This window comes from Palaeococcus sp. (in: euryarchaeotes) (assembly GCF_053987695.1).
Genome location: NZ_JBMXHE010000007.1, coordinates 1 through 51,494 on the forward strand (window position 1 = coordinate 1; position 51,494 = coordinate 51,494).

Below are 51,494 nucleotides of genomic sequence, written 5' to 3' on the forward strand. Positions count from 1 at the left end.
AGAAAATCTACTGGCTACAGTCAATTCATCAAATGTTATTGGAATTGAACATTCGTTAAAGGGCATGTGGCTTCATGTGATGTTCGTGGATGGGAACCCTCAAAGGTTTCTGCTCTCTAAAGAATGCAGTCTTGGTTCATATGGATACAACTGCCATAAACAGCTCACCAAGGAGGAGTTGGAGGTTATAGAAAAGACGAAGAGACTATTGGAAAAAATACCTCAGGATAAGAGGTATCTCGTTAAAGATGCACTTTCGAGGTACAATGCCACTATCAGCTCCTGTGATGAAGGGTTCAATCCGGAAAGCATTCCTCCGGGGGAATATATGGTTAGCCTTTATGTATTTCCTAAAAGTTTCTCATTGCCGGACCTGCAGCTTGTTCTCCAGATGATGATATCGGCGGTGGTTATTTTGTCTCTGGTTCTTCTCTTCGAAGGGGGAAAGCAGTGATGCCATTCTTTCCACCCTTCTCAGGTCTTCCCTCATCATCACCTTTGAAGCCTGCTCGCGCTGATCTCCCGCCTGCCAGGATTACATCTTTTCCTCCATCAGGGCTTCCAAATCTTTAAGCTCCCACACGAGCCAGCCGTTTTCTGTTAACCCCTCTTTATTTTTGACTCCCTTCGCAACCAGTCCGTAGATTTTTTCCCAGCCTTCCAGACCAACGAGTTCGGCCTTTTTTTCTAAATCTTTGAGGATTCTCTTTGCTTGCTTCTCGTTTAGTTCTTTCCATTTGACTTCGATGAAGAGGGCTTTTTTCTCCCTTTCATTCAAAGCCACCAGATCAATCTCCCCCCCTCTGTGCCACCACCTTCCAATCTTGGTGAACTTAAACGGCAGTTTCTCGGAGCGGTTCAGCCTCACGAGAAACTCCTTGGCAACGTCTTCAAAGACGAAACCGAGGTAAGTGTTCAAATCATCCATTACAACCTCAACGAGTTCATCTCCCATTCCGGTCTCCACCATATCGGCATTCGGATAAACGTAGCGAAACCAGAAGGTGAAGTAGCTGTCCTTTATGCGGTAACGCCCCTTTCTGCTCTTCCTGCTCGCGGTAACGGGAACTTCCCTCTTCACGAGGTCCAGATCTATGAGAACGCTCAGATATTTCCCCACGGTGGCTCTCTCAAGTCCCGTGTCGTTCATTATCTCTCCGAGGGTGGTTTTGCCTCTCGCTATGGCTTCCATTATCGCAAAATAGTTTCTCGGCTCCTCAAGCTCCTCCCGCAGCACGAAGAGAGCATCACCGTACAGGAAAGAATCCGGGCGGAAGTAGCCCCTTAGGTTCTCGACTATGCCCTTTGAGTCGTCGAACTCAAGGAGGTAAGCCGGTGTCCCGCCGAGGATGCCGTAAGCCATGACAAACTCCTCCGTTGAATAGCCGGGGAGAAATGCCCTTGCATCGAAGAATCCAAGCGGCTTGAGCTTCATCTGTGCCGTCCGTCGTCCGTAAAGGGGGCTCCTGTATCCGAGTAGCTTTTCCATCATCGAGATGCTTGAGCCGCATATCACGAGGTAAATCTGACTCTCCTTTAACCTGAGATCCCAGTACTCCTGAAGAATGGAGGGCAGTTCCGGGGAGCCCTTAACTAGGTAGGGGAACTCATCAATTACGAGTACAAGCCTCCGGTTTTCCGACCTCTCCGAGATATATTCAAAAAAGGCATCCCAGCTCCGGAAGGGGTTCTTTCTCAGAAAGGAATCGCCAAAATATGAGGCAATCCTTCCGGAAAACCTCTTCAGGTTTTCGTGAGTACTCGTTTCCCTCGCCAAAAGGTATATTCCCCCGTTTCTCCGCAAGAACTCAAGGAGGAGAGCCGTTTTTCCTATCCTCCTCCTGCCGTAGAGCACGATAAACTCGGCATTCCCCTTCCTCAGCCTCTCCTCGAGGATGTTAAGCTCCTCAACCCTGTTTATGAACACAATATACTCACCAGTAAATTACTTGCAGGTAAATTATTTAAAGCTTTTGGAGGTTCAGGACTGGGCCTTGGAGGCGATATCATCCAAATCCCACACGAGAAATCCTTCCGCTTCGAGTTCTTCCCGGTCTTCGGTGCTCCGGGCAATGATGCCATAGTTTTTCTCCCAGCCTTCCAAACCAACGAGCTCGGCTTTTTTTAAATGTTGAGCTTTACTCCACTCTCGGTGGCATGCCTCGATATCTCCTTTACTCGAAGAGATACTACACAGAAAATGTGGCTGAAACCCTCAACAACTTCTTTGTTGATGAGTTTGCTCCCCTCCGTGAAGAAGGTTTGAATACACTCAAGCTTGAATTTGGCAGATTTTACCGCTCATTTGGGAGAATCTCCTGCTCTATACGGTATGGTTTGGAAAGTTAATTGACTTTTTTGATAAGCATTACAAAAGGAGAAGCCCTGCATCTTTACCATGAGGGGAAGGCGTAAGGTGATACTTCCAGGGCTCACCTGTGAGGAGTACGATGACATTTTAATTCCGCAAGGTTTATCTTATCCTTTCTCCATTCTCTCATGGTGATCTCATGATAATTGTGGAAGACAAGAATATGAAGCTTCCATTCTCACGGGGAATACTCACACGCTCTATAACATCGGCGGGGGTTGATGTGGGCGTTGCCTATTCTATAGCCGCTGAGGTTATGAAGGAGCTCAGAAAGCGGAAGAAAAAGGTGGTTTCTAAAAATGAAATAAGAGAGATCACGTATAAAAAGCTCCTTGAGCATGGATATAAGAAAGAGGCCAGGAGGTACATCTTCTGGAGTGAGATTAGACGGAGAGGTCCCCCCATGATTCTCCTATTGGGAGGAACAACGGGGGTTGGAAAATCAACCATAGCAACGGAGCTCGCCTTTAGACTGGGGATCAGGAGTGTTATAGGAACAGACACAATTAGAGAGGTCATGAGAAAAATGGTGAGCAAGGAACTTTTGCCAACAATCCACGAGTCCTCGTTCCTTGCATGGAGGGATATACATGCACCTCTGAGAGAAGTCTCACCTTTGATATACGGATTTGAAAGGCAGGTGAGCCATGTTGCCGTTGGAATTAATGCCATCATCGAGAGGGCCAGGAAGGAGGGCTTTAACACGATAATTGAGGGCATTCATCTGGTTCCGGGATATATAGCGCTTGATGATATGAGCTTTATGTACGTAATACGGGTTGAGGGTAAAGAAGCATTGAAATCGCGCTTTTATGCCCGGGGAATGCAGAGCCTGAGGCCTACAGAGTACTATTTGAGACATCTTGATGAGATAATAAGGATCCAGGAGTTCATAGTGGAGAAGGCTAAGGAGCACAAAATTCCGATTATAGACAATATTGAGGTCGACGTAACAGTAAACTTAATAATGGAAGACCTGATGAAGAGGCTAACGGAGAAGCTTAAGAGAAAGGGAATTGAAGTGGAGGGAATAACATGAAGTTAATATGGGCACCATGGCGCATAGAATATATCCGCTCACCGAAGCACGATGGGTGCATATTCTGTGATTTTCCAAAGGAGAACCGTGATAGAGAGAGGCTCATCCTGTACAGGGGCGAGCACGCTTTTGTGATAATGAACAACTACCCATACAATCCGGGCCATGTTATGATAGCTCCCTACAGGCATGTTGGGAAATGGGAAGAGCTCACTGATGAAGAGCTCCTTGACATGATGAAGCTTTCCCAGCTTATGATCAAGGCATTAAAGAGATCTATGAACCCTGATGGCTTCAACCTTGGAGTAAACCTTGGCAGGGTAGCGGGAGCGGGAATAGAAGATCACGTTCACATCCACATAGTCCCGAGATGGAACGGGGACACGAATTTCATGCCGGTTGTAGCAGATACGAAGATTATTCCAGAATCACTTGAGGAAACCTACAAAGAATTAAAAAATACTTTGAAGGAAATTCTTGGGGATTAGATTTCAATTTCTTTGAGGAGTGCAATCTATTTTTCATCCCACGCGGCTTCCTGACCTCCTCCCCTTTGCAAGGGTTCCAACGGGTTAACCCCTCGTCGTTCACGGCGGGGAGGAGGTCAGAATGAATTAAGTTCTAAACCTCTTTCCTTCTATTTCCGGGTTTATGGACTTGACAACAGTTAGGAGGCACCCTCTTTCATCCCTCTTTGCGGCTATCAGAGTTGTGGCTAGGGACTCCAATAGAGGAAGCGGATTGAACTTTGTGCTGCCTAGGACATCTTCATTGAGGAAGTAAAGGGCTATTCTCGTTTTATCACCCACATACAGGGCTATGTCTTCAATTTCTGAGAGCATATCTATTTTTGAATCACTTATGACGAAGAACTTCTCCAGCCCGATGACAGGATTTAAAAGGGTTTTGCCCTCTATTTTTGCTTTTTGATATGCCTTTCTATAGTTCTCTTTAAGCGCAGGTCCCGTTGAGAGTGGTATCTTCTCAACTATCCTTCCCACTTCCTTTATTCCTCCCACCTTTATGACCTTGGCACTTTCTATTGATGTGGTATCATATCCCGAGAGCTCTAGGTGTGTTTTGTACAGATAGAGGGTATCCAGGTAATCATCGACTAAAACTGGCATATTCTTCTCCTTTGCCTGCTCCATCAGGTAATGAAGCACATATGCCGGCATGTTTTTGGAATCATACTTAATCAAGACGGTTTCACCAGGTTTTAGATATTTGACCAATTCTCCTACTTCCACCGCTTTCACCTGGTACTACTCACGTTTATGTTCTAAATAACTTTTTTGCTAATTCTTTTTGTTTTTCTAGATTTTTCTTGGTGTTTTAAAAAATATTCGAGATTCCCTGGTGCCGTTGGGATGATTGTGGGCTGATATCCTCCCGGCCATGAGCGGCGGGGCTTTCAAAAGAAAAATGAGACCACCCCTTATCCCAACAGCACAGAAGTATAAAAAGAAAAGTTAATCGGTTCCAGCAAGCTTTTTCCATTTCTCTTTTGTCTTCTTCCAGCAGTTCTGAGGCATCAATTCCCCCTCGGGGCAGTAACCGAGGTTAATGCATCTTGGACCCAGCTTGGCCCATTTTATTATCGGCGTCAGCTCCTCTTTCTTTGCTATCTCTTCAAGCATTTTCCACGCGACTTCCCTTATTTCCCACTGTGCCCTTCCACAGGCTCTGACTCCCAAAAAGTGTTTGAGCTCCCTCAGATTCATTGTAACAACTATTTTTGTGCGAACCGCTTGAGGGAGAATGAAGCGCGCATCCTCCTGATGCACTCCCTTACGGTAGCTTTCCTCGTAAAGTTCGATGCTTTTTTTCATAAGCCCTTTCCATTTTTCATAAAGTTCGGGATTTTTTTTAATTGATTCAGGAATTACAAAAGTTTCCTCGACGTCGTCGATATTTAGCTTTATGTAGCGTTGGCTCTGCTGCGTATAGCTTGCCAGTCTATGGCGTACAAGCTGGTGTGATGCTACCCTGCTTATTCCCTCAATTGCGAATGTAAAATTGGCATGTTCAAGGATGCTCTCATGTCCGTAGCTTAAAACTTTAGGAAGGTGCTTTTTCACATCCTCCATTGTGGTCCTTTTGAAAGCTTCACTTTCCCATTCGTCCCAATAGCTTATTAGCGCCGCCCACGTTACAGTTTCCAGTGGTTTTGGTGTGTAATTTATGAGCTTCACCTTTGTTTTGCTCATGGAATCCCCTCAACTAGATGGGGGACTTATGCTTTATTAGATTTATGAAGCCATCGTTGGATACTCTCAAGATAAGCTGGCGAGCGTTAGGTTTAAGTTTTGATAGTACTTCAGAAAAAGACCACTTTCCTATTTCTGGAGATATAAGGAGAAGGAGAAAACTATAAGGATGGCGATGAAAAATGCAAGTTCTGTAGGGGTTTTCACACCTGCAGGAGCATAAATCATGAATGTGAACATTTCCAGAAGGTAAACGGGAGGCCCGAGCTTTAAAAGCTCCTCCCCAACTTCGCCCTTTGAAAGGCGCTCGTAGAGGTAGAAAAACGTCAAAGACACAATAAACCATCCCAGATAGTTCGTCCATGGGATTCCAAACCAGTTTATCCCTGTGGTAGTCTCCCACACCCATGCCCTCCACGAAGTCATAATCGGATCGATTGAGAGATCGAAGATGACCATCAGGAGCGATGCAAAGACTATTCTACTCATTTTGTGCCCAAAAAAACGGCGCGCTGTCAGATATGAAATAAACCCAAAAATTGCCCATGCAAAAGGGACGAAGAGAGCCACACCGAACACCTGGGGCTTCAGATTTTCGTAGTAATAGCAGCCAAAGGGCGTGCACATGCGGGTACCGATTATTTCGGCTAAGAAGCCTACAAGGACGGAGATTGCGAGAAACCTTGGGAAGTCCCTCCAGAGCTTTCGAGAGAGAACAATCATTGCAAGGAGATAAAAGATGTTGTAAATCGGTGAGCGCTTAAAAAATTGGCGAGCAGGATTAGGGCTGAGATTGCGTAGAGATCACGCTTCATATCTTTAATTAAGCGGGATTGGGATATAAGTGTGGCGATTTCATTGTTAGCTCTTACCTTCTGCTGAGCCTTTTATTTTATAAAATAATTCATCCAAACCTTTTGCCGTATCTGTAAGTGTCTCCGCAATTTTCACCTTCGGGCAGTGATTAAAAACGCTTCATGAATACCTTCATGTGTCTTTGCCCTTCCAAGGGTAATATCTTTAACGATTTCCAGCCCATTTTTTCCTGCGAATGCCTTAACTTTCTCCCTAGCCCCGTTTATGTCGAAATCGCCGATTATTATTCTCCCTTCTTGTCTCAATATTTTGAGAGCTTTCTCTAAAAATGGCTCCGGTTCATAGTCGTGGAGCGTGTAGAGAAAGACAACACAGTCAAATTTTCCATTAACTTCCCCGTTCAGGAAATCACCGCATAAAAATTCTGCTTTCTCCGTGATTCTATTTCTCAAATGATTGCAAAAGTTGATTAGTTCACAACTACTATCGATGCCCACAGCTTTTTTAACTTCATCTTTAAGTGCCATCCTGAACGTTAAAATCCCAAGACCGCAGCCAGCGTCAAGAATTTTCCCTTCAACCTCTTGAACTATTAGATCCATCAATTTTCTCCTAATTTCGAGCTCCTCTTTGTATGCTGAATATCTAACTAACATGCTACTGATGAGCCAGTAGAACTCTTCCTTGCTTCCCCCAGCTTTGTGAAATAGCTCTAATGCCTCTTTGTAAAATATTTCAAGGATGTTCACAAGCTATTCCTCCATTTTCACTATAACAGTATTCCAGCTTTTCAGTCACATTCAAAAGATTTTCAATAAGCTCCATTGGAGCATCAGAGGGTTTCTCATATTCCATGAGCTGTCCAATCAGATTGGAAATTTCATCAAGGGTTTCAAGGTTTTGTCTGATTGTTTTTCTTTTATCAATCCCAGCACGTGTTATCGTCATCAAGCAGAATTTTTCGAGTCTTCCAAAAGAATCCCCGAGTTTTTGATATTTCGCATGATCACTGGACACTTGGTAACTTAAAACCCGAAACATCCTTGCCACATGCCTAACTCTCAAATAGCACCCCGCCAGAATACTCTCCATCTCTTCATCCGTTACATTGTGGGTTATAGAATAGTTAAAAGCCGTAGAAACATGGGAGAGCTCATAGAGGTCAGGATATATTGTATAATACTTTTGGAACCACTCGTAATTGTGTATTGCCTCAAGCACTTCTTTCTCATGCTTGATTTTTATCCATGAATATATGGATATTGAAGATACAACCAGCAGAAGGATGATAACAAAGAGGCATAATGGCTTTATCCTGTTTTCACCCATATAACCACCAAATTTTATTTCATCGATAAAGCTTTAAAACTCTTTTGCGTTGTAATAATGGGGATCTGCTATGTTCAAAAACCTCGGTTACACCTTTGAGCCAACCTATAAGGAAAAGCTCTGGATGTATGACCCAAGAACTGAAGTTGGAAAAAAGAGAATGGAAAAGCAGAGAGAGCTGCTTGAAAAATTTCTCTCCATAAAAAGTGGTAAAGCCCTTGACATCGGCTGTGGCATGGGAATCTCCGACCTTCGCCCTCGAAAATCTGGGGTTTGAAGTTATTGGGATTGATGTTCAGGAGGAACTCGTGGAGAAGGCAAAGGAAATTGCGAAAGAGTTGGGATATAAAGCCGAGTTTAGAGTTATGGACGCCAAGAAGCCCGATTTTCCGGATGGAAGCTTTGACTTAGTCGCGCTTTTAGGGAACCCTCTTCCTCACTTGAGCGTTTATGATTTCGATAAGATTGTCCAAGAGGCTTTCAGGGTGCTAAAGCCCAACGGAGCCCTGTTCCTCGAATATGCGGACTGGGTTAAACTGCTCCATCAAGGCTATAGAGATGCGCTCGTTGAAGATCCATTTATTTCCTTCCACGTTTCCATCAACACCGTGAAAGGACAGGTAGAGAGGCTTTTCATTAATCTTGAGAAAGGGTATTTCTTTAAAGTGCGGGTTAATGTCTGGGCACCATGGATAGTGGAGTTCATCCTTAGAAAAGTCGGGTTTGAAGTGGAGATGCACTATCTGGGAACCTTTAATGTTGTAACTGTTGGGAGGCGTTAGCATTTGCTACTCTTTACCTTTAGTAAAGAAAAAGGCCGAACCTCGGGAGTGTGCTTGGTGGATATAATATACTACCCCAATAGTACAAAAACTTTAAATATGTCCTAGTCAAATGGTACAGATGGTGAGCACATGAGTCTTGAAGAGATAATTACTGAATTTCACAAACTCGGCATCCCGGAGGTTAAGGAACGTGAATTGAAGCTACCGGTGAATTTGGGTCAGGCTGTTGTTGTATTCGGGCTCAGGAGAACCGGGAAAACCCATCTTTTATATCAGACTATACTCAGACTTATGGAGAGGGGATTGCCCGTAGGGAGGTTATTTTACATCAACTTTGAGGACAACAGGCTTGAAGGCCTCACCGGAAAAGGCCTCTCGGAAATCGTTGAGCTATACTACAAGCATAATCCAGATGCAGATATTATGTATCTCTTCCTTGATGAGGTTCAAAATGTTTCGGGATGGGAGAGGTTTGTTAGAAGGCTGCTGGAAAAAAAGAGTGCAAGAATTTTTATCACCGGCTCTTCTTCAAAGCTTCTCTCAAAGGAAATAGCAACGAGTCTCAGGGGCAGGAGCCTTAGCTTCAGGCTTTTCCCGCTTTCTTTTAGAGAATTTTTGAACTTTAAGGGTTTTGAATTTAAAGAACCTCCCATTGAGGCTGAAAGGGGGAAGATAAAACGATATCTGGAGGAATATGTTGAGTATGGCGGATTTCCGGAGATAGTCAATTATTCACCTCTTCTCAAGATAAGAACCCTCCAAGAATACCTTGACCTTATAGTGTATAAAGATCTCGTCGAAAGATACGGAATTGAAAAAACAGGTGCTATGAAGGGTCTGATGCGGGTTATAACCCGGAATTTTGCGAGAAGGGTCTCAATCAGAAAGCTACACGGCATGCTCTCTTCCCTTGGCCTTAACCTGAGCAAGACCAAGACGTATGAATACTTCTCATACCTTGAGGATGTGGGATTTGTAATACCAGTTAGAAGATTCCACTTTAGTGAGGTAGAATCCATCAGGAGCATTCCCAAGCTTTACGTTGCCGATGTTGGATTTCCAACCGTACTTGGGGTCAGAGATTTCGGCTACCGGATTGAGAACATAGTGGCGCTTGAATTCCTCAGGAGAAAACACTATCAAGAACCAAGACTTGAGCTTTACTACTGGATGGATGCCAAAGGAGAAGTTGATTTTGTGGTTTCGCTGGGCTTTGAGATCAAAGAACTCGTTCAGGTAAGTTATAACGTCGATGACCCTGAGACAAAGCAGCGGGAGGTGAATGCACTCTTAAGGGCATCCAATGTGCTGAAGTGTAAAAACCTAAAGGTAATCACTTGGGACTACGAAGGGACTGAAGCTCACGATGGAAAAAAGATAGAATTCATGCCATTGTGGAAATGGCTTTTGAGGTTATAAAGCATGTTTTTGCCGGGGGTTTCAACGATGAAAGTTTACTCCTTCGGTATTGAAACCGTTCCAGTCGCTGGAGTATCTATGGAAGACGGCATTTTAATCATTGGAAGCGTGAGAGAGGAGAACTACAAGATTATGCTTCTCAAATTGTACTATGAAGAGGAGCTTAAGTGGGTTAAGTTTTATGAAGGCAAAAATGACTGGGAGGGTCATTCAATAGCTAAAGCAAATAATGGATACCTAATAGGCGGCGCTGTTGAAGGAATAGCCACCCCAGAGGGTGGAAAGAATTGGAAAGCTTATCTTGCAAAGGTGGACGAAAATGGAAATAAAATCTGGGAGAGGAAATACAGAATCCTTGGCAACGAGTGCGTGTATTCGGTAGTACCTGTTAGTGATGGCATTCTTTTGGGTGGCGAATCCTCGGACGACAGCAAAAGGGGCTTTTTCCTAATGAAGACGGACCTTAAGGGCAACCCACTCTGGGAGAGAACGCTTGGCTCTTGGGAGGATGCAATGTTTGGAGGCATTATTGAAGGTAGAGGCGGGTTCACTCTTATAGGAAGCGTGAAAGATGACAGCTGGAAAGTGATAGCTTTTGAGTTTGATTGGGAAGGAGACATAATCGGGGAGAAACCCCTCGGAAATGGAATGGCACTCGATGTCACAGATTTAAACGGCAAAATCCTCATTACGGGCGACAAGAATGGAGAGTTTTGGGTTTCCCTAATTGGGGAGTGGGAAACAACGCTCGGAGGGGGTACTGGAGTGGCAGTTCAAATCCTTGATGATGGAATACTCGTTGGTGGGGAACTTGAAGGGAATGCCATTGTTGCCAAGTTGGGCTTTGATGGAAAGTCAGTCTGGAAAAAGAAGCTCTGGGAAGAGGGATGGGTGGAGGTACTCGGAAGGAACATTGCGTTTGGAGTGAGGAACGAGGGAGAAAAGAGTGTGATGGTCATTGAAAGGTTTTAGTCTCAGAATTCGGGTTCCAGCGTATACAGCTCCGAGCATCACCGAACCCATAACTATACCAAAAAGCATGGCTTTAGCAAAGTAAATGCCAGCTGGATAATCAAAAATGTTCTCTAACTTCCTATGGAAGAAAAAAACAAGAGCATGGAAGCTGCAGTTGCCATAGTAATTGACTTTTTGACTTTTTCACACCTTGTCATGGCTTAGGCTTTTTACTTGATGACCCTCACCAGTGATGTACATTAAAATTGAGAACAGCGCCCCCAGTAGAGGCAAGACTAAAACGGGGAGGGCTGCTGATCCAACGAATCTGGGCGTTAATGAAACAAAGCCCGTATCCCAGAGGGCGTGGATAAAGATCAGAGGCTCAATTCTCCTAAAAGTGAGCCGGTATGAGGAGAGGGTTAACGCTGCGATGAACTGGGAGACATTAAGACCGACCGCGAAGTGGAAAAGCCAATGGATTGCCGAGTTTCCCACGAGGACAACACCACCCCAAAACGCTCTTCTAGGGAAGCGAAGAGAAGCCCTCTGAAAACGAGCTCCTCCCACAGTCCCGCTATAATAAGAAAGTTAACGAAGTAAAGAACAAACTCCTTCACCGAAATTGGGTTATGAGGAACAGAGAAGACAACGCCGAAAGGCAGGATGAAGAAGACAAACGGGAATAGAACGTGTTTAGTAGATAGCCCTATCGGGGAAAAGAGCGGCGTTGGTGGCGCCGAGTATCCTATGGGGATTTGCCCACATCCTCAACATCGTTGCGGAAATGTCGCCTCTCGAATCGCTACTTTTGGGAATCTACGTGGCACTTTTCGCCTTCTTCACTTACTATCTCGCTTTTCGGAAGAAGACCTTAAACTCCCCATTTTCATGTGACTCTTAGAGGTAGTGATATGATGGCAAATTATGTATTAGTTCTATCGGTGATACAGAAGTCACAATCGAATTTCATAAATTGAATCCGGGTTAGGACTAACTATTATGGGACCACAGCCTTCAGAACAAGACTATGGGATTGAGTGGATAAATGAATTAAAAGCAAATTTCTCCTCATTTCTTTTTTACCTTTAGAAAATAAAAACCCCGGAGATTTTGAAAATATTCGCTAGAACCTATTTTATTTCGGCGAAATGGTTATTAAATTCAAATGACAGCTTTAGACGGTGATGCATATGGTGGTTAGCTTAGCTGGAAGAGATATTTTGTGCCTTCAAGACTTTACGAGGGAAGAGATTGAAACAATTCTTAAAACCGCCGAAATGATGAAGATTTGGAACAAAATTGGAAGGCCACACCGCGTTCTTGAGGGCAAGACGCTTGCCATGATTTTCCAGAAGCCCTCGACGAGAACGAGGATTTCATTCGAGGTTGGAATCTACCAGCTCGGTGGCTATGGTCTATATTTGAACGCTCAAGACCTCCAGCTCAGGCGCGGAGAGACGATAGCCGACACAGCGCGCGTCCTCAGCCGCTATGTGGACGGAATTATGGCTAGAGTTTATGCGCACAAGGATGTTGAAGACCTTGCGAAGTATGGAAGTGTGCCCGTTATTAACGGTTTGAGCGACTTCTCACACCCATGCCAGGCACTAGCCGACTACATGACGATCAAGGAGAAGAAGGGCAAAATTGAAGGGATTAAGGTAGTTTACGTTGGGGATGGCAATAACGTGGCTCATTCGCTCATGATTGCGGGAACAAAGCTTGGTGCCCATGTTGTCGTAGCAACCCCCGAGGGATATGAGCCCGATGCAAGGGTAATTAAATGGGCCGAGAAGAATGCTGCGGAGAGTGGGGGTGTATTTGAGCTCCTGCATGATCCAATCAAAGCCGTTAAAGATGCCGATGTAATTTACACGGATGTTTGGGCTTCAATGGGACAGGAAGTGGAAGCTGAAGAGAGAAGAAAGATTTTCAAGCCTTTCCAGGTCAACAAGGACCTTGTCAAGCATGCAAAGCCTGACTACATCTTCATGCACTGCCTTCCCGCTCATAGAGGTGAGGAGGTTACCGACGACGTTGTTGACAGCCCGAACAGCGTCGTCTTCGACGAAGCCGAGAACCGTTTGCATGCTCAAAAAGCGGCTATGGCACTTGTTATGGGCGGAATTAAGCTTTGAGCCCTTTCCCTTTCTATTATTCTTGTGGACCGTGTTCAAGCCATTGAAGAACTTCCAGAATGTCAGAGGCACCTCTAACAACAAAGCCCTGCTCGTGAATCCTCTCAACCTTCTTGGCATTAGGATTTATCCAGCACGCGTAAAGACCCGCTTTGAGTGCTCCTTCAAAGTCCTCCGCCTTTGTGTCGCCAATGTGTATTGCATCTGCAGGAGAGACTTTAAAGTGTTTGAGGGGCTTTAAAAAAGCTTCCTTCATCGGTTTGTATGTTCCAATCTCATCCGAATAAAACTGCCTCGTGATATGCTCCGCGAGCCCGAACTTCTCCATGAGCAATCTCGTGTAGGAGGAGGGCCAGAACATCACGTTACCCGTTGTGATTACGATGTACCTTCCGTTGAGTCGTTTAAGTGTTTCGGGAACTTTTGAAAGGACGATCCTTTCGTCGACGCTTAGAGTTGCTACAGCGGCAGCTCTCCTAACGATTTCAACGTCCACTTCAAGTTTATTTGCAAGGAGCTTTTGGCTTTCTTCGAGTGCTTTAGAGGGGTTACTGGCTCTAGCTTTCCTAATCCTTTTAATTTTCTCTCTAGCTTCCAGAACCTTACCCATAGCATCCTTTTCCGGGATATTCAGGAGATAGGATAAGGCTTTTCCGAGGTTTTCGAGCATGATGTTAATGTCCATGAGTGTGTTCCATACATCGAAGGACACAAGCCTTACCATACTATCACCAGAGGAAGTTATGGGATAATGACTAATAAACTTATTTTATTCGGAGGTTTATAGGCTCCTCCAGCCCCCAAACTCTGCAGAAAGAGCACTTCTCCCCCTGGGCGGGCATTCCACACACCTTGCACTCTCCAAGAGGGGCTTCCTTAAGTTCGCGTTCGAAGAGGTGCTTCTTCCTCAAAAAGCCCTTTATGAAGTTTATCTTTGTGCCCGGCTTTTTCTCTTCCATGGCGTTCAGGATTTCCTTGTACTCTATTGTCGTGGCTCCTCTCGCGTACGGGCACTCGTGGATGATGTACTCCAGACCGACGGCCAGAGTATAGTAAACTACTTCTCTCTCGGTGAGCTCGTATAATGGTTTAACCTTCTTCACGAACTTGCTTTCACCTGGTAAAAGTGGTCCCTGCTTGCCCAAATAATCCGTGTTCCAGTGCATTATGTTGGAGAAAACGAAGGAAGCCTCGTCGTCAAGGTTGTGTCCTGTCGCTATAGCGTCAAAGCCGTTCTCATAGGCAAAACGGTTGAAGATGTAGCGTTTCGTTATGCCACAGTAGGAGCAGGTTGGTCTGCGTGTCTTAAGCTCGCCTATCCCTGCTCCCAAGAGTTCTCTAACCCTAACAATGTGGAGCTTTGCCCCGATGAGCTCGCACTGCCTTTTTGCATAGGCTTCGCTCTCTTCTGAATACTTTCCTATGCCGAGGTTTATGTGGAGGCACTCTATGTTGTAGCCGAGCTTTTTGAGGACGTAAGCTGTTACAGCCGAGTCCTTTCCTCCGCTGATGACGACCAATATTTTCTCATCCGGTTTTAGCAGCTTATATCTCTCTATCGTGCGCCTGACCTTTCGTTCGAAGTATTCTATGAAGTGCTCTTTACAGAGGAGCATCTTTGGATAGTGCAATCTTATGTACGCTTCCTTCTCGCAGAACCTGCACTTCATATTCTCACCCTATCTCTGAATTGACGAAATGTTTAAGACTTTATCGAAAGACTTAAATAGCCATTCTTACTCATATCTGTATAAGAGGTGGCAAAGATGATGCTCATACTTGAAGAATACTTTAAAAATTATCCTGCGAGGAGGAAGGTCGCGGAGTTTTTATTTGAGAATGGCTTGAGCGTTAAAAACGGTAAAATATATCTAAGGAACGCGGAAGTTCCAATTAGCGAGCTTTCCAGGGTTGTCGGGGTTAACAGGAAGATCGTGTATCATACTATAGAGTACATAGAGAAAACCGCCCCCCTGAAGCTGATTTTCGAGAGGCTTCAGCCCTTCCCGAGCCTTGTGAACGTCGCACCTATAATGGGATGGGAAGTCCTTGAGCTTGAACTTGAAAAGGAGCTATATGCCCCGGCAATATCTGCCCTATTGGTTCTCCTATCGAGCAACAAAATCCCCATAATGGAGATATTCAGCAAAAATTTAACCCATGAGGAGCCCGTGGCATATGTGGTAATAGACGGAACAATCCCCGTGGAGGTTTTTGTCAGGATCAAGGAGATTCCGGGCTTCAAGCGACTAATTCTTCACACACCTGAGAAAAGAAAAGAGAATCTCGTTTGCTCATATTGTGAAGTCCGCTACTGCCCTAAAAGGGTTTTGCTGGAGAGGGCAAAGGTCAGTGGGTTACCCTGAATCCCTTCTCCCCCTTTGGCTCCTCCCACTTCACTTCCACCTTTTTTACCATGGCTAGGAGCGGGCCCTGATGAGCCCATCCTATCAAAGCTTCCACTCTCTCCTCATCCCCTTCTATAACGGCTTCCACTGTTCCATCAGGCAGGTTTCTTACCCATCCGCTCAAGCCCAGCTTTTTTGCTTCGCGCTGCATGCTCCACCTAAAGCCGACGCCCTGAACCCTACCGTAGATTTTCAAGCGCGCCCTCACCCTGTCCATACCACTCCCCAATTATAATAGGATGTTTCTTTTTATTAGTTTTTCCCGCACTGGGTTTGGGGCATTAAGTTTTCTGCATTCTAATCACCTTCAGCTTATATCTATAATTTTGCTCCAACCTCCCGCACTCACAACACCCCTTCAGAGCTCTCTAGGTTCCCCTTCATTCTTTCAGAGGAGCTGGAAGATACTCAAAAATCGCGTCAGAGTGAAATCTGTGCCCTCACAGTAATCTGAAAGAATGTTGAATATGAGGGGCACGAAAGACGACAGAAAAACATCAGAATTATGCCCCAGCTACATGGTCAAATCTTCTCTAGTTAGGTATCCTTCCAAATAGAGCCCTCCCAGGAAAGCCTGGCCAACGTTTATTCCGTTGTCCCCCCTCGGGATCTCATGAGTGGTGTAGAACTTCAGTCCATTGGCTTCAACCATTTTCCTTATCGTCTTGACTATCAGTTCATTGTATGCAACACCGCCGCTTATTCCAACATTTTTTATCCCGAATTCCTTGGCCTTCTCAACTGCCACTTCCCCAAATGCCCTTCCTATTGCAAGATGCATGGAGTATGCTATATCTGCCGGGCTGGCATTGCTCTCAAGGGCATGGGTAAATATGCTCTCCACATTTATACTCTCTCCGTTGCTTTCTATTGAAAAGCCTAAGTCATTCTTGCCTTTTATTGCCAGACTCTCAAGCTTCATTGCAGGTTCTCCTTCATAGTGTCTCCTGTAGGCGATGTTTAGAAGTACGCTCATAGCATCGAGCACGCGTCCCGTTGAGGATGCATAGCTCACATTTATTCCTCTCGCCAGCTGGTTGAGAGCCACATTAAACTCGACCTCTCCATATTTCAGGCTTTCAATAGCCTTTGGACAGCATTTTGTGATTATTTCTTCGATTTCGTCAATTTCATACACCCTGCTCAGGATTCCTATTAGTGCCCTTAGGGGATAGTAGCTCGCCAGATCTCCTCCGGGTAGGGGATAGTAATCTATATGGGATAGCCGCTCCACGTCCTCATAACTCATGTATATAACTTCGCCCCCCCAGGTCTTTCCGTCCGTACCGTAGCCAACTCCATCCAGAGCTATCCCTATGATTTCATCCAAGCCGTTCTCTGCCATTACGGAAGCCACGTGGGCATAGTGGTGCTGAACCTGGAGCAGCTCTACTCCCTCCTCGTTAGCCAGCTCCATGGCCAGCTTCGTTGTGTTATAAAGGGGATGAAGGTCGCACACTATTAGATCAAGCTTCCTGAGCCTCAGTATCTTCTTGAAGTGCTTTATAGCTTCTCTCATAAATTCAAAGATCTCTATCTTTGATGTATTCCCTATATACTGGCTTGGATAGACCTTTCCCTTTTTAGCCACACCAAAAGCATTCATCAATTCAGCGCCAAGAGCCACACCGCTGTACTCAAAGGGTATGCTTATGGGAAGGGGAACAAAGCCGCGGCTCCTCCTTATGATGGCGCGTCTTCCATCCACGAAGCGCACGACGCTATCATCTGCCCGGTTAAGTATTTTTCTGTTATGGAGCAAAAAGTAGTCTGCCAGATCTTTGAGTTTTTTAAATGCGTCCTCATTGTCCTTCACCATGGGAAGTCCGGGATAATTGGCGGAGGTCATCACATAAACGGGGCTTTTGGAGTGGTGGAAGAGTATGTAATGGGTTCCCGCATAGGGAAGCATGACTCCAATTGTGTGCAGACCGGGGGCGAGAACCTCGGGCAGGGGGAAGGGCTCCTTCTTTTGAAGTGCGAGTATGGGCTTTCTGTAGCTTAAGAGTTCCTCCCTCTCTCTTTCTCCAACAACTGCAAAGCTCTCAATTGTTTCAAGATCCTTCGCCATAAGGGCAAAGGGCTTCTGGGGTCTGAAGCTCCTCTTTCTAATCTCCCTAATGGCTTCCTCGTTCATCGCATCGCAGGCTATGTGAATTCCTCCGATGCCCTTAATGGCAACTATATAGCCCTTGTCTATGAGCTCGGCTGCCTTCTTTAATGGGTCTCCACTTATTTCGTTCTCGTTATTATCGAAGAGCATGTATCTGGGGCCGCATACCGGACAGCAGACCGGCTCCGCATGATATCTACGGTTTAGTGGATCCTTATACTCGCTCTCACAGAAGTCACACATATCAAAATCTCTCATCGTGGTGTTCTCCCTATCATAGGGTAGATCCTCTATAAGGGTAAACCTTGGACCGCAGTTGGTGCACACTATGAAAGGATACATATGCCTCTTATCCGAGGGATCAAATAATTCTCTAACGCAATCATCGCATATGCTAACATCCGGGGGAATTATAGAGTCCCCTCCCTTTCCGCCCGAAGAGCTCTTTTCTATGTAGAACTTATCAAAGCCTATGGGTGGAACTTCCTTCTTCTTGATTTTCTCAACCCTTGCAAGGGGGGGCTTTTTGTGTTTCAGATCATTCAAAAATGCTTTTATATCCTCCTCCTTACCTTCGACAACAATCTCAACACCTGCATCTCCCAGGTTTTTAACGTAGCCTCTCAAATCATGTTCATAGGCTATCCTGTAGACGAAGGGTCTAAAGCCAACACCCTGAACAATTCCCTCCACATGAATATGATAAGCCTTCATCCTCTCACCTAATCCTAAAATCTCAAGAAAAGCATTTATACCTTTCCAAAACCAAAAGTTAACAACTAAAGAGGAGATTTTAAACTAATATGGTTAAACTAAAGGTTTCACACTTCCGAAAGGTTTAAGCTCAATTCAAGCAGAAATTTCCATGGTGAGGGATATGAGCGAGATGGTTTTGATATACACAACTTTTCCTGACTGGGAAAGCGCTGAACGCATCGTTAGGAAGCTTCTGGAGGAGAAACTCATTGCATGTGCTAACCTCAGGGAGCATAAAGCCCTTTATCTATGGGAAGGAAGAGTGGAGGAAGATAGAGAAATCGGTGTCCTGCTTAAAACCCGGATAGACCATTGGAAAGCCGTCCGTGACTTTATAACGGAGAATCATCCCTACAAAATTCCCGCCATAGTCAGGATAGATGTGGACAGGGTGAATAAGGAATATCTTGACTGGCTTGTGAGTTCCACATAGGTGTTCTCCATGCATTTTTACAAGATAAAAACCCAGATTAGAGTTGTGGGTTTTGATGATGGGACTTTTCGCTTTAAGGGTAGGGGGAAAACCATTCTAGTTGGAGTTGTCATGAAAGGAAATGAAGAGGTTCTGGGTGTTTTAACGCGCTGGATCGATGTGGATGGGAGGGATGCCACAGAGAAGATGATTGACGCCATAAACAGGAGCCGCTTTAAAGATTTGAGGATAATAATGCTCAAGGGTATAACCTATGGGGGTTTTAATTTAATTGATGTTAAGCATCTGGCTGAAGAAACGGGGCTTCCTGTGATTGTCGTTATAAGAAAAAAGCCGGATCTGAATGCTATGGAGAGGGCATTGAGAAAGCATTTCAGTGATGCAGAGGAAAGGATCGCCCTTTTGAGAAAGGCTGGGGAAGTGAGGGAGATGATTAGGGGGAAACTCTACTATCAGGCGTTTAACATACCTCCCGAGCAGGCTGAGGAGGTCATAAACATAACCCGAAAGAACTCTCTAATTCCAGAGCCTTTGAGACTTGCCCACATGATTGCGAGCGCCGTCATGTGCGGGGAGAGCAGGAGGGAATGATTGAGTGGAGTGGTGTTAAAATGAAGGGAACCTGGGATCTGTTTCTAATTGTCATGCTCTATGTGTTCTCCGTAATGGGTTTAGGACAGCTCTTTAGGAAACGCTATTCTGCCAGCTTCACCCGAAGAATTATCCACATACTCGCTTCGGACATAATAATTGTTTTACCTCTTTTCTCCTCCATAAAATGGGTTATTTTAATCCCTGCGACCCTTGCCTCTATTCTGACAATAGCTTTTATATTTGGACTTCCAGTTAGAGAAGCCATGGTTCCCAAAGGGGATGATCCTCTCCATGCGTACGGTCCCGTTTATTACATAATAAGCATAGGGATTCTCGTGGGTGTTTTTGGAATCAGGAGCTACATTCCGATAGTGGCAACCTTTGTCATGGCATGGGGGGATGGGTTTGCCGCTCTGGTTGGAGGGAGGTTTGGAAGGATATTCCTCCTTGAAAATAAGAGCCTCGAGGGTTCGCTGGCTTTTCTGCTCTTTTCATTCCTTGGAGCGGCATTGGGATACGTTGCATGGGCACACTGGACCTCGCAACCTGTAAGCGGATTTCTTGGAATAGCTTTTCTGTCCTCACTGATAGGAACAGTTTTGGAGCTCTTTAGCATTGGGAAGCTAAAACCCTTTGATAACTTCACAGTTCCGCTAGGGGTTGCTTTTGCCCTCCATATTCTGCATTGAGAGGAAGGTTTTAAAAAAAGGTTATATAGAACTTTTGCGAATTTTTATTTATGATGAACCTCGATGAGATAATGACCCTGATTAGAAAAGGCCTGTGGGATGACGCCATTTCAAGGGTGGCTGGAATAGAGGATAGTCTTGAGAAGGTGCAGGTTCTAATTTTTATAGCCACTGAGATTTATTCGTATGGGGATTTGGAGTCTGCCCTTGAAGTATTGGGGGATGCCGAGTACTATTCCAATAAGATAAAGGACACGGGTAGTAAGGCAATTGCCTATGCCAATCTGGGGTTTGCATATGCGGTTTTTGGTGATTATGATAGCTCAGGTGAGCTTTTCGTCAGAGCATTGGATATGGTGGATAGGCTTAGGAGAACGCACAGCTCCTCAGAGATTGGTGAAATACTGGGATATGTCGCACATTATCTGGGAATGGCGGGGATGATAGAGGATTCTCTTGAGCAGTTTGAGAAAGCATTTGATCTGATTGTGAACTCTAAAATAGGTTATGTACAGAAGCTTGACCTTTTAATAAAGCTGGGAGATTTAATGGTGGAGAGCGGTGATTATCTGAATTCAAAGGAGGCTCTTCGTTTTTATGAGCGAGCCCACGATCTCTTTGACAAGCTTCGTGTAAGTGAGAAAGCTGCCGATGTCGAGAAGAAGATAGAGATATGCAAGACCCTTCTCCATTCGGGCACTCCAACCCTGAGAAATGCCCTCAAAGAAGGAAGATATAAATATGCAGCTGCAAAGGTTATGGAGTCCGAAATGGTAAATAAGGAAAAAGCCATAGCCCTTCTGGAAATATCCTTCTGGTTAAAGAAGGTGGAAGTCTTTACTTACGGGAATATGGTGGATAAGGCTCTGGAGCTCCTGAATATTTCGGAGCTTCAGGGCGAGGAAGTCGAGTACATTGCTTTCCTCCTATCAGAGCTTGGAAAGCCCAAAGAAGCCCTGAAACTTGCTGCGACAATAGATGATGTCAGGAAGAAGAGTGAGGCATTTAAGGGAATAGCTTTGGCTCTCATTGAAGAAGGGGAGATACTCACTGCTGAGGAGCTAATTAAGAAGATTCCTGATCCAATAATAAGGGCAGAGGCTGAGGAGGAGTTTAGAAAGATTATGCTAGCGCGCTAACTTTAAATACTTCTCTTCCCTACTCTTTTATGGGGATAGGTATGATATTCGATGCTCATTCCGATCTGCCGGCATATATCTATGAGAAAAGGAAGAAAGGGGAAAGGAACATCCTTGAAAGTAACTATCAAAGATTTTTCGGTGATTTCATAGGATCCAGGGTCATGGCAATATGGACTCCCTCTGAAAAGAGAAATTCCGCCCTGAGATATGCTCTGGAGGCTTTAAATTCATTAAAAAATGATGTCCGTGAGAGCGAGAGCTTTTCTATAGTAAAAAACCACGAAGAGATGCGGAAAGTATTGGAGAAAGGTAGAGTTCCATTATGGGTGGGGATGGAAGGGGGAGAACCTCTGGAGGATAGCTTGGATCTGCTGGAAGTCTTTTATTCCCTGGGTTTGAGGGTTCTAACCCTTACATGGAGCCTCAGGAATGCGATAGGTGATGGGGTCTTTGAGCGCACGAGGGGAGGGTTGACAAATTTTGGGGTTGAGATTCTTGGGAAGTGCGAGGAGTTAGGAATCATTGTGGATTTGAGCCACATAAATGAGGTAGGCTTCTGGGATGCACTCGATATTACAGCTTTTCCAGTGATAGCTTCCCATTCTAATGCCAGGGCATTATGCGATCATCCAAGAAATCTAAAAGATGAGCAGATAAAAGCCATAGGGGAGCGTGGGGGAGTTGTTGGAATAAACGCCATTCCAAGCTTTGTGGATAAAGAGAAGCCAACACTCGAGAAGATGCTCGGGCATATCGAATATATGGTGGATCTGGCAGGTTACAAAAGTGTGGGATTTGGGTTTGATTTCGTTTACTATTTGAAGGGCTGGAGCGGAAGGAGTGTTAAGGGCTTTGAGGATGAATCAAAAATCCCAGCACTTCTTGAGAAGCTAAATGAAAGATTCAGCGAAAGGGAGGTTAAGGCTATATCCTTTGAAAACTTTGAACGTGTTTTCAGGGAGGTTGTGGGTTAAGTTGGAACTCCGCACCAACCGGTAGTTTCCAAAAAAATTTCAGTAAAATCTATGATTTTGCTCAACCACGGTTAAGTTTAAATCTCTTCTCTCGAACTCTTCTATATGATCGAGCGTTTATTTTCCCTCGGATATTCAAAGACATTCGCCGAAAGGTATTATGAGCTATGGGGCGAGCGCGCCCTGAAAATAGCTGAAGCCATGGAAAAGCCGCTTCCGAGGTGTTTTAGAGTAAACACACTCCGCATTGAAGTTCCAAGACTCACAAAGATGCTCAACAAGAAAGGCTTCCAGTTTAGAAGAGCCCCATGGGCGAGGGAAGGCTTCTGCCTCACAAAGGAGGCCTTTTCGATAACATCAACCCCAGAGTATCTTGGGGGATTGCTCTACATTCAGGAGGCTTCTTCCATGTATCCTCCCGTCGCCCTTGAACCAAAGCCGGGGGATGTTGTGGCGGATATGGCAGCGGCCCCGGGAGGTAAAACTTCATATCTCGCCCAGCTCATGAAAAACAGGGGGATTATATATGCTTTTGATGTTGATGAGGAAAGGCTTAGGGAAATGAGGCTCAACCTTTCGCGCTTGGGTGTTATCAACACTGTTCTACTCCACAGATCCTCGCTTCACATGGGAGAGCTTGGAATTAAGTTCGACAAAATTCTCCTCGATGCCCCATGCACGGGAAGCGGCACCATACACAAAAATCCGGAGAGGAAGTCCAGCAGAACGATGGAGGATATCCGGTTCTGCCAGAGGCTTCAAATGCAGATGCTCCGTGTGGCACTTGAGAATTTGAAACCCGGCGGAATCGTGGTTTATTCGACGTGCTCCCTTGAGCCTGAGGAGAATGAGTTCGTAATTCAATGGGTTCTCGATAATTTTGATGTTAAGCTGCTCCCCCTGAAGTATGGAGAGCCCGCTCTAACAGAGCCTTTTGGAGTTAAACTAAGTGAGGAAATAAGCAAAGCGAGAAGATTCTATCCGGATAGACATGGGACGACGGGATTCTTCATTGCAAAGATTGAAAAAACAGGAATTTGAACGCAAAAAATTTAAACGATAACCGCTCTATTTATTTTAAGGGGTGAGATGAGGATGAAGCTTGGTGAGTTTTTAAAGGAGGTTGGGGATGGAGAGGCTGTCTTAGTTGAGTATTCTCCCCTATCCCACCCGGAGCTGACATTTTACTCGATTGTCTCATGGGCAAAGGATACAGGACGCCCCGTTTTAATCGTGGATATACTCGACACTCTTCACGTTTTTAAGGAACAGTTGAGGTTCATGGGATATGATACTTCTTTCGTTGATGAGCTTCCCGTTGTCAAGGAGGAAGGGAGAGTAGAAGAGGGCAGGATTTTAGGGAGAACAAAAGTTGTGGAGGATCTGAATATTCACCTGGTAAGCTATGGCAGAATAGTGAAGCCTTTCTTTGATGAGGTGGGGGACAGGGAGGTAGTTGTTATCGTGCTCGGTGCCAGCAAGTTTTTGATCCCAATTCAGGAGAATCCTTGGCTTTTGGAGAGATATTTTGAGAAGGTTGTAAGAGCTGCCATGGCAAAGAAGGGCAGGATATCAATCCTCTTCGCCAATGTAGACCTCTTAAATAAATATGCCCTTCAATCATGGGAAGAATCTGCTACCAGAATTTTGAGGATTAATAAAGCGGGGAATGTTCTCCATGTCAAAAAATCTCCAAGGTTTTCTGAGATAGGAATGGAGGTGGAAGTATGAGTTTGAGTGAGCTTTTGAGTTATATTGAGTCCGTGGAGCATGGGGAGACCATTTTAATGGAGCATTCGTCCACTGATCCAATTCATATGATATTCAAGAGCCTCCTGAGTATGGTGAAGCCTTGTAATCCTTCCATTTTAATAGTGGAGGTTCTGGATACACTCTTCCTTATAAAGAAAAATTTGGAAGCATTCGGTGAGAATACAGAATTTCTGGATTCTTTAGATGTTATAAAGGCGGGAGGTGCAATAGAAATAGGGAATGTGATCAAGAAATTTGAGGTCTATGAAGATCCTCATGTATATATGACGTCATTTCTAAAAGCTTTGAGGGAATACTATGAAAAAAATGACTTCACCATAACCTTTCTCCTCGGTGTCGAAAAGCTTGTGAATCTTGATCAGGTGGATGCATCAATATTTCCTCTATATCTCGGGAACGTTATCGAGAGCTTTCTTGGACATGGGAACCGAATTGCAGTTTACTTTGTTAACCGCGAACTAGCACTCTCGAGCTTTTTGGCGCACATGGAGGAGGCGTCCACTCGTGTAGTAGAGATCAAGCATGAAAAAGGAGTTATGATTGCAAAAATAAAGAAATCTCCAAAGCCTGAAGAGTACGGGAAGGAATTCAGAGTTCATCTTGAGGAGCTTGCTTCTCTAAAAGTTTAGCCTCTATTGCATGTAGCTTTTTCCGGGCATCCTCACTTAAGAAGCTCTCAAGTTCTTCCCGTGCAGCCTTTGAGAGCTCAAATTTTGAGTTATACTCCCTTGAGATGGAGGTCCATGATATCTTCTTTCCTTCGGAGAAGACGTCTATGTCCGCAAAGCGATTGTACCCCCGGTACTCAAGCCCTTTCAGCAGGAACTTAATTCTCAATGGATCCTCCCAAGTTATTAGTTTGACTTTGTAAACCCTTATCCTCATGAATGGTCTCGGATAATCCCAATCCCACCCTTCGCTAACCACGAACCCCAAGTCCAGATCCTCCAGAACGAGCAAAAGGCGCTCTATGTTTTCTTCATATCGCTTGTTCGTATCGTAGATCCTAATTGTGATTTCTTTCCAACCCTCGGGAAGTGTTTTATACATCAACACCGGTAGATCCAGCCTCAAGGTTCTGTAAACATGGATAAAATCCTCATTTATTATGAAGCTTCCCTTAAGCTCCCTCAGGTTTAAAGGAGCGTTGATCTTCTTATCCGTCACCAGAAGAAGCGTATCTCTTTCTTCTCCTTCATTAACCCCTCTTGCAAAGCTGGTTTCAAAAGCGTTATATCTCTTTTTTATAAAACTAAATGCCTTTTCGATGTCACCTGGAATCCTGAGGATTATTATGTGAGGGCCCAGATTTACTCTATCAAAAGGAGCCTTTGAGTTTAAAAGCTCCTTTAGGAAGCTGTCACATCTCATTTTTACTAAAAATGTCCCTCTCTTTAAGTTAAGAATTGTTTTCCATTCCTCCACAGGGGTTACAAAAGCTAGTGTTTGAAGCTCGTTACTCTGATTCCATGCATCATCCACCGAAAGCTTTTGAATTCCAAATACATTGCTCAGAAACTCCTCCCCATCTTCAACATTTGAGGTTCTCAGGAAGACGAGAGAGGGGCCATAGCGAAGCAACCTCATCATAATCCCCTCATCATTTTGTATCCCCTTTCAAAATTTGTGCCATCGGGGTATTTAATCTTTACAATTTTCCTGCTTGGGAGGAGAATGAAGTTTACATTTAAAACCCCATTCAGACCTTTAAGTATAACCTTAAAATTATGCCCGTATAATTTTAAATCAGCATCAATCTTTATAACATCTCTAAACTCATGACCCAATGCCAATTTAAGCCCTTCTATTTCTAAAATGCTTCCTGGAAACAGAATTTTACTATTTTTCGCAACTTCTTTCAAAATATTTTCATCGTCCTCATTTCCGGGGACTATATACACCTGAGCGCCCGAATTCTCGAGTATGTGTAAAATGCTCTTGAGGGATTTTCTGTATCTATCCTTAAGCTCCGGCTTTCTCTCGAGCTTGATATTGTCCACAAGATCCCCGGTGTGAATTATATAGTTAGGTTTTGTCCTCTCGATTATATTCAGGAGAAAGGGGTATATGTTATCCGGTGTGTCGCTTATGTGCATTATCTTTATTTCTCTGCTCTCCGCAATTTCATCCAGTCTTTTTCCCCTTCTGAAGAATCTTGAAATGTTAAGGGATATCATATTTCCTCCTCTTCGAAAGGGATTTATATACATTTATGCTAAATCCTGTGGGTGAGAACATGAGGATACTTGTGTTAGGCGCTGGAAACGTTGGAAGGGCAATTGCATATGACCTTAGCAGCGATTTTGAGGTGTGGGTTGGAGATAACAGCAGGGAGAAGCTTGCGGAGATTGAGAAGTTCGCAAATTCCCTGAAAATTGATGCTTCCAATTTTGACGAACTTCTTCAGGTTATGGAGAAATTTGATCTTATAGTTGGTGCTTTGCCGGGGAGATTTGGATTTATGACGCTAAAAGCGGCAATAAAAGCTAGGAGAGACATGGTGGACGTCTCATTTATGCCTGAAGATCCCTGGCAGTTAAGCAAAGAGGCTGAAGAAGCTGGGATAAGTATAGTTGTCGATGCAGGATTTGCTCCCGGATTGAGCCATATTCTGCTGGGGAGGATATATCAGGAGCTGGATAGGCTCGAAGAGGGCATAATACGGGTGGGAGGACTTCCCAAGGAGCCAAAACCTCCTCTTTATTATAAGATCACCTGGTCTCCATATGATTTGATTGAAGAGTACACAAGGAAAGCTCGTCTTATAAGGAATGGAAAGCTGGTTGAGGTTGATCCTCTCGAAGAAATTGGAGAGGTAGTGTTGGATCACTTTGAATTTGAAGAGTTTCCGAGCGATGGACTCAGGACAGCCTTAAGGAGCATAAAAGCGGGCACGCTTGAGGAGAGAACCCTTCGCTGGAAGGGGCATCTTGAAAAGATGAAATTGCTCAGAGAACTTGGATTTTTCAAGGAGGAGAACATAGATTTCACACTCAAGGTCATAGCCCCCCTCATGATGTATGAAAGCAAAGATTTCTCCATAATGCAGGTTTACGGTCGGGGAAAGAGAGAGGGGAGCTTGGAGGAGATTGAATATATGATGTACGATGAAGCCAAGGAATTCTCTTCCATGGCTAGAGTAACGGGCTTTACAGCCGCAGCCATTGCACGCCTTGCAGCTGAAAAGGAATGTACAGTTGGAATCGTACCTCCTGAGCTTATAGGGATGAGAAAAGATGCTTTTGAGTTTGTTATTGGGGAACTAAAGAAGAGAGGGATTAAACTTGAAGAAAGCAGGCGTATAGTTAAAGAGGTGTAGGGATGCTTCACATTGTCATAGCAGAGAGCGAACTTGAGCTTGTACCGAGGGAGATTTCCAATCATTCCGCAATTTTGAGCCATGCAAGAAAAAGGCGAAAGAAACCGGAGAAGCTCATTCTGGATGCCACATATCATTATAAGGCACTCAGAAGGCTTGAGAATGGTGAAAGGAGAGGAAGACCGGACATAGTTCATTTTTGCCTTATAAACGCTCTTGAAAGCCCTCTCAATAAGGAGGGGAAGCTGAGGGTTTATATTCATACGAGAAATGATGAGGTGATTTATGTCAAGCCCGAGACCAGGATCCCAAAGAACTACAATAGATTCATAGGTTTGATGGAGGATTTATTTGAGAGGAAGAGAGTTCCAGAGGGAATTGAGCTTTTGAAGCTTGAGAAGAAAAGTTTAGAAGAGCTGATACATGAAATTCATCCTGATGAAGTCTTTATAATGCATGAGGGGGGAGAGCTAATAAAACCTATAGAGCTTGGGAGAATCTTATCTGGTTTTAAAACCCCTGTTGTTGTTATAGGAGGCTTTCCTCATGGAGATTTTAGAAATCTCCCTGTGGGAAGGAAGATCAGCATATACAAAGGTAGTCTCACGGCTTGGGCAGTTCTCAATGAAGTCCTTGTGAACTATGAAAATTTTTCTATCTTTTGAAGCCGCATACTGTTAGGATAAGCTTGACGGGGGTGGTTTTATCCTCTTTTATGGCATTATCAAAAGTATTCTTTCCCAACAGCATGTGAAACCGTGACGATACTCTTTTATATTGCTTTTAACCAATTTTCAACACAAGAATAAGGAGGGCTAAAAATGAGGAGGCTTAATATATTCATGGTTTTTCTGATTGTGGCTTATATGGTGAGTATATGGAACTTTATACTGATGCCAAAATATCTAATCACCTTAGGTTTAAAAGGGCTTTTGATATCCCTTGTCCTGATATCCCTCGCACTGGTGCTCATAGTTCTTGAGATGGAGAGCACAAAAAGGACAAAATACAGGATGTATGAGTTTTTTGTAAAGTCATCGAGAACTCCAGGCGTTGCCCTCACCCTCATACTATTTTTAACTGTGGTTCTAACCGTAACCGCTTATTATTCAAGCATGGCACTTGTTGAAGCTTTAAATCTGGCGAGGGAGTATATAATACTCTTTGGGATATTAACACTCTTGATTTCAGCACTTCTGCTTTTGATGGCTAAAGGAAAGACACTGGAATTCATTTCCATAGTTTCAGTTCTCTTCATAATCTTCTTCCTAGCTGCAGTCATTTTCATTAGGAACGAAGCCGCCGCTCAAATAACAAATGAATCTTCTATTATATACCTAAAATCCACCATAGAATCTCTAAAGTCCTTTAATCATCCTATAACCTTTTCCAGCATTCTCCAGATTCTCCTGATTACATTCACAAGCCTTGGTATGGGCGTCGGCTTCTACTACATATTGGGAAGCTTCATGCCAGAGGAGCTTAACACCAAAAAAATAATAGTGGGCGTTGTTATACTCCAGATTCTATTGAGCTTTGCTGCAGCTCTTGCAGTTGCTTACTCCCTTGGTTTTGCACATCAAAGCTATAGAGCAAGTTTTACAAATCTGTCAGAAGCACCCGAGAAATCATTAAATCTTTATAAACCATTTAATGCTCTTTTAAAATACACCACCAATGCAACAGCTCCGGTTCGGGATTCGATACGTGCCGTTTATACAATACCCCTCGTACTCAGGATGGGGGGAGTGGAAGGGGCTTCCGAGATTGTACTGCTTCTAATGCTCTCTATATACTTCGCTGGGTTGACCACAATAATCTTGCTCATAGAAATGGGAGGACAAGCGGCATCCGAGGTTCTACAGCTCGGGAGAAGGAGGGGCATATTTGCAGTAACAATAATTTCCATTTTGCTTCTATCTCTTATGCATGTGGAGCCTTTGAAGGCAATTCTGCTGGAGATTCCCTTTAGCATTATACTTTTAATGGCGGGAATTGAAGCACTCCCCATAATAACCACATCAAAGGCATTTGGAGAAGGTACGAAGAATCTGGCTGGTGTCATTGGTGTCATGCTTTTCCTGCTTGGACTACTCGAGCTTTACTTTATCTTCACGAGGGGAGCTCTTTACACCAAGCTCGGAGCCATTGTGGGCTTGATATTTCTGATACCTGTGGTCTTCAATAGTTTCCTTCTCAAAACCCGGAGGTGAACAAAAACCTAATAAATGGTTTTTCAAAAGGTGGAATGAGTATTAAAAGGGGGCTTGGAAATGGGAGATAAGACAAAGATTCAGGTTGGAAGACTTAAGGTTGGGAGGTATGTTATTATTGACGACGAGCCATGCAGGATAGTGAACATATCCATATCTTCTCCCGGAAAGCACGGCTCAGCAAAGGCAAGGATTGACGCGGTGGGAATTTTTGATAAGAGAACTAGGAGCATTGTTAAGCCAACAAGCGCGGAAATTGATGTTCCAATCATAGACAAGAGGACGGCACAGATCATAGCAATGACGCCGGATACAGTGCAGATCATGGACATGGAGACATACGAAACATTTGATGTCCCAATTGAAAGTGGAGTTGACGATGCAGTTAAGGACAAGCTCACAGAGGGCATCAACGTTGAATACTGGGAAACCCTTGGAAGGATAAAGATAATGAAATACAAGGGAGAGGGCGAGTGAAGCCCTATTTTTTATCCTTTTCGTTGGGGCATGTTTACTTTTGTATCCTGTAATAAAACTTACCGTAAATATTCCCTGTTTGGGATAAAACCTGCGCTGTTATTCTGGCAGTACTGCAAAGCCTTAAATAATTAGCTGAACTGCAGGTATTAGGGAGGTGGGAATGTGGATTTCCTCTATACATACGAAACGCTCAAGCTGGAATTCCCATTTAATAAGGCGGAAAATGCTGATTTTATAATATTCGGTATACCCTTTGACTCCACGACCTCATATAAGCCGGGTGCAAGGTTTGGACCAACCCTGATCAGGCAAGCCACTATGAATCTTGAGAGCTATATACTGGACTACGACATAGATTTGGCGGAGCTTAAGATAGCTGACATAGGGGATCTTGATATAGTGGCGGGGAATGTTCTTGAAACAATTAAGAGGGGTATTGAAACGATCAGAGAGATTAAAGAGGTTAGTCCTAGGGCAATCCCGATTCTTCTAGGCGGTGAGCACTCAATGACGTTTGCACCTGTTAAAGCTTTAATGCCAGCGAGCTATGTGGTCTTTGATGCTCATCTTGATTTGAGGGATAAATACGAAGGGAACCCCTGGAATCATGCCTGCGTTGCACGCAGGATTTCGGAACTTGATGTGGACATTGCGGAATTCGGAATAAGAAGCGGGATAAAGGAAGAGGTTGACTATGCATGGGAGAAGGGAATTCGATGGGTGCATGCCAGAGAGTACGATGTCGACAAGTTCAAGCAGATTGTTAAAAAACTCCCGGAGCCCGTTTATCTATCAATTGACATAGATGTCTTTGACCTCTCGATGGTTCCGAGCACGGGGACTCCCGAAGCAGGCGGCTTGAGATTCTGGGAGGTTGTGAAGGCGCTGGAATGGCTCGTTAAAAACAAAAAAATTGCGGGAATTGATATAATGGAAGTCGCGGGTATGGAGCTTGGGGACATAACGGCTTTAACAGCTTCAAAGCTATTGTTTTACATAATGGGGGCAATAGCAAGGTTTGGAAAATAGCTATTCGAGGTACATTCCCTCCAGTCCTTTGTAGTATGCGGTATAAATGTCCCTTTTTGTTATTACTCCAACAAGCTTTCCCTTCTCCACAACGGGTAGAAGATTCTGGTCGTATTCCATGAGCTTCTTAAATGCCTCTTCCGCCGTTTCATTGGGGCATGTTGTGGCGTATTTCTTCCTCAAGAAGTGCTTTACAGGCAGTGATTTAATTTGGGAGCTCCTGTTCAGAAAATCCTTGATTCCAACTATGCCGAGCACCTCGAGATTTTCATTAACCACGGGGAAGCAGTCGTGTCCCGTTTCTCCCACCAAGTGCTCAACCTCCAAAAGGGTCTGCCATTCATAGACATAAACAGGATTTTTCGTCATTATCTCCCTAACAGAGATCATCTCCAGGATAAGGGGTTTTCCTGTCGTTACGTGCATTCCCTTACGCTTAAGCTTTAAAGTATATACCGAGTCCCCCTGAAGTATTGCCCTTGCAGTTAGAAATCCAATTGTGGAAGAGGTCATAACCGCGGGAAGGAGGGAATAGCTTCTCGTTAATTCAGTTATCATTAAAATCTGGGTGAGAGGAGCTTGGGTTAAGCCGCTGAAGAATGCAGCCATTCCTGCTAGGGCATATGCCGATGGATTAATTCCTAAACCCGGAAAGAGCATGTTCAGCACAACACCAAAGGCTGCTCCAAACATGGTTCCGATGTAGAGGCTGGGGGCGAATATTCCACCGCTATGCCCCGAGGAGAGGGTGAATAAAGTTGCCAGCATCTTGGCGATTCCGAGTATGAGGAGGAGGGTGAGAGGGAGGGCACCGACAACTGCCATTTCCATTCCATTATATCCAATTCCAAAGATGCCATATGTCGGGAGGAACATCCCTATTACCCCAACACCGAGTGCTCCCGTTATAAGTCTTAAAGTTAGGGGGATCGGCAGGTTTTCAAGCCTTTCTATGGACCAGTGGAGAGCTTTCACATAGGACGCGGCAAGGATTCCGAAGAGAATTCCCATTATAAAGAAAAATACAAGCTCCACCAGAGTGTGCCCTATGTTCAGGGAGATTGGTATTTCAAAGGCTCTCTTTAAAATTGCAAGGGTCACGGCGTTACCCGTTACCGAAGCCAGGAATATGGGGACCATGTTTATGGAGAAAGCACCCATGTAAATTACCTCCAGGGCGAACATGGCACCTGCCAGAGGCGTGTTGAAGGTTCCCGCTATTCCTGCAGCAAGTCCGCATGTTGTTAGGAGCTTTTTCATCTCCGGCTCCAGATGAAAGCGGTAGGTTATTATCGAAGCTAGAGATGCTCCGATAAAACCGATGGGGCCTTCCCTTCCGACACTTCCTCCAGAGCCGATTGTTATTGATGTCGTTATGACCTTTAAAATTGAGAATTCCTTCTCTATGCGTCCTTCTTTGAATATGACCGCCTCTATGACCTCGGGAATTCCATTCCCCTTGAGATCCGGGAACTTTTTTATGAGCGGTGCAACTATTACGCTGCCGAATGCAGGGATTAGAATATAGCCAAGGTTGTAGCCATGGACTTCATACGTGATCCCCGGGAGTATAACACCGAAGAAGAACCCATGTGACCACCGTATAAGAATTCTGAAAAAAATTGCCCCTAATCCGCCGACTAAGCCCGCCATTATGGAGAAAATCAAAACTATGAGCCACTTCTTTATGTAGCTTTTAGTTCTTGCCCTCACAAACTAGAGTGAGAGGAGAACAATAAAAATCTATCTAATGTCATGATTCAGTTCAAAGGGATAACCCCTGTTTTTGACTATATGAAGTCCGAAAAGGGCACCCAAGACATCCATGACCAGATCCCTTGCCTTGTTAAGAAGGGTTTCATGAATGAAGCTTATCTCACTCTCACTCAGCTTCTCAGCAATCTCCCATCCCACACACGCGGCTATAAATATGAGAAAGGAATATTCTATGGTTTTTCTCTCGCTCAAATTGAGGTGATTCAGGATTTCAGTTAAAATCAGCCATACAGTCAACCCGCCCAAAAAGTGACTTATCATATCTGCATCCGTCCACTCCTTGTGGAAGAGGTCCATCGTCGTGAAGGGGACATTTACCAGAGAAACATGGATTGCTATGAATATTCCCAGGATCATCATTGTTTTTTCGTTATACAATGGTATCAAAACAGGTTCCAGCTTTTTTGGCGGATCTGATGCTTTTTTGTGTAAGATTAGTGGTATGGAGAGTCCTACTAAAGCCACAAGTGTCCGGTATATATGATCCACCCTCCTGTACATGAGGGCACTTATAAAGCCGATGAAGACGATTAAAATTGATATATATGTTATCTGCCTCTCTCTGATAGCGATCACCATTGAAAATAGGAAGGTAGAATTAAAAATTTAACTGATCCTATATTTCTGAAATTTGGCGGTAACTGAGGCCTTTCAGATATAATTCGATTGCTCTGATTTTCTTTTTTATTGGGATTTTATTCCGGCGAAAGGGTTTTAAGGCTGAAACCACCCAGTATATGATGGTTTCAGCTTTCATTGTCCCCCTCTTTTTTCTGAAGTATTATCCGATATTTAAACCTAATACCTACTGCTTATCCTGACAGTATCCCAAAGAAGAAGCTCAAGCTTTTTAAGCACTGAGTTTAACTATTCTTGGAGGAATTGACATGAAAGTTGAGGGATTTGTTGGGAGTTTGAGAAATGCTGAAACGATTGAAGGCCTTTTTGAGATTATGGAAAGGGATGGAGCTCCAATAGTTGAGCTCAGTGGAGTTAGATTTTTGATTGTGGTTGAGGGCGATTTTGAGGGCGTTAAGTTCTGGACTGAAATCAATGGAGAGAAGGCCAACACTGCCCTTGGAGATGCCATGCTCAACTCTGCGAGCTTCCCATTCAAGTGCAAAAAACCCTACACCGGTGGAAACGCAATATTCGTGAAGATGGAGGATGTTGAAACCGGGGAATTCCTGGTGGCATACAAGAGTGAAAGGATTGTCAGGGCTTTTCATGTTAGGGATGGTGCCGTCGAAAAGATTGATGGGGCAAGGTATGAGGAGTTAATTCCACAGATGCCAGAATTTAAGGTTAAAAGCTTCTCAGAAGAGCAGATGGACATGATGGGAGCCTTCTTCGGCTAGCCTTTTATTTTTTGCAAAAATTTTGTATGGTGGGGAAGGTATCTGAGGGTGGAAGAGTTCGAAAGCCTTTTAAATCAATCTCTTTTACTCAACATCAGCTTTGATAATAGAGTAAGTAGTGAGCACTGATGACATGGAACATATTCATCCCCGATTCGCTCCTTGAGGAAAGCAGAGATCCAAAAATTGGAACCTATAAAGTGGGTCAGATCGCAAGGGCGGCTTCAATATTTGGCGTCGAGCACATATGGATTTACAGAGCTGGTGGAAGGGACGGAGATTTCATAAAGCTCGTGCTTGAATATGCGGAAACACCTCAGTATCTCCGTAAATACCTGTTTCCCATCAGAGAGGAGCTCAAATATGCGGGCGTGATACCACCTCTAAGAACGCCCCATCACAAGCTCAAGCGAAAACCAAGAATCGGTGAAATCAGAGAGGGCGTAATAGTTAAAAAGGGGAAGACTTATGCGGACATCGGTCTTGATGAACTTGCTCTCGTGGAGGGCAAGGGATTGGAAGGGAGGTATACTTTTAAAATAGTCTCCAAACGCCCCCTACGTGTTGTTCCGGCAAGACCGGAAGAATACTGGGGGTATAAGGTGCATCTAAGCAAAAAAACCCTTGCTAAAACCCTTAAAAGGGCAAGGCTGGATGTTGCAATAGCGACTTCCCGAAAGGGGAAGGACGTGAGGAAGGCTGAACTCAAGCTTGCGGGGAACATTGGAATCGTGTTCGGTTCCCCGAGAAAGGGCGTGCTTGAAATATTGAGAGAGTTTAATGAGGATTACAGATTTGATTTAATCCTCAACACAATTCCCAATCAAAAAACGCAAACCGTTAGAACTGAAGAAGCCATATTGGCGACTTTGGCAATATTTAATTTCATAAGGAGGGATTGAGATGGGAAGAATTAGCAGACCAAGGAGAGGTTCATTGGGCTATGCTCCAAGGAAGAGGGCTAAGCGTATAGTCCCTAGGATTAAGAGGTGGCCTCAAACTGAGGAAGTCAGGCTCTTGGGATTTGCAGGATACAAGGCAGGAATGACGCATGTCTTGATGATAGATGACTGGCCCGGAAGGCTCACAAATGGAAAGGAAATCTTTGTTCCAGTTACGGTAGTGGAAGTTCCGCCTATGGTGGTCTATGGAATTAGAGCTTACAAGCAGGGCTATCTTGGCCTTGAGACCGCTACGGAGGTCTGGGCACCAAACCTAAACGGCGACCTCAAGAGAAGGATAAAGACCCTTCCAAAGAATTACAATGAGGAAGCATTCCAGCAGAAGCTTGGAGAGCTCGAGGATATGATTAACGCCGGGGAAATTGTTGAGGTAAGGGCTTTGGTTCACACCCAGCCAAGGCTCATCAAGCTCAAGAAAAAGCCCGATGTCATGGAGTATGCTGTGGGCGGAAGCAGTGTCAATGAGAAGTTTGCCTACCTCAAGGAGAAAGTCGGAAAGGAAATAAGAGCCGGGGAGGTTCTAAAGGAAGGAGAGCTTCTCGACGTGATAGCTGTCACAAAGGGTAAAGGGTTCCAGGGAGTCATAAAGAGGTTCGGCGTCAAGCTCAGGTCACACAAGGACAGCAAGGCGAGGAGAAAGGTTGCTTCAATAGGTCCATGGCACCCAACGAGGGTCATGTGGACGGTACCAATGCCAGGCCAGATGGGTTTCCACACGAGAACGGAGTATAACAAGAGATTGCTGAGGATAGGAGAGAACGGTAAGCTGAAGCTCGGTGATGAAGAGATAGAGATCACACCAAAGGGTGGCTTCCCCCACTACGGTGTGGTTAGAAGCGACTTTGTGATGGTTGCAGGGACTTTGCCGGGTTCAATTAAGAGAATAATTAGATTCAGGCCTGCGATTAGGCCACCTGCAAGAAGACCAGCAGTTGAAGCTCCACAAATAACATATGTAAGTAGGGAGTCAAAACAGTGAGGTGAGGTATTATGAAGGTTCACGTTTACTCTTTAAATGGCGAGCCGGTTGAAGAAATTGAACTGCCGAAGGTGTTCCAAACACCCTTTAGGCCCGATTTGATCAGGAGGGCTGTAATAGCATCATGGACACACAGAATCCAGCCTTGGGGAACCGACCCAATGGCAGGTAAGAGAACAAGCGCTGAGTCAATAGGAAAAGGTCACGGAATGGCTAGGGTTAAGAGAATGAAAACATCCCCGAGGTTCGCTGCATTCGTTCCCTTTGCAAGGGGTGGTAGGAGAACCCACCCACCAAAGGTTGAAAAAATCTTGAGGGAAGAGATAAACAAGAAGGAGAGAAGACTGGCTTTGATGAGCGCCATAGCGGCTACAGCAAATGCAGACCTCGTTAAAGAGAGAGGTCATGTTATTGACGGCATTCCTCAGGTTCCGCTGATAGTTGCCGATGATCTGGAGAAGGTCTTCAAGACCGCCGAGACGAGGGAGATATTCAAGAAACTTGGGGTATGGCAGGATATAGAGAGGGCAAAGAGGAACAGGAAGATCAGAGCAGGTAAAGGAAAGATGAGGGGAAGGAAGTACAAAAAGGCAAAGGGTCCCTTGGTGGTGGTTGCCAAGAACGAAGGCATAATACAGGGGGCGAGAAATCATCCAGGTGTTGATGTCGTTGTCGTGGATAACTTGGGTGTGGAGTTCCTGGCTCCAGGTACACATCCAGGAAGATTAACAATCTGGACAAAGGGTGCAATTGAGAGGTTAAGGGAGATATATGGTTGAGGTGAGATAGATGGACCCGCTTAAGGTTATTGTAAGGCCTGTGGTCACAGAAAAAGCAGTTTCGCTGATCGAAACCGAAAACAAGCTCACGTTTATAGTGTATAAAAAAGCGACAAAGAGCGACATAAAGAGAGCCGTGGAAGAAATATACGATGTCAAGGTCGAAAAGGTGAACACGCAGATCACGATGAAGGGAGAAAAGAAGGCTTATGTTAAGCTGAAGCCTGAATATAATGCAAGTGAAATTGCTGCAAGGATAGGATTGTTCTGAGGTGAGTGAGGATGGGTAAGAGTTTAATTCAACAGAGGAGAGGTAAGGGAAGCCCAACATTTAGAGCTCCATCTCACAGATACAGGGGCAAGGTTAGGTACATTCCATTGAGCATAACAAAGGAGAAAACACTCGCCGGTAAGGTCGTTGAGATACTCCACGACCCCGGAAGAACAGCTCCTGTTGCAAGGGTTAAGTTTGAAAACGGAGTTGAAAAGCTCATAATTGCCCCTGAGGGGCTCCTGGTTGGAGAGGAGGTTTATGTGGGGCCAAACGCTCCTGTGAAGATAGGAAATACACTCCCGCTATCCAAGATTCCAGAGGGTACCTATGTCTATGACATAGAAGGCGTTCCTGGAGATGGAGGAAAATACGTGAGGTCAGGAGGAACATATGCTTTGGTCGTCTCAAGAGAGGCGGATAGAGTGATAGTCCAGCTTCCGAGCGGTGAGCTCAAGCGCTTTAAGCCGGACTGCAGGGCTACGATTGGTGTAGCCGCCGGCGGTGGAAGGCTTGAGAAACCAATCGTTAAAGCAGGTAAAGCCTACTACATTATGAAGGCAAGAAACAGGTTCTGGCCAAAGCCAAGAGGTGTTAAGATGAATGCAGTTAACCACCCACACGGTGGTAAAGAGCATCACATCGGAAGACCAAGCACCATATCAAGAAGAGCTGCTCCAGGTCAGAAAGTTGGTCATATAGCAGCGAGAAGAACCGGAGTGAGGAAGTGAGGTGGGAAAGATGGCTAGGAAGAAGGGATTTGTTTATCGCGGTTATAAGCTTGAGGAACTTCTTAACATGCCCCTTGATAAGGTAGCGGCGCTGTTCCCATCAAGAGCAAGGAGGAGCCTTAAGAGAGGCTTCACCCAAGATCAGAAGAAACTCATTAGGAAGATCAGGCTTGCCAAGAAGGGCAAGTACAAGAAGCCCATAAGGACCCACAGCAGGGACATGATTATACTCCCCGAAATGGTTGGCATGACGATCCACGTTCACAACGGAAAAGAGTTCGTCCCAATTGAAATTAAACCCGAAATGATAGGACACTATCTGGGAGAATTTGCCCTTACTAGAAAGGTAGTCCAACACGGCTCACCTGGTGTTGGTGCAACTAGGTCATCAATGTTCGTAGCGGTCAAGTGAGGTGAGTGGAAATGGTTAAGCGCTACTACTCTTTCAAAAATTTTGACCCTGAGAGAATGGCTAAAGCTCAGGCCAGGGATCTTAGAATGTCACCCAAATTGTCAATTGAGGTCTGCAATGCTGTGAGGGGAATGATGGTTAACGATGCCATCAGGTACTTGGAGGAAGTTGTGGCCCTTAAGAGACCCGTTCCGGTGAGAAGGTTTAATGACTCACAGGGACACAAGAGAGGAAAGGGCTTTGGACCAGGTAGATATCCGGTTAAGGTCTCAAAAGCCATACTAAAGCTCCTCCACAACGTTAGAAACAATGCAGAGCAGAAGGGTCTTGATCCCGATAGACTTAGAATCATCCATATAAAAGCTGACAGGGGACCAAAACTTCCCGGATACATTCCAAGGGCTTTCGGAAGGGCAACACAGTTCAACGAGCAGACAACACACCTTGAGGTTGTGGTTGAGGAGATTAGGGGGTGAATGAATGGCAATAGAGAGATATTTCGTTAAGGAGGCCATTAAAGAAATGCTCATCGACGAGTACCTGGAGAAAGAGTTGAGGAGAGCTGGATACGGTGGTCTCGATATCAAGAAGACACCACTGGGAACTAAAGTTGTTATCTTTGCAGCAAGCCCCGGCTACGTAATTGGAAGGGGAGGAAGAAAGATCAGGCAGCTCACGAGAATACTTGAGAGGGATTATGGTTTGGAAAACCCGCAGATTGAGGTCGAGGAAATCAAGAATCCTTATTTAAATGCAAAAGTCCAGGCTGTGAGACTGGCACAAGCACTTGAGAAGGGAGTGCACTTCAGGAGAGCCGCGTACTCAGCTATAAGGGCAATAATGAACAGGGGCGGTGCTAGGGGTGTCGAGATCAGGATCAGCGGAAAGCTAACGGGCGAGAGAGCTAAGAGTGTTCGCTTCTATCAGGGTTATCTCGCCAAGGTTGGAAACCCCGCCGAGACGCTTGTTTCAAAGGGATACTCCCAAGCAATCCTAAAGCTCGGTGTTATGGGCGTGAAAGTAAGCATACTCCCACCAGAAGCAAAACTCCCGGATGAAATCGAGATCCTTGATAAGAGTGAGGAGATAGTCGAAGAGGTGAGCGAGCAATGAAGACGAGTGAGATTAGGGAAATGAGCATTGAAGAAATCAACGAAAAAATTAAAGAGGTTAGGATAGAGCTTGCAAAGGAGAGGGGTATGCTCACCATGGGCACCTCCATGGAAAACCCGATGCAGATTAGAACCCTTAGAAGGGATTTAGCCAGGCTGTTAACAATAAGAAATGAAAAGCTTAGGGAAAAAAGGTGAGGTAAATAATGCCGAGAATTGTAAACCCCATTGATGAGATGCTGTTTAAGGAAGTCGTCAAGGAGCAGCAGAGGATTAGAGTCTACATTGAAAAAGCCCGCTACGGGAAGCTCAAGACAATAATCGAGGGCATAGATGAGAAGGAGTTCAACCTGGATAAAATCGCAAAAAAACTTAAGGGGAAGCTGGCATGCGGAGGAACCGCAAAAGACGGAAGAATCGAGCTCCAGGGAGACCACAGAGACAAGGTGAAACGCTTGTTGGTAGAACTTGGATTTTCAGAAGACCTGATAGAGATCGAGTGACTCCAAAAAACATAGTATGGCATGAACTCATAGGACTAAAAGCAAAAATCATAAAAAGCCCTCATCAGGGGTTTATGCACATAGAGGGAGTCGTGATTGACGAGACAAAAAACACCCTCAAAATCTTGGGGGATAAGCTCTATACCGTCCCCAAGGATCAGGTTGAGATTGCGTTTGAGGTTGGCGATAAAGAGATCATGGTTGATGGGAAAGAATTGATTGGAAGACCTGAGATGAGATTGAAAAAGAGGTGGAGAAAATGAGAGACATCGGATTGGGTGTAAAACCCCCGGAACAAACTTGCAATGATCCAAAATGCCCATGGCACGGGAATTTGAAGATTCACGGTAGGGTGTTTGAAGGAATAGTCGTAGGCGCCAAGGGTAAGAAGAGCGTAACAGTTGAGATGCAGCACTACAGCTACCTCAAAAAATACGAGCGTTATGAGCTCAGAAGAAGCAGAATCCATGCTTACAATCCGGAATGCATAGACGCAAAAGCCGGTGATAAGGTTTTAATTGCGGAGACAAGGCCATTGAGCAAAACAAAGAACTTTGTTGTCGTTGCCATTACACAAAAAGCTGAGGAGAGGTGAGCTAGATGGCGAAGAAAGGTGCGGGTGCTACGAGAGGTTTAAGCCCGGTTAGACCAACTAGGGCATTGCCGGTTGGTGCTTATTTGAAGTGCGCTGACAATTCAGGTGCTAAAATCCTCCAAATCATTGGTGTCGTTGGATACAAGGGTACGAGAAGAAGGCTGGCAAGTGCAGGCGTTGGAGATATGGTAATAGCGAGAGTCAAGAAGGGAAGGCCCGACATAAGGCACCAAGTTGTTAGAGCGGTCATAGTCAGGCAGAGAAAGGAATACAAGCGCTTGGATGGGATGAGGGTTAAATTTGAGGATAATGCAGCGGTTGTTGTTACCCCCGAGGGCGTTCCAAGGGGGACCGAAATTAGAGGTGCAGTTGCAAGGGAAGCCGCTGAGAAGTGGGTTAGATTGGGAAGTATAGCGAGCACGATACTGTGAGGTGAGAGTGATGAAGATTAAGAGTAAGCAGCCAAAGAAGCAGAGGAAGTTTTTGTATAATGCTCCTCTTCACCTGAGGCAGAAGATAATGAGCGCCCCTCTTTCAGAGGATCTCAGAAAGAAATATGGCATTAAGAACATGCCAGTCAGAACAGGGGACAAGGTCAAGATAATGAGGGGAGACTTCAGGGGACATGAAGGAAAAGTCGTGAAAGTCGACTTAAAGAGATACAGGATTAACATAGAAGGAGCTACTCAAAAGAAGGTCAATGGAACTGAGGTTTTCTATCCAGTACACCCCTCAAACGTTATGATAGTTGAACTTAATCTTGAAGATGAGAGGAGAGAGAAAATAATTGAGAGGAGGGCTTGAATATGGCGAAGAAAGGTGCTAGGAGACACCTTAAGAGATTGGCGGCTCCAACTCAGTGGTATATTGAGCGCAAGAAGTATAAATGGGCTGTGAGACCAACTCCCGGTCCCCATAACATGAGGACATCAATTCCCTTGATTTACATAATTAGAGACTATCTGGGTTATGCTAAAACAGGTAAAGAAGTCAAGAAGATACTCAATGAGGGCAAAGTCCTTGTGGACGGTAAAGTCAGGAGGGACTACCGCTTCCCCGTGGGTATCATGGATGTGGTTTCAATCCCCGAGATAGGAGAGCACTACAGAGTATTCCCAAACAGGCTTGGAAAGCTCATCCTCCACAAGATAAGCGAAGAAGAAGCCAAGATCAAGCCGTTGAAAATATACAACAAGCGCATGGTTAAAGGGGGCAACCTGCAGCTGAATCTTCATGACGGAAGCAACCACCTGATCAGGCTCAGCTCACTCACAGATGAGACGAAGGATGCATTCCACACCTACGACACGCTTCTCATAAAGGTGCCGGAGAGAGAAATAGTCGAGGTTATCCCCTTTGAGGTTGGCGCCTACGTTTTCGTTACCCAGGGTAAGAACGTTGCAAGGAAGGGTAAGGTAGTAGAGGTAAGGCGCTTCCCAATGGGATGGCCAGATGTCGTTACAGTCGAGGACGAGGAAGGAGAGCTCTTTGATACATTGAAAGAATACACAATTGTTATTGGAAAAGAGTCTCCAAAGATTTCATTACCATGAGGTGAAGCGAGATGAAGGAAGCTATATTGAAGGACTGGGAAGCTCATCCAATGAGGAAGCCCAAAGTGGCTAAGGTTACAATCAACATTGGGGTTGGAGAGAGCGGAGAGCGCCTAACCAAGGCTGAGAAGATGCTCGAAGCCCTGGTCGGCCAGAAGCCCATTAGGAGGAGGGCCAAGCAAACCAACAGGGACTTTGGAATCAGGCGTGGTGAGCCCATCGCTGTTAAGGTTACCCTTAGGGGTGAGAAGGCAGAGAAAATGTTGAAGAAGCTTCTTGCGGCTGTTGACAACAGGATAAAGGCTTCAAGCTTCGATGAGCACGGAAATCTGTGCTTTGGGATAAAGGAACACATAAACATACCCGGTGTTGAATACGACCCGGAGATCGGTATATTTGGCATGGACGTCTGCGTTACACTGGAGAGACCAGGTTTCAGGATTGCAAAGAGGAGAAGGAGAAGGCACCACATCCCAACGAGGCACAAGCTTACAAAAGATGAGGGAATAGTCTTCATGGAAGAGGAGTTTGGTGTGCAGATTGTGGAGGGATGATAGATGGCTAAGGCTGATTACAACAAGCGCAAAGTTAGGAAGTTTGGTAAGGGTGCGAGAAGATGTGTTAGATGCGGGCAGTACGGCCCCGTTATTAGGATACAGGGTTTGATGCTGTGCAGGCACTGCTTTAGAGAGATGGCTCCCAAGTTGGGCTTTAAGAAGTACGAGTGAGGTGGTAAAAGATGACTTTACTTGACCCTTTGGCAAATGCATTGTCACATATTACGAACAGCGAGAAGGTTGGTAAGAGGGAGGTTTACCTTAAGCCAGCCTCAAAGCTCATAGGAGAAGTGCTTAGAGTTATGCAGCAGAACGGATACATAGGTGAGTTTGAATTTATCGATGATGGAAGGGCCGGAATTTACAGGGTAGAGCTCAGAGGAAAGATCAATAGAACAGGTGCCATAAAGCCGAGATTCCCTGTCAAAGCTATGGAATATGAAAAGTGGGAGAAGCGCTTTTTGCCAGCATTCGACTTCGGTCTGCTGATAGTCTCAACATCCCAAGGCGTTATGACTCATAAAGAAGCCAGGGAGAAGGGCATTGGTGGAAGGTTAATAGCCTACGTCTACTGAGGTGAGAAAGATGCCAGTTGATGCATGGGTAAGGGAAGAGGTTGAGATTCCAGAGGGAGTAAACGTTGAAGTTAGCGGTAATCTTGTGAAGGTTAAAGGCCCGAAGGGGGAGCTGGAGAGAGTGTTTGACTATCCGGGCGTTAAAATCCTTGAGGAAGATGGCAAGGTAGTAATTTACAAGGAGTTCCCAAGGAGAAAGGACATCGCAATCGCAAGGACGTACAAGGCCCACATAAACAACATGATTAAAGGCGTTATGGAAGGCTTCCAATACAAGCTTAAAGCGGTTTACAGCCACTTCCCAATGACCATAAAGGTCCAAGGGGACATGGTTGTGATTGAAAACTTCCTTGGTGAGAATGCTCCAAGAAAAGCCAAGATACTTCCGGGTGTTACGGTTAAGGTTCATGGACAGGAGATAACGGTGGAAGGAATAGACAAGGAAGCCGTGGGTCAGACAGCAGCGAACATTGAGCAGGCAACAAAAGTCAGATACAGGGATAGAAGGGTCTTCCAAGATGGTATCTACATCGTTGATAAGGGTGGTAAACCTATAAAGTTCTGAGGTGAGAGCAATGGAGAAAGCGAGACTCTTAAAATTGAGGGCTAACATCAAGAGGAAGAAGCCTGACTTTTACAGGCAGGAATGGTGGAGGTACCCAAGGTTTAAGAACAACCTCAAATGGCGCAGACCAAAGGGAATAGATAGCAAGATGAGGATGAGGTGGAAGGGCAAGCCAGAGGTCGTCAGCATTGGATGGCGCTCACCAAAGCTAGTTCGCGGTCTGCACCCGAGTGGGTATGAGGATGTTCTGGTGCACAACCTCAAGGAGCTTGAAGCATTGGATCCAACAAGGCAGGCAGCAAGAATCGCCGCGGCTGTGGGAAAAAGGAAGAGAGCGCTGATAATTGAGAGAACTAAAGAATTAGGGATTAAAGTATTGAATGCGAGGGTGTGATGGACATGCTTAAGATGCAAAGGAGAATTGCTGCCGAGATTTTAAAATGTGGCGAGAACAGGGTCTGGATTGACCCTGAGAGGATTGAGGATGTTGAAGCGGCAATTACAAGGGAGGATATTAGAAGGCTCATAGGTGAGGGAGTTATCAAAAAGAAGGCGATAAAGGGGCAGAGCACCTACAGGGCCAAGCTTAGAAAGGAAGCAAAGAAGAAGGGAAGACACAGGGGGCACGGCAGCAGGAAGGGTAAGAAGACCGCAAGGATGGGCAAGAAGGAGAAGTGGATGATGACCATAAGAGCCCTCAGGAAGGAGCTCAAGAAGCTCAGAGAAGAGGGTAAGCTTGACGCACACACCTACCGTCGTTTGTATATTAGGGCTAAAGGTGGACAGTTCAAGACAAAGCACCAGCTTTATCTGTTCATGGAAGAGAGAGGGATATTGAAGAGGTGATATGAATGGCTCACGGACCGAGATATAGAGTTCCCTTCAGGAGGAGGAGGGAAGGTAAGACTAACTATCACAAGAGGCTTGCATTACTTAAATCGGGCAAGCCAAGATTGGTTGTGAGAAAAACCCTGAATCATCACATAGCTCAGATTGTGATTTACGATCCAAATGGGGACAAAACACTCGTTTCAGCACACACAAGGGAGCTGGTAAGAGACTTTGGATGGAAGGGGCACTGCGGAAACACACCTAGTGCCTACCTCTTGGGATTGCTTATAGGTTACAAGGCCAAGAAAGCGGGCATTGAAGGAGCCATCCTAGACATAGGATTGCATCCACCAACCCAGGGCTCAAGCATATTCGCGGTGCTTAAGGGCGCGGTTGATACTGGGCTGGAAATACCGCACAGTGAAGAGATTTATCCAAGTGACGATAGGATAAGGGGAGAGAACATAGCAGAGTACGCCAAAATGCTCAAAGAGGATGAGGAAGCTTACAGGAAGCAGTTTGGAGGATACCTTGTTAGGGGATTGGAACCCGAGAAGCTCCCAGAGCACTTTGATGAGGTAAAGGCGAGAATAGAGGAAAAGTTTGGAGAGTGATGAGAGATGAGCCAAAACTGGAAGGAGTATGCTCAAAGGGTTTTAGACGAATGGCAGCCCAAGACAAAGCTGGGTATGCTTGTCAAAGAAGGGCAGATTAGGGATATTCATGAGGTCTTCAGGAAGGGCTACCAGATAAAGGAGCCCGAAATAGTTGATATTCTGCTTCCAGAGGTTAACGACAGGCAAAACCAGGAAGTCCTTGACATAGCTTTGACGGTTAGAATGACGGACAGTGGTAGGAGGGTTAGATTTAGGGTTCTAGCCGCCGTAGGAAACAGGGATGGCTATGTAGGGCTTGGAATAGGTCATGGAAAAGAAGTTGGCATTGCTATTAGGAAGGCAATAAACTATGCCAAGATGAACATAATAGAGATAAAGAGAGGCTGCGGCTCTTGGGAATGCAGATGCAGGAGACCCCACTCAATACCCTTCGCCGTTGAAGGCAAGGCGGGAAGCGTTAAGGTCAAGCTGATGCCGGGACCCAGAGGTCTTGGACTCGTCATAGGTGACGTAGGAAAGAAGATACTCTCACTTGCGGGTATTCAGGATATCTGGTCACAAACACTGGGTGAGACAAGGACAACGGTTAACTTCGCACACGCTGTGTTTGATGCACTCTACCACACGAACCGCGTTGCAGTTCAGCCCGAGATGATTGAGCGCTACGGCATCATAGTTGGAAGGGAGATGTCTCAAAACTTTGAACTTTGAGGTGAGCAAAGATGGCAAAGATAGCTTTAATTAGAGTTAGAGGAAAGGTAGGCGTTAAGAGAGAGATTAAGGACACATTGGCAATGCTCAGGCTTCACAAGGTTAACCACATGGTCATAGTGGATGAAGATCCATCCTACAATGGAATGATACAGAAAGTTAAGGATTACATAACTTGGGGCGAGATTGATAAGGAGACCCTTGCAAAGCTCCTCAGGAAGAGAGGAAGACTTACAGGAAACAGGAAGCTTACAGAGGAATACGTCCAAGAGAAGCTTGGCATGAGCATTGATGAGTTTGCCCAGGCAGTCATAAATGGAGAGAAGAGCCTAAAAGATCTTGAGGGCTTGAAGCCTGTCTTCAGACTCCACCCACCAAGGGGAGGCCACAAGACAATCAAGAGACCCTTCAAAGATGGTGGAGCCTTGGGTTATAGGGGCGAGCTTATTAACGAACTTATAGAGAGAATGTTGTGAGGTGCTGAAGATGATCAGGAAAAAGAAAAAGGTGAGAAAGCTTAGGGGCTCTCACACTCACGGATGGGGATGTAAGAAGAAGCACCGCGGCGGCGGTCATAAAGGCGGTCGTGGCATGGCTGGAACTGGGAAGAGGAACAAATCGAAGTGGACATGGGTAATCAAGTACATGCCCAACTATCTTGGAAAGCACGGCTTCCACAGACCGAAGGCAGTTCAGAGGGAAGTCATAGCTGTTAACTTAAAGTTCATTGACGAGCACTTGGACGAGCTCATGCAGATGGGAGTTGCCTATGAGGAGGAAGGGAAAATAATCGTCGATACAACGCAGTTCGCTGACAAGGTCTTGGGAACCGGGAAGCTTACAAAGCCCCTAGTGATCAAGGCTTATTCATTCTCCCCCAAGGCTCAGGAGAGAATTGAGGCTGCTGGGGGAGAGGCCCTCCTCGCTTGATTTCCTTTTTAATAATCTTTGAGGTGTAAACTATGGGAGCACGGGAGATAATCTATGCCATCGAAAGGGTATTCCCTGAGATTGATAGGCCCAAAAGGCATGTTGCCCTGAAGGAAAAGCTTGCATGGACAGGGGTTGTGTTATTGCTGTACTTCGTGCTTGCGGAGATTCCTCTTTTTGGAATTCCAGAGAGCATACAGGATTACTTTCAATCCCTTAGAGTTGTTTTGGCAGGTAGAAGCGGTTCAATCCTAACCTTGGGTATAGGTCCCATCGTTACCGCGGGAATTATAATGCAACTCTTGGTCGGTTCTGAAATCTTGAGTTTGGATCTATCAAATCCAGATGATAGAAGATTTTATCAGGCACTTCAAAAAGTGTTCTCCGTGTTCATGTGCTTCTTTGAGGCAGCGATATATGTGTTCGCAGGGGCATTCGGTAGAGTGGGCGTGGATTTGACAATACCACTGGCGGTACTAGTGCTCCTTCAGCTCGCCTTTGGTGGAATAATGCTGATGATAATGGATGAACTCGTGAGTAAGTGGGGAGTTGGAAGCGGTATAAGTTTGTTTATCGCTGCTGGAGTTTCGCAGAGAGTTATCACGCAGACTTTTAACCCACTAAGAGCTCCTGGATATTTCATACCCGGGACACAGGAGGAGGCGTTTATAGGTGCTATACCCGCATTTTTCCAGTACCTGATGAATGGCGATATAAGGGGAGCCTTTTATAGAGGGAATCTACCGGCATTGTGGAATGTCATAGCCACTATAATAGTCTTTGTCATAGTGGTTTACCTTGAGAGCATGCGCGTGGAGATTCCTTTGAGCTATGGAAGGGTCACGGTTAGGGGTAGATATCCAATAAGGTTCATGTATGTATCCAACATACCCGTCATCCTTACATTCGCTCTATATTCCAACTTCCAGCTTTGGGCCAGGTTGCTCGTGAGGATCGGACATCCATGGCTCGGAACCTTTGATCCCAATACAGGAGCACCTATAAGCGGCTTTGTCATGTTTACAAGGCCTCCGAGGGATATATTCAGCGTTACCAGCTGGCCCCACATGCTGGGCTATGCCCTGATGACAATAGGTTTCAGCCTGCTCTTTGGATGGCTCTGGGTGGAGCTCACAGGACTGGACGCTAAGAGCATTGCAAGGCAGCTTCAGAGGGCTGGGATGCAGATACCTGGATTCAGGAGGGATCCCAGAATTCTTGAGAGGGTCCTTGATAAATACATCCCATACGTCACTGTGATGGGTTCGCTGTCCATAGGACTTGTGGCAGTGACTGCAGACCTGCTTGGAGCCCTTGGTACGGGTACGGGAATTCTGCTGACCGTGGGTATCCTGTACAGGTTCTACGAGGAGATAGCAAGGGAGCAGGTAAGCGAAATGTTCCCGATGCTTCGCAAGCTCTTCCAGTGACCCTTTTATTTTGTCAACTTTTTGATGGGGTCTGGAGCATTAATTTTTCTGCATCCTGAATAAGATTTACAGGTTATTTTTCCAAAAATTTCTGTTGCATAATTTTGCTCCAAACCTTTTTGATGGAAAACTTTTAAAAGCATGCCTTCTTCAAATCTTTTGACGCATGTAAAAAATCATTTTCAGTAACTGCTCTTAGGTGAGTTTAATGCCGTTTGTAGTCGTTATCACAGGTATACCCGGGGTTGGAAAGAGCACAATAACAAGAATTGCAATGAAGAGGGCTAGTGCGAAGTTTAGACTTCTGAACTTCGGAGATCTAATGTTCGAAGAAGCGGTAAAGGCAGGTCTGGTGAATCATAGGGATGAGATGAGAAAGCTGGATTTAACAACTCAAAAGCTGCTCCAGCTCAAGGCTGCCCGTAAGATAGCGGAGATAGCGGAGAAGGAGCCTGTGCTTTTGGATACACACTGCACAGTAAAGACACCTTTGGGCTATCTCCTTGGACTGCCCGAGGATGTCGTGAAGACCATAAACCCCAACTTCGTAGTAATAATCGAGGCTTTTCCAAGTGAAATCTTGGGCAGGAGACTCAGGGATCTAAAGAGGGATAGGGATGTTGAGACTGAGGAGCAGATAAAGAGACACCAAGATTTAAATAGGGCAGCTGCAATCGTATATGCGATGTACTCAAACGCTTTAATAAAGATCATTGAGAATCATGAGGATAAAGGTTTGGAAGAAGCTGTCGAAGAACTGGTTAAGATATTGAATTTGGCGGTGAGAGAATATGATTGAAGGCATTTACTCGGCTCTGGATAGTGTGTTTGGAAGCATGCTTATGCAGCATCCAATGGGCGTGGTTACAATATCGGGAATAATCTTGGGAGCCTTCTTCACCCTGCTAAACTACTTTCTGGTTGACCAGAGCAAGATGAAGAAGCTTCAGGAGATGAACAAAGAGTTCCAGAAGGAGTTAAAAGAAGCTCAGGCCAAGAAGGATGAGAAGAAGATGAGAAAGCTCCAGCAGAAGCAGATGGAAATGCTGAAGCTCCAGAATGAAGTTATGAAGGATTCAATGCTCAAGCCAATGCTCTTTACCCTTCCAATATTCTGGATATTCTTTGGCTGGATGAGAAGGTGGCTTACGGAGGTTGCAATAATAAAGGTTCCCTTTAAGTTCTTCCTCTTCGATTGGATCCATGGGATGTACCACTCGGCACTCCCGGCCGATGAGCTGGGTTTCTTTGGGTGGTACTTCCTTACATCAATGATAGTAAGCTCCGTCTTGAGGAAGCTGCTGGACATGGCTTAGTTAAATTTAAAAAGCCATCCGGAAAACAAAGCTTAGCAGGAGGTGTTGACATGAAGCCAATGTATAGGTCAAGGTCATGGAGGAGAAAATACGTTAGAACACCCGGAGGAAGGGTGACAATTCATTTCGAAAGAAGAAAGCCAAAGGTTGCCCACTGTGCAATGTGTGGAAGACCGCTGAACGGTATTCCAAGGGGAAGGCCAAGTGAAATAGGAAAGCTCTCAAAGACGCAGAAGAGACCCGAGAGACCCATGCCACACTTGTGCCCTGAGTGCATGCGTAAAGTTATAAAGGCTCAGGTTAGGGCTCAAATAGAAATTTAAAGCTAAAATTGGCGGATGAAAATGAAAAGGCTAGTAATTACAGTGAGCGGCTTGGCAGGGAGTGGTACAACAACATTATGCCGCAATTTAGCCAAATATTATGGCTTTAAGCATGTCTATGCAGGTTTGATATTTCGTCAGATGGCCGAAGAGATGGGAATGAGCCTACCGGAGTTCCAGGAATATGCAGAGCTGCATCCCGAGGTGGATAGAGAAGTCGATAGGCGTCAGGTAGAAGCTGCAAAAGAAGGTAATGTGATTATAGAGGGCCGTCTGGCTGGCTGGATGGTTAAAGAAGCGGATTTAAAAATATGGCTCGACGCTCCTCTGCGGGTGAGGGTTGAACGCGTGGCACGCAGGGAGAAAAAACCCTATGACATTGCCTTTATGGAGACCGTTGAGCGTGAAAAGCAGAATAAGAAAAGGTATTTAAACCTCTACAGCATCGACATAGATGACCTTTCAATTTATAACCTGGTGATTGATACCTCAAAATGGTATCCTGATGGCGTCTTCGAAATTGTGAAGGCAGCCATCGACCACCTCGTCCTCGATGGCGACGCGGGGACGGGAAAAAAGAAGGAGGTGGAATGAATGGTAGCTATTGAAGTTGGGAGAATAGGTGTTATCATAGCTGGAAGAAGGGCAGGAAAGAAGGTAGTTGTGGTTGATATAATAGACAGGAACTTCGTTTTGGTAACGGGTGCAGGGAACGGTGTTAAGAGGAGAAGGATGAACATAAAACACCTCGAGCCTCTTCCAGAGAAGATTAGCATCGAACGCAACGCCGACGACGAGACCGTCAAGGCTGCCCTTGAAGCTGCTGGAATAACACTCGAATGAGCACTTTGAATGAAACGGGCGCTTGCCCACCCTTTTTTTCAAATTGCAAATTTGTAATATAAGGAACTGGGGAAACTTATGGCTTTTAAGAGCATGCTGTTAGATGATTATTCTACAGCAACATGAATTTTCCATAAATCTTTATAAGCTTCTCTTCTTATTCCATCATATCAAGCTCATGGGTGATTCTTATGGCGAAGATTATGGCGAAGAAAAAGAAAGGGAGGCTTCCAGCCGATATTAAGAGAGAGGTTGTGGTTAAAGATGATCGGGCAGAGACCAACCCCAAGTGGGGATTTCCTCCTTATGAAAGACCGATGGATCTGCATATAAAGTATGGGGTTATTAACTTGGATAAGCCCCCAGGACCGAGCTCCCATGAGGTAGTGGCATGGGTTAAGAGGATTTTAAACTTAAATAAGGCGGGCCACGGTGGGACCCTTGATCCCAAAGTGAGCGGTATTCTCCCAACAGCCCTTGAAAACGCCACGAGGGTGGTTCAAGCCCTTTTACCGGCAGGTAAGGAGTATGTGGCTTTAATGCACCTCCACGGTAATGTTAAGAAGGAAAAAATACTTCAAGTAATGAGGGAGTTTGAAGGTGAGATAATTCAGAGGCCTCCTTTGAGGAGTGCCGTTAAAAGGAGACTGAGAACCAGAAAGGTTTACTACATTGATGTTTTGGAGATTGATGGCAAGGACGTCCTCTTCAGGGTTGGTGTCGAAGCCGGGACATACATAAGGTCGCTCATCCACCATATAGGCCTAGCTTTGGGAGT

70 protein-coding genes and 2 pseudogenes (1 of these 72 running past the window's edge) are annotated in these 51,494 nt (G+C 45.2%); 56 read left to right on the plus strand and 16 right to left on the minus strand.

Annotated elements, in window-relative coordinates; all coding sequences use genetic code 11:
- On the plus strand, positions 1–454 hold a 454-nt coding region (locus ACXJGZ_RS00780; RefSeq protein ID WP_456397803.1), incomplete at its 5' end, for a hypothetical protein.
- An 81-nt stretch (positions 455–535) separates the two neighbouring features.
- Here the strand turns inward: ACXJGZ_RS00780 and ACXJGZ_RS00785 are convergent.
- On the minus strand, positions 536–1,927 hold the full coding sequence (locus ACXJGZ_RS00785; RefSeq protein WP_456397805.1) for an ATP-binding protein: 1,392 nt from the start codon (positions 1,925–1,927) through the stop codon (positions 536–538).
- Between the two features lie 583 nt (positions 1,928–2,510).
- Here ACXJGZ_RS00785 and ACXJGZ_RS00790 point away from each other — a divergent pair.
- Entirely contained in the window at positions 2,511–3,410 is a 900-nt protein-coding gene (locus ACXJGZ_RS00790) for a 2-phosphoglycerate kinase (RefSeq protein WP_456320839.1), read from the plus strand.
- Positions 3,407–3,898: an HIT family protein gene (locus tag ACXJGZ_RS00795; RefSeq protein WP_456397807.1), complete on the plus strand. Its 492-nt coding sequence runs from the start codon at positions 3,407–3,409 to the stop codon at positions 3,896–3,898. Before ACXJGZ_RS00790 ends, ACXJGZ_RS00795 begins: the two co-directional genes overlap by 4 nt.
- A gap of 126 nt (positions 3,899–4,024) precedes the next feature.
- Here ACXJGZ_RS00795 and ACXJGZ_RS00800 read toward each other — a convergent pair whose 3' ends face one another.
- The 5 genes from ACXJGZ_RS00800 to ACXJGZ_RS00820 form a co-directional block, all read right to left on the minus strand.
- Positions 4,025–4,660, minus strand: a complete 636-nt coding sequence (locus ACXJGZ_RS00800) for a DUF257 family protein (RefSeq protein ID WP_456320840.1) — start codon at positions 4,658–4,660, stop codon at positions 4,025–4,027.
- A 222-nt stretch (positions 4,661–4,882) separates the two neighbouring features.
- Positions 4,883–5,620: an FAD-dependent thymidylate synthase gene (thyX, locus tag ACXJGZ_RS00805; protein ID WP_456397810.1), complete on the minus strand. Its 738-nt coding sequence runs from the start codon at positions 5,618–5,620 to the stop codon at positions 4,883–4,885.
- A 129-nt stretch (positions 5,621–5,749) separates the two neighbouring features.
- Positions 5,750–6,343 (minus strand): carotenoid biosynthesis protein, encoded by a 594-nt coding sequence (locus ACXJGZ_RS00810; protein WP_456397812.1) that lies wholly within the window; start codon positions 6,341–6,343, stop codon positions 5,750–5,752.
- Positions 6,344–6,567: 224 nt separating this feature from the next.
- On the minus strand, positions 6,568–7,185 hold the full coding sequence (locus tag ACXJGZ_RS00815; protein ID WP_456397814.1) for a class I SAM-dependent methyltransferase: 618 nt from the start codon (positions 7,183–7,185) through the stop codon (positions 6,568–6,570).
- Positions 7,172–7,765 (minus strand): hypothetical protein, encoded by a 594-nt coding sequence (locus ACXJGZ_RS00820; RefSeq protein ID WP_456326267.1) that lies wholly within the window; start codon positions 7,763–7,765, stop codon positions 7,172–7,174. The genes ACXJGZ_RS00815 and ACXJGZ_RS00820 overlap by 14 nt, the downstream gene beginning before the upstream one ends.
- A 70-nt stretch (positions 7,766–7,835) precedes the next feature.
- Between ACXJGZ_RS00820 and ACXJGZ_RS00825 the strand changes: the two genes are divergently transcribed.
- From ACXJGZ_RS00825 to ACXJGZ_RS00845, 5 genes are all read left to right on the plus strand, one after another.
- The gene (locus tag ACXJGZ_RS00825; RefSeq protein ID WP_456397816.1) at positions 7,836–8,042 is read left to right on the plus strand and encodes a hypothetical protein; all 207 of its coding nucleotides are present in this window, start codon (positions 7,836–7,838) and stop codon (positions 8,040–8,042) included.
- A complete protein-coding gene (locus ACXJGZ_RS00830) occupies positions 7,984–8,547 on the plus strand; it encodes a class I SAM-dependent methyltransferase (protein ID WP_456397818.1) in 564 nt (187 codons plus the stop codon). Before ACXJGZ_RS00825 ends, ACXJGZ_RS00830 begins: the two co-directional genes overlap by 59 nt.
- A gap of 132 nt (positions 8,548–8,679) precedes the next feature.
- Positions 8,680–9,969: an ATP-binding protein gene (locus ACXJGZ_RS00835; protein WP_456326271.1), complete on the plus strand. Its 1,290-nt coding sequence runs from the start codon at positions 8,680–8,682 to the stop codon at positions 9,967–9,969.
- 27 nt (positions 9,970–9,996) lie between these two features.
- Positions 9,997–10,941, plus strand: coding sequence for a hypothetical protein (locus tag ACXJGZ_RS00840; RefSeq protein ID WP_456397820.1), 945 nt, complete (start codon positions 9,997–9,999; stop codon positions 10,939–10,941).
- A gap of 235 nt (positions 10,942–11,176) precedes the next feature.
- On the plus strand, positions 11,177–11,476 hold the full coding sequence (locus ACXJGZ_RS00845; protein ID WP_456397968.1) for a hypothetical protein: 300 nt from the start codon (positions 11,177–11,179) through the stop codon (positions 11,474–11,476).
- A 1-nt stretch (position 11,477) separates the two neighbouring features.
- Here ACXJGZ_RS00845 and ACXJGZ_RS00850 read toward each other — a convergent pair.
- A pseudogene (locus ACXJGZ_RS00850) lies at positions 11,478–11,543 on the minus strand (hypothetical protein); the annotation flags it as partial.
- 573 nt (positions 11,544–12,116) lie between these two features.
- Between ACXJGZ_RS00850 and argF the strand changes: the two are divergent.
- Positions 12,117–13,064 carry an ornithine carbamoyltransferase gene (gene argF, locus ACXJGZ_RS00855; protein WP_456321803.1) on the plus strand — a complete coding sequence of 316 codons (948 nt, stop codon included), beginning with the start codon at positions 12,117–12,119 and terminating at the stop codon, positions 13,062–13,064.
- A 16-nt stretch (positions 13,065–13,080) separates the two neighbouring features.
- Here the strand turns inward: argF and ACXJGZ_RS00860 are convergent, their stop codons facing one another.
- A complete protein-coding gene (locus ACXJGZ_RS00860) occupies positions 13,081–13,788 on the minus strand; it encodes an HAD family hydrolase (RefSeq protein WP_456397822.1) in 708 nt (235 codons plus the stop codon).
- A gap of 40 nt (positions 13,789–13,828) precedes the next feature.
- A complete protein-coding gene (gene ttuA / locus ACXJGZ_RS00865; RefSeq protein WP_456397824.1) occupies positions 13,829–14,734 on the minus strand; it encodes a tRNA-5-methyluridine(54) 2-sulfurtransferase in 906 nt (301 codons plus the stop codon).
- 96 nt (positions 14,735–14,830) lie between these two features.
- Here ttuA and ACXJGZ_RS00870 point away from each other — a divergent pair, with 96 nt between their 5' ends.
- Positions 14,831–15,430, plus strand: a complete 600-nt coding sequence (locus ACXJGZ_RS00870) for a regulator of amino acid metabolism, contains ACT domain protein (protein WP_456321810.1) — start codon at positions 14,831–14,833, stop codon at positions 15,428–15,430.
- Here the strand turns inward: ACXJGZ_RS00870 and ACXJGZ_RS00875 are convergent.
- Both ACXJGZ_RS00875 and hypF read right to left on the minus strand, forming a co-directional pair.
- Entirely contained in the window at positions 15,414–15,689 is a 276-nt protein-coding gene (locus tag ACXJGZ_RS00875) for an acylphosphatase (protein ID WP_456321800.1), read from the minus strand. The genes ACXJGZ_RS00870 and ACXJGZ_RS00875 overlap by 17 nt on opposite strands.
- A gap of 297 nt (positions 15,690–15,986) precedes the next feature.
- Positions 15,987–18,299 carry a carbamoyltransferase HypF gene (hypF, locus tag ACXJGZ_RS00880; protein WP_456397827.1) on the minus strand — a complete coding sequence of 771 codons (2,313 nt, stop codon included), beginning with the start codon at positions 18,297–18,299 and terminating at the stop codon, positions 15,987–15,989.
- Between the two features lie 172 nt (positions 18,300–18,471).
- Here hypF and cutA point away from each other — a divergent pair, with 172 nt between their 5' ends.
- The 8 genes from cutA (at position 18,472) to ACXJGZ_RS00920 (ending at position 24,575) form a co-directional block, all read left to right on the plus strand.
- Positions 18,472–18,774: a divalent-cation tolerance protein CutA gene (cutA, locus tag ACXJGZ_RS00885; protein ID WP_456397961.1), complete on the plus strand. Its 303-nt coding sequence runs from the start codon at positions 18,472–18,474 to the stop codon at positions 18,772–18,774.
- Positions 18,775–18,783: 9 nt separating this feature from the next.
- Positions 18,784–19,365, plus strand: coding sequence for an endonuclease dU (locus ACXJGZ_RS00890; protein ID WP_293257432.1), 582 nt, complete (start codon positions 18,784–18,786; stop codon positions 19,363–19,365).
- Positions 19,366–19,385: 20 nt separating this feature from the next.
- Complete coding sequence (locus ACXJGZ_RS00895) at positions 19,386–20,057, plus strand: diacylglycerol/polyprenol kinase family protein (RefSeq protein ID WP_456326277.1); 672 nt, start codon at positions 19,386–19,388, stop codon at positions 20,055–20,057.
- A 50-nt stretch (positions 20,058–20,107) separates the two neighbouring features.
- Complete coding sequence (locus ACXJGZ_RS00900; protein WP_456321797.1) at positions 20,108–21,196, plus strand: hypothetical protein; 1,089 nt, start codon at positions 20,108–20,110, stop codon at positions 21,194–21,196.
- Positions 21,197–21,237: 41 nt separating this feature from the next.
- The gene (locus ACXJGZ_RS00905; RefSeq protein ID WP_456321808.1) at positions 21,238–22,173 is read left to right on the plus strand and encodes a dipeptidase; all 936 of its coding nucleotides are present in this window, start codon (positions 21,238–21,240) and stop codon (positions 22,171–22,173) included.
- A 105-nt stretch (positions 22,174–22,278) separates the two neighbouring features.
- Positions 22,279–23,214: an NOL1/NOP2/sun family putative RNA methylase gene (locus ACXJGZ_RS00910; protein ID WP_456397830.1), complete on the plus strand. Its 936-nt coding sequence runs from the start codon at positions 22,279–22,281 to the stop codon at positions 23,212–23,214.
- Between the two features lie 48 nt (positions 23,215–23,262).
- Complete coding sequence (locus ACXJGZ_RS00915; RefSeq protein ID WP_456321795.1) at positions 23,263–23,904, plus strand: DUF257 family protein; 642 nt, start codon at positions 23,263–23,265, stop codon at positions 23,902–23,904.
- Positions 23,901–24,575 (plus strand): DUF257 family protein, encoded by a 675-nt coding sequence (locus tag ACXJGZ_RS00920; RefSeq protein ID WP_456321794.1) that lies wholly within the window; start codon positions 23,901–23,903, stop codon positions 24,573–24,575. Before ACXJGZ_RS00915 ends, ACXJGZ_RS00920 begins: the two co-directional genes overlap by 4 nt.
- On the opposite strand, the gene ACXJGZ_RS00925 is transcribed toward ACXJGZ_RS00920, so the two are convergent.
- Together ACXJGZ_RS00925 and ACXJGZ_RS00930 are read right to left on the minus strand one after the other, a co-directional pair.
- Positions 24,535–25,533: a hypothetical protein gene (locus ACXJGZ_RS00925; RefSeq protein WP_293256648.1), complete on the minus strand. Its 999-nt coding sequence runs from the start codon at positions 25,531–25,533 to the stop codon at positions 24,535–24,537. The two genes, ACXJGZ_RS00920 and ACXJGZ_RS00925, sit on opposite strands and share 41 nt — an antisense overlap.
- On the minus strand, positions 25,533–26,123 hold the full coding sequence (locus tag ACXJGZ_RS00930; protein WP_456397833.1) for a metallophosphoesterase: 591 nt from the start codon (positions 26,121–26,123) through the stop codon (positions 25,533–25,535). The genes ACXJGZ_RS00925 and ACXJGZ_RS00930 overlap by 1 nt, the downstream gene beginning before the upstream one ends.
- A 59-nt stretch (positions 26,124–26,182) precedes the next feature.
- Between ACXJGZ_RS00930 and ACXJGZ_RS00935 the strand changes: the two genes are divergently transcribed.
- The 5 genes from ACXJGZ_RS00935 to speB all read left to right on the plus strand — a co-directional run bounded on the left by ACXJGZ_RS00935 (position 26,183) and on the right by speB (position 30,987).
- Positions 26,183–27,265, plus strand: a complete 1,083-nt coding sequence (locus tag ACXJGZ_RS00935) for a saccharopine dehydrogenase family protein (protein ID WP_456321792.1) — start codon at positions 26,183–26,185, stop codon at positions 27,263–27,265.
- 2 nt (positions 27,266–27,267) lie between these two features.
- A complete protein-coding gene (locus tag ACXJGZ_RS00940; RefSeq protein ID WP_456397835.1) occupies positions 27,268–27,930 on the plus strand; it encodes a 16S rRNA methyltransferase in 663 nt (220 codons plus the stop codon).
- Positions 27,931–28,086: 156 nt separating this feature from the next.
- Entirely contained in the window at positions 28,087–29,478 is a 1,392-nt protein-coding gene (locus ACXJGZ_RS00945) for a sodium-dependent transporter (protein WP_456397837.1), read from the plus strand.
- Between the two features lie 60 nt (positions 29,479–29,538).
- Positions 29,539–29,955, plus strand: coding sequence for a translation initiation factor IF-5A (locus ACXJGZ_RS00950; protein ID WP_293256663.1), 417 nt, complete (start codon positions 29,539–29,541; stop codon positions 29,953–29,955).
- Between the two features lie 165 nt (positions 29,956–30,120).
- The gene (speB, locus tag ACXJGZ_RS00955) at positions 30,121–30,987 is read left to right on the plus strand and encodes an agmatinase (RefSeq protein ID WP_456321789.1); all 867 of its coding nucleotides are present in this window, start codon (positions 30,121–30,123) and stop codon (positions 30,985–30,987) included.
- On the opposite strand, the gene ACXJGZ_RS00960 is transcribed toward speB, so the two are convergent.
- The 3 genes and pseudogenes from ACXJGZ_RS00960 to ACXJGZ_RS00970 all read right to left on the minus strand — a co-directional run.
- On the minus strand, positions 30,988–32,640 hold the full coding sequence (locus tag ACXJGZ_RS00960) for a chloride channel protein (protein ID WP_456397963.1): 1,653 nt from the start codon (positions 32,638–32,640) through the stop codon (positions 30,988–30,990).
- 90 nt (positions 32,641–32,730) lie between these two features.
- Positions 32,731–33,342 carry a hypothetical protein gene (locus ACXJGZ_RS00965; protein WP_456397840.1) on the minus strand — a complete coding sequence of 204 codons (612 nt, stop codon included), beginning with the start codon at positions 33,340–33,342 and terminating at the stop codon, positions 32,731–32,733.
- A 40-nt stretch (positions 33,343–33,382) separates the two neighbouring features.
- Positions 33,383–33,520: pseudogene (locus tag ACXJGZ_RS00970) on the minus strand (IS6 family transposase); the annotation flags it as partial.
- A 130-nt stretch (positions 33,521–33,650) separates the two neighbouring features.
- On the opposite strand from ACXJGZ_RS00970, the gene ACXJGZ_RS00975 reads away from it, so the two are divergent.
- The 33 genes from ACXJGZ_RS00975 to ACXJGZ_RS01135 all read left to right on the plus strand — a co-directional run.
- Entirely contained in the window at positions 33,651–34,121 is a 471-nt protein-coding gene (locus ACXJGZ_RS00975; RefSeq protein ID WP_293256672.1) for a hypothetical protein, read from the plus strand.
- 128 nt (positions 34,122–34,249) lie between these two features.
- A complete protein-coding gene (locus ACXJGZ_RS00980) occupies positions 34,250–35,023 on the plus strand; it encodes a putative RNA uridine N3 methyltransferase (RefSeq protein WP_456397842.1) in 774 nt (257 codons plus the stop codon).
- A 1-nt stretch (position 35,024) separates the two neighbouring features.
- Positions 35,025–36,062, plus strand: a complete 1,038-nt coding sequence (locus tag ACXJGZ_RS00985; RefSeq protein ID WP_293256678.1) for a 50S ribosomal protein L3 — start codon at positions 35,025–35,027, stop codon at positions 36,060–36,062.
- Positions 36,063–36,073: 11 nt separating this feature from the next.
- Positions 36,074–36,841, plus strand: a complete 768-nt coding sequence (gene rpl4p, locus ACXJGZ_RS00990) for a 50S ribosomal protein L4 (protein ID WP_293256681.1) — start codon at positions 36,074–36,076, stop codon at positions 36,839–36,841.
- A 10-nt stretch (positions 36,842–36,851) separates the two neighbouring features.
- On the plus strand, positions 36,852–37,112 hold the full coding sequence (locus ACXJGZ_RS00995) for a 50S ribosomal protein L23 (RefSeq protein ID WP_293256684.1): 261 nt from the start codon (positions 36,852–36,854) through the stop codon (positions 37,110–37,112).
- Positions 37,113–37,123: 11 nt separating this feature from the next.
- Entirely contained in the window at positions 37,124–37,843 is a 720-nt protein-coding gene (locus tag ACXJGZ_RS01000) for a 50S ribosomal protein L2 (RefSeq protein WP_293256687.1), read from the plus strand.
- 10 nt (positions 37,844–37,853) lie between these two features.
- Positions 37,854–38,255, plus strand: coding sequence for a 30S ribosomal protein S19 (locus tag ACXJGZ_RS01005; RefSeq protein WP_456397846.1), 402 nt, complete (start codon positions 37,854–37,856; stop codon positions 38,253–38,255).
- 11 nt (positions 38,256–38,266) lie between these two features.
- Positions 38,267–38,731, plus strand: a complete 465-nt coding sequence (locus tag ACXJGZ_RS01010) for a 50S ribosomal protein L22 (RefSeq protein WP_293256787.1) — start codon at positions 38,267–38,269, stop codon at positions 38,729–38,731.
- 4 nt (positions 38,732–38,735) lie between these two features.
- On the plus strand, positions 38,736–39,368 hold the full coding sequence (locus tag ACXJGZ_RS01015) for a 30S ribosomal protein S3 (RefSeq protein WP_293256693.1): 633 nt from the start codon (positions 38,736–38,738) through the stop codon (positions 39,366–39,368).
- Positions 39,365–39,565, plus strand: a complete 201-nt coding sequence (gene rpmC, locus ACXJGZ_RS01020) for a 50S ribosomal protein L29 (protein ID WP_456321786.1) — start codon at positions 39,365–39,367, stop codon at positions 39,563–39,565. The genes ACXJGZ_RS01015 and rpmC overlap by 4 nt, the downstream gene beginning before the upstream one ends.
- Before the next feature lie 5 nt (positions 39,566–39,570).
- Positions 39,571–39,870 (plus strand): stress response translation initiation inhibitor YciH, encoded by a 300-nt coding sequence (gene yciH / locus ACXJGZ_RS01025; RefSeq protein ID WP_293256790.1) that lies wholly within the window; start codon positions 39,571–39,573, stop codon positions 39,868–39,870.
- Entirely contained in the window at positions 39,756–40,133 is a 378-nt protein-coding gene (locus tag ACXJGZ_RS01030) for a ribonuclease P protein component 1 (protein ID WP_456397848.1), read from the plus strand. Before yciH ends, ACXJGZ_RS01030 begins: the two co-directional genes overlap by 115 nt.
- Positions 40,130–40,465, plus strand: coding sequence for a 30S ribosomal protein S17 (locus tag ACXJGZ_RS01035; protein WP_293256702.1), 336 nt, complete (start codon positions 40,130–40,132; stop codon positions 40,463–40,465). The genes ACXJGZ_RS01030 and ACXJGZ_RS01035 overlap by 4 nt, the downstream gene beginning before the upstream one ends.
- Positions 40,466–40,470: 5 nt before the next feature.
- Positions 40,471–40,896, plus strand: a complete 426-nt coding sequence (locus ACXJGZ_RS01040; RefSeq protein ID WP_293256705.1) for a 50S ribosomal protein L14 — start codon at positions 40,471–40,473, stop codon at positions 40,894–40,896.
- A 10-nt stretch (positions 40,897–40,906) separates the two neighbouring features.
- On the plus strand, positions 40,907–41,269 hold the full coding sequence (gene rplX, locus ACXJGZ_RS01045; RefSeq protein ID WP_293256708.1) for a 50S ribosomal protein L24: 363 nt from the start codon (positions 40,907–40,909) through the stop codon (positions 41,267–41,269).
- A 2-nt stretch (positions 41,270–41,271) separates the two neighbouring features.
- A complete protein-coding gene (locus ACXJGZ_RS01050; RefSeq protein ID WP_456321785.1) occupies positions 41,272–42,018 on the plus strand; it encodes a 30S ribosomal protein S4e in 747 nt (248 codons plus the stop codon).
- Positions 42,019–42,029: 11 nt separating this feature from the next.
- Complete coding sequence (locus ACXJGZ_RS01055) at positions 42,030–42,572, plus strand: 50S ribosomal protein L5 (RefSeq protein WP_293256713.1); 543 nt, start codon at positions 42,030–42,032, stop codon at positions 42,570–42,572.
- Positions 42,573–42,575: 3 nt separating this feature from the next.
- On the plus strand, positions 42,576–42,746 hold the full coding sequence (locus ACXJGZ_RS01060) for a 30S ribosomal protein S14 (protein ID WP_293256716.1): 171 nt from the start codon (positions 42,576–42,578) through the stop codon (positions 42,744–42,746).
- Between the two features lie 11 nt (positions 42,747–42,757).
- Entirely contained in the window at positions 42,758–43,150 is a 393-nt protein-coding gene (locus ACXJGZ_RS01065) for a 30S ribosomal protein S8 (protein ID WP_456321784.1), read from the plus strand.
- A gap of 10 nt (positions 43,151–43,160) precedes the next feature.
- Positions 43,161–43,715: a 50S ribosomal protein L6 gene (locus ACXJGZ_RS01070; protein ID WP_456397853.1), complete on the plus strand. Its 555-nt coding sequence runs from the start codon at positions 43,161–43,163 to the stop codon at positions 43,713–43,715.
- Positions 43,716–43,725: 10 nt separating this feature from the next.
- Entirely contained in the window at positions 43,726–44,109 is a 384-nt protein-coding gene (locus ACXJGZ_RS01075; RefSeq protein WP_456397855.1) for a 50S ribosomal protein L32e, read from the plus strand.
- A complete protein-coding gene (locus ACXJGZ_RS01080; RefSeq protein WP_293256728.1) occupies positions 44,109–44,561 on the plus strand; it encodes a 50S ribosomal protein L19e in 453 nt (150 codons plus the stop codon). The genes ACXJGZ_RS01075 and ACXJGZ_RS01080 overlap by 1 nt, the downstream gene beginning before the upstream one ends.
- A 5-nt stretch (positions 44,562–44,566) precedes the next feature.
- The gene (locus tag ACXJGZ_RS01085) at positions 44,567–45,160 is read left to right on the plus strand and encodes a 50S ribosomal protein L18 (protein WP_293256731.1); all 594 of its coding nucleotides are present in this window, start codon (positions 44,567–44,569) and stop codon (positions 45,158–45,160) included.
- 6 nt (positions 45,161–45,166) lie between these two features.
- Positions 45,167–45,874: a 30S ribosomal protein S5 gene (gene rpsE, locus ACXJGZ_RS01090; protein ID WP_456397857.1), complete on the plus strand. Its 708-nt coding sequence runs from the start codon at positions 45,167–45,169 to the stop codon at positions 45,872–45,874.
- A gap of 11 nt (positions 45,875–45,885) precedes the next feature.
- Positions 45,886–46,350, plus strand: a complete 465-nt coding sequence (locus ACXJGZ_RS01095; RefSeq protein ID WP_293256737.1) for a 50S ribosomal protein L30 — start codon at positions 45,886–45,888, stop codon at positions 46,348–46,350.
- A gap of 10 nt (positions 46,351–46,360) precedes the next feature.
- Positions 46,361–46,804 (plus strand): uL15m family ribosomal protein, encoded by a 444-nt coding sequence (locus ACXJGZ_RS01100; RefSeq protein WP_293256740.1) that lies wholly within the window; start codon positions 46,361–46,363, stop codon positions 46,802–46,804.
- Positions 46,805–46,836: 32 nt separating this feature from the next.
- On the plus strand, positions 46,837–48,234 hold the full coding sequence (gene secY / locus ACXJGZ_RS01105) for a preprotein translocase subunit SecY (RefSeq protein ID WP_456326287.1): 1,398 nt from the start codon (positions 46,837–46,839) through the stop codon (positions 48,232–48,234).
- A 208-nt stretch (positions 48,235–48,442) separates the two neighbouring features.
- The gene (locus ACXJGZ_RS01110) at positions 48,443–49,033 is read left to right on the plus strand and encodes an adenylate kinase (RefSeq protein WP_293256746.1); all 591 of its coding nucleotides are present in this window, start codon (positions 48,443–48,445) and stop codon (positions 49,031–49,033) included.
- Entirely contained in the window at positions 49,026–49,550 is a 525-nt protein-coding gene (locus tag ACXJGZ_RS01115; protein ID WP_293256749.1) for an EMC3/TMCO1 family protein, read from the plus strand. The genes ACXJGZ_RS01110 and ACXJGZ_RS01115 overlap by 8 nt, the downstream gene beginning before the upstream one ends.
- A gap of 50 nt (positions 49,551–49,600) precedes the next feature.
- On the plus strand, positions 49,601–49,873 hold the full coding sequence (locus ACXJGZ_RS01120) for a 50S ribosomal protein L34e (RefSeq protein ID WP_293256751.1): 273 nt from the start codon (positions 49,601–49,603) through the stop codon (positions 49,871–49,873).
- Positions 49,874–49,888: 15 nt separating this feature from the next.
- Positions 49,889–50,467 carry a (d)CMP kinase gene (cmk, locus tag ACXJGZ_RS01125; RefSeq protein ID WP_456321778.1) on the plus strand — a complete coding sequence of 193 codons (579 nt, stop codon included), beginning with the start codon at positions 49,889–49,891 and terminating at the stop codon, positions 50,465–50,467.
- Positions 50,468–50,716, plus strand: a complete 249-nt coding sequence (locus ACXJGZ_RS01130; RefSeq protein WP_456397862.1) for a 50S ribosomal protein L14e — start codon at positions 50,468–50,470, stop codon at positions 50,714–50,716.
- 203 nt (positions 50,717–50,919) lie between these two features.
- Positions 50,920–51,494, plus strand: the 5' portion of a protein-coding gene (locus ACXJGZ_RS01135; protein ID WP_456397966.1) for an RNA-guided pseudouridylation complex pseudouridine synthase subunit Cbf5. It continues 427 nt past the right edge of the window; 575 of the gene's 1,002 nt are visible here — the first part of the coding sequence; the start codon lies at positions 50,920–50,922; its stop codon lies beyond the right edge, outside the window.

Excerpts from the sequence above, each read along its gene's own strand:
- cutA (WP_456397961.1), top strand. The coding sequence starts at position 18,472 with ATGGTTTTGATATACACAACTTTTCCTGACTGGGAAAGCGCTGAACGC.
- argF (WP_456321803.1), top strand. The coding sequence starts at position 12,117 with ATGGTGGTTAGCTTAGCTGGAAGAGATATTTTGTGCCTTCAAGACTTT.
- ACXJGZ_RS01100 (WP_293256740.1), top strand. The coding sequence starts at position 46,361 with ATGATCAGGAAAAAGAAAAAGGTGAGAAAGCTTAGGGGCTCTCACACT.
- ACXJGZ_RS00820 (WP_456326267.1), bottom strand. The coding sequence starts at position 7,765 with ATGGGTGAAAACAGGATAAAGCCATTATGCCTCTTTGTTATCATCCTT.
- ACXJGZ_RS01010 (WP_293256787.1), top strand. The coding sequence starts at position 38,267 with ATGGTTAAGCGCTACTACTCTTTCAAAAATTTTGACCCTGAGAGAATG.
- ACXJGZ_RS00860 (WP_456397822.1), bottom strand. The coding sequence starts at position 13,788 with ATGGTAAGGCTTGTGTCCTTCGATGTATGGAACACACTCATGGACATT.
- ACXJGZ_RS00995 (WP_293256684.1), top strand. The coding sequence starts at position 36,852 with ATGGACCCGCTTAAGGTTATTGTAAGGCCTGTGGTCACAGAAAAAGCA.
- thyX (WP_456397810.1), bottom strand. The coding sequence starts at position 5,620 with ATGAGCAAAACAAAGGTGAAGCTCATAAATTACACACCAAAACCACTG.
- ACXJGZ_RS01110 (WP_293256746.1), top strand. The coding sequence starts at position 48,443 with ATGCCGTTTGTAGTCGTTATCACAGGTATACCCGGGGTTGGAAAGAGC.
- ACXJGZ_RS00975 (WP_293256672.1), top strand. The coding sequence starts at position 33,651 with ATGAAAGTTGAGGGATTTGTTGGGAGTTTGAGAAATGCTGAAACGATT.
- ACXJGZ_RS01030 (WP_456397848.1), top strand. The coding sequence starts at position 39,756 with ATGCGGAGGAACCGCAAAAGACGGAAGAATCGAGCTCCAGGGAGACCA.
- cmk (WP_456321778.1), top strand. The coding sequence starts at position 49,889 with ATGAAAATGAAAAGGCTAGTAATTACAGTGAGCGGCTTGGCAGGGAGT.
- hypF (WP_456397827.1), bottom strand. The coding sequence starts at position 18,299 with ATGAAGGCTTATCATATTCATGTGGAGGGAATTGTTCAGGGTGTTGGC.
- ACXJGZ_RS00890 (WP_293257432.1), top strand. The coding sequence starts at position 18,784 with ATGCATTTTTACAAGATAAAAACCCAGATTAGAGTTGTGGGTTTTGAT.
- ACXJGZ_RS00795 (WP_456397807.1), top strand. The coding sequence starts at position 3,407 with ATGAAGTTAATATGGGCACCATGGCGCATAGAATATATCCGCTCACCG.
- ACXJGZ_RS00840 (WP_456397820.1), top strand. The coding sequence starts at position 9,997 with ATGAAAGTTTACTCCTTCGGTATTGAAACCGTTCCAGTCGCTGGAGTA.
- rpmC (WP_456321786.1), top strand. The coding sequence starts at position 39,365 with ATGAAGACGAGTGAGATTAGGGAAATGAGCATTGAAGAAATCAACGAA.
- ACXJGZ_RS00935 (WP_456321792.1), top strand. The coding sequence starts at position 26,183 with ATGAGGATACTTGTGTTAGGCGCTGGAAACGTTGGAAGGGCAATTGCA.
- ACXJGZ_RS00905 (WP_456321808.1), top strand. The coding sequence starts at position 21,238 with ATGATATTCGATGCTCATTCCGATCTGCCGGCATATATCTATGAGAAA.
- rpsE (WP_456397857.1), top strand. The coding sequence starts at position 45,167 with ATGAGCCAAAACTGGAAGGAGTATGCTCAAAGGGTTTTAGACGAATGG.
- ACXJGZ_RS00965 (WP_456397840.1), bottom strand. The coding sequence starts at position 33,342 with ATGGTGATCGCTATCAGAGAGAGGCAGATAACATATATATCAATTTTA.
- ACXJGZ_RS00915 (WP_456321795.1), top strand. The coding sequence starts at position 23,263 with ATGAGGATGAAGCTTGGTGAGTTTTTAAAGGAGGTTGGGGATGGAGAG.
- ACXJGZ_RS00790 (WP_456320839.1), top strand. The coding sequence starts at position 2,511 with ATGATAATTGTGGAAGACAAGAATATGAAGCTTCCATTCTCACGGGGA.
- ACXJGZ_RS00895 (WP_456326277.1), top strand. The coding sequence starts at position 19,386 with ATGAAGGGAACCTGGGATCTGTTTCTAATTGTCATGCTCTATGTGTTC.
- ACXJGZ_RS01000 (WP_293256687.1), top strand. The coding sequence starts at position 37,124 with ATGGGTAAGAGTTTAATTCAACAGAGGAGAGGTAAGGGAAGCCCAACA.
- ACXJGZ_RS01005 (WP_456397846.1), top strand. The coding sequence starts at position 37,854 with ATGGCTAGGAAGAAGGGATTTGTTTATCGCGGTTATAAGCTTGAGGAA.
- ACXJGZ_RS00985 (WP_293256678.1), top strand. The coding sequence starts at position 35,025 with ATGGGAAGAATTAGCAGACCAAGGAGAGGTTCATTGGGCTATGCTCCA.
- ACXJGZ_RS01095 (WP_293256737.1), top strand. The coding sequence starts at position 45,886 with ATGGCAAAGATAGCTTTAATTAGAGTTAGAGGAAAGGTAGGCGTTAAG.
- rplX (WP_293256708.1), top strand. The coding sequence starts at position 40,907 with ATGAAGATTAAGAGTAAGCAGCCAAAGAAGCAGAGGAAGTTTTTGTAT.
- ACXJGZ_RS01065 (WP_456321784.1), top strand. The coding sequence starts at position 42,758 with ATGACTTTACTTGACCCTTTGGCAAATGCATTGTCACATATTACGAAC.
- ACXJGZ_RS00945 (WP_456397837.1), top strand. The coding sequence starts at position 28,087 with ATGAGGAGGCTTAATATATTCATGGTTTTTCTGATTGTGGCTTATATG.
- ACXJGZ_RS01080 (WP_293256728.1), top strand. The coding sequence starts at position 44,109 with ATGGACATGCTTAAGATGCAAAGGAGAATTGCTGCCGAGATTTTAAAA.
- rpl4p (WP_293256681.1), top strand. The coding sequence starts at position 36,074 with ATGAAGGTTCACGTTTACTCTTTAAATGGCGAGCCGGTTGAAGAAATT.
- ACXJGZ_RS01040 (WP_293256705.1), top strand. The coding sequence starts at position 40,471 with ATGGCGAAGAAAGGTGCGGGTGCTACGAGAGGTTTAAGCCCGGTTAGA.
- ACXJGZ_RS00920 (WP_456321794.1), top strand. The coding sequence starts at position 23,901 with ATGAGTTTGAGTGAGCTTTTGAGTTATATTGAGTCCGTGGAGCATGGG.
- ACXJGZ_RS00930 (WP_456397833.1), bottom strand. The coding sequence starts at position 26,123 with ATGATATCCCTTAACATTTCAAGATTCTTCAGAAGGGGAAAAAGACTG.
- ACXJGZ_RS00940 (WP_456397835.1), top strand. The coding sequence starts at position 27,268 with ATGCTTCACATTGTCATAGCAGAGAGCGAACTTGAGCTTGTACCGAGG.
- ACXJGZ_RS00835 (WP_456326271.1), top strand. The coding sequence starts at position 8,680 with ATGAGTCTTGAAGAGATAATTACTGAATTTCACAAACTCGGCATCCCG.
- ACXJGZ_RS01075 (WP_456397855.1), top strand. The coding sequence starts at position 43,726 with ATGGAGAAAGCGAGACTCTTAAAATTGAGGGCTAACATCAAGAGGAAG.
- ACXJGZ_RS00910 (WP_456397830.1), top strand. The coding sequence starts at position 22,279 with ATGATCGAGCGTTTATTTTCCCTCGGATATTCAAAGACATTCGCCGAA.
- ACXJGZ_RS01015 (WP_293256693.1), top strand. The coding sequence starts at position 38,736 with ATGGCAATAGAGAGATATTTCGTTAAGGAGGCCATTAAAGAAATGCTC.
- ACXJGZ_RS00900 (WP_456321797.1), top strand. The coding sequence starts at position 20,108 with ATGATGAACCTCGATGAGATAATGACCCTGATTAGAAAAGGCCTGTGG.
- ACXJGZ_RS01130 (WP_456397862.1), top strand. The coding sequence starts at position 50,468 with ATGGTAGCTATTGAAGTTGGGAGAATAGGTGTTATCATAGCTGGAAGA.
- ACXJGZ_RS01060 (WP_293256716.1), top strand. The coding sequence starts at position 42,576 with ATGGCTAAGGCTGATTACAACAAGCGCAAAGTTAGGAAGTTTGGTAAG.
- ACXJGZ_RS00875 (WP_456321800.1), bottom strand. The coding sequence starts at position 15,689 with ATGGACAGGGTGAGGGCGCGCTTGAAAATCTACGGTAGGGTTCAGGGC.
- ACXJGZ_RS00980 (WP_456397842.1), top strand. The coding sequence starts at position 34,250 with ATGACATGGAACATATTCATCCCCGATTCGCTCCTTGAGGAAAGCAGA.
- ACXJGZ_RS00825 (WP_456397816.1), top strand. The coding sequence starts at position 7,836 with ATGTTCAAAAACCTCGGTTACACCTTTGAGCCAACCTATAAGGAAAAG.
- ACXJGZ_RS01070 (WP_456397853.1), top strand. The coding sequence starts at position 43,161 with ATGCCAGTTGATGCATGGGTAAGGGAAGAGGTTGAGATTCCAGAGGGA.
- ACXJGZ_RS01055 (WP_293256713.1), top strand. The coding sequence starts at position 42,030 with ATGAAGGAAGCTATATTGAAGGACTGGGAAGCTCATCCAATGAGGAAG.
- ACXJGZ_RS01035 (WP_293256702.1), top strand. The coding sequence starts at position 40,130 with ATGAGAGACATCGGATTGGGTGTAAAACCCCCGGAACAAACTTGCAAT.
- ACXJGZ_RS00870 (WP_456321810.1), top strand. The coding sequence starts at position 14,831 with ATGATGCTCATACTTGAAGAATACTTTAAAAATTATCCTGCGAGGAGG.
- ACXJGZ_RS01085 (WP_293256731.1), top strand. The coding sequence starts at position 44,567 with ATGGCTCACGGACCGAGATATAGAGTTCCCTTCAGGAGGAGGAGGGAA.
- ACXJGZ_RS00925 (WP_293256648.1), bottom strand. The coding sequence starts at position 25,533 with ATGAGGTTGCTTCGCTATGGCCCCTCTCTCGTCTTCCTGAGAACCTCA.
- secY (WP_456326287.1), top strand. The coding sequence starts at position 46,837 with ATGGGAGCACGGGAGATAATCTATGCCATCGAAAGGGTATTCCCTGAG.
- ACXJGZ_RS01050 (WP_456321785.1), top strand. The coding sequence starts at position 41,272 with ATGGCGAAGAAAGGTGCTAGGAGACACCTTAAGAGATTGGCGGCTCCA.
- ACXJGZ_RS00810 (WP_456397812.1), bottom strand. The coding sequence starts at position 6,343 with ATGATTGTTCTCTCTCGAAAGCTCTGGAGGGACTTCCCAAGGTTTCTC.
- ttuA (WP_456397824.1), bottom strand. The coding sequence starts at position 14,734 with ATGAAGTGCAGGTTCTGCGAGAAGGAAGCGTACATAAGATTGCACTAT.
- ACXJGZ_RS01120 (WP_293256751.1), top strand. The coding sequence starts at position 49,601 with ATGAAGCCAATGTATAGGTCAAGGTCATGGAGGAGAAAATACGTTAGA.
- ACXJGZ_RS00950 (WP_293256663.1), top strand. The coding sequence starts at position 29,539 with ATGGGAGATAAGACAAAGATTCAGGTTGGAAGACTTAAGGTTGGGAGG.
- ACXJGZ_RS00960 (WP_456397963.1), bottom strand. The coding sequence starts at position 32,640 with ATGGCGGGCTTAGTCGGCGGATTAGGGGCAATTTTTTTCAGAATTCTT.
- ACXJGZ_RS01115 (WP_293256749.1), top strand. The coding sequence starts at position 49,026 with ATGATTGAAGGCATTTACTCGGCTCTGGATAGTGTGTTTGGAAGCATG.
- ACXJGZ_RS00845 (WP_456397968.1), top strand. The coding sequence starts at position 11,177 with ATGTACATTAAAATTGAGAACAGCGCCCCCAGTAGAGGCAAGACTAAA.